Origin of the sequence: Stenotrophomonas sp. HITSZ_GD, assembly GCF_029543105.1 — a bacterium.
Taxonomy (GTDB): Bacteria; Pseudomonadota; Gammaproteobacteria; order Xanthomonadales; family Xanthomonadaceae; genus Stenotrophomonas_A.
On the sequence record NZ_JARQXB010000025.1, the window covers coordinates 1 to 41,064 of the forward strand.

Sequence of the window (41,064 nt, forward strand, 5' to 3'; positions counted from 1 at the left end):
GTAGGCGACATGGATGTCGCCTACGAGCCCCCATGGATGGGTTCACGGCGTGTCCCGAAAGGGCCCCGCCCCCGCAGGCCGTGCACGATCACAGAACAGCCGATCAACATCGAAGGCCGGCCCCCCCCCAGAAAAAACCAACAGACCAGAAAAAGGGCGGCCATCGGCCGCCCCACAGAAAAACCCCTTCAATCCCTCAACTCACTCACCGCACTACGTTCCCGTATCCGCTGCACAATCCCCACAGAAGCCTGCTGCGTGCTCAAAGGCGCCACGCCGTGCGCCACCAGGTCCGCGGTAAAGGCCCTCGCATCGAGCGCATCGCTGACGCTTTGCTCCACGCACTGCGCCTCCTGCTCCAACCCCAGCGAATGGCGCAGCAGCAGCGCCGTGCTCAGGATCGTCGCGTAGGGATTGGCAATGCCCTTGTCGGCGATGTCCGGCGCCGAGCCATGGATCGGCTCGTACAGCCCCACCTTGCCCTCGCCCAGCGAAGCCGACGGCAGCAGCCCGAGCGAACCGGCCAGCATCGAGGCCTCGTCGGTGAGGATGTCGCCGAACATGTTCTCGGTCACCACCACGTCGTAGTCGCGCGGGCGCGAAAGCAGGTGCATCGCCATCGAATCGACCAACTGGTGCTCCAGTCGCACGTCCGGGAACTCCTCGCGGCCGATCCGCGCCGCCACGTCGCGCCACAGCCGCGAGGTCTCCAGCACGTTCGCCTTGTCCACGGAGGTGACATGGCCGCGGCGACGCTGCGCCAGGCGGAACGCCGTGCGCATCACCCGCTCGATCTCCACCACGCTGTAACGGCACAGGTCGCTCGCATCGGCGGCCGTGCGCGTCTTGTCGCCGAAGTAGATGCCGCCGGTCAGCTCGCGTACCACGATCATGTCCACGCCCGTCAGCAGGTGCGGCTTGATCGGCGCGGCGTCCAGGGCCGCCGCATGCGGCTTCACCGGGCGCAGGTTCGCGTACAGGCCCAGCGCCTTGCGGATCGCGAGCAGGCCTTGCTCGGGGCGCACCTTCGCGTTCGGGTCGGACCACTTCGGCCCGCCCACCGCGCCCAGCAGCACCGCGTCGGCCTGGCGGCAGGCCGCCAGCGTGGCCGCCGGCAGTGGCTCGCCATGTCGGTCGATGGCGATGCCGCCGATGTCGTGCTCGTGGAAGGTGAACTGGTGGCCGTGGCGTTCGGCGACCGCCTGGAGAACGGCCACCGCGCCGGCCACTACTTCCGGGCCGATGCCGTCGCCGGGCAGCAGGACGATGTCAGCGTGCATGGGTTACCTCGTACTGGGAAATTTCGGTGCCGCGGGCCAGCAGGTAGCCCATCTCGTCCACGCCCTCGATCAGGCAGGTCTGCGCGAACGCATCCAGCGGGAACGCATAGATGCGGCCATCGGGCGTGCGCAGCTCGCGCGCGGCCACATCGACGGTGAGTTCGTCGTCGGGCCGCGCCATGAGCGCCTGCACGTCCTCTTCGGCCAACACGATCGGCACCAAGCCGTTCTTGAGCGAGTTGTTGCGGAAGATGTCGGCGATCTCGCTGGAGACGATCGCGCGCAGGCCCAGGTCCGTCAGCGCCCACGGCGCGTGCTCGCGCGAGGAGCCGCAGCCGAAGTTGCGCCCGGCCAGCAGGATGCCGCGGCCCTGGTTCACCGGCTGGTTGAAGGGGAAATCCGGGTTGGCGCTGCCATCGGCGCGCCAGCGCCAGTCGTTGAACGCGTGCTTGCCCAGCCCGACGCGCTCGGTGGTGGAGAGAAACCGCGCCGGGATGATCTGGTCGGTGTCGATGTTCGTCTGGCGCAGCACGACGCTGCGCGAGCTCAGGGTGGTGAAGCCCGCCATCAGCGGTTCTCCTGGCGATGGGAGGAAGAGGCACGGCGAGCTGCGGCGCGACGACGCGGCAAGGCCATGACGACGACGGCCGACACGACCAGCGCGGCAAGGAATTGCGCGGCCATCACGCCACCTCCCGCGTGTCGGCATACAGCTCGCGCGGATCGGCCACGCGGCCGTTCACCGCCGCCCACGCGGCGCTGGCCGGCGAGGCCAGCAGCGTGCGCGCGCCCGGGCCCTGGCGGCCTTCGAAATTGCGGTTGCTGGTGCTCACGGCCAACTGGCCCGGCGCCACCAGGTCGCCGTTCATCGCGATGCACATCGAGCAGCCCGGCTCGCGCCACTCCGCGCCCGCCTGCCGCACGATGGCGTCGATCCCCTCGGCCTCGGCCTGGCGCTTGACGATCTCCGAGCCCGGCACCACCAGCATGCGCACGCCGCCGGCTACCTGCCGGCCGCGCAGCACCTCGGCCACCTGGCGCATGTCGCTCAGCCGCCCGTTGGTGCACGAGCCGACGAAGACCACGTCCACCGGCGTGCCGGCCAGCGCGTGGCCCGGCTGGAAATGCATGTAGTCCAGGCCCTTCTGCGCGGCCGCGTCGGCCGCGGCCGGGATCGGCGCGTCCACGGCGATGGCCGTGCCCGGATGCGTGCCCCAGGTCAGGGTGGGGCGGATGTCGGCGGCGTCGATGTGCACTTCGACATCGAAGCGCGCGCCGTCGTCGCTGCGCAACGTCTGCCAATAAGCGACCGCCTGCTCGAAATCGGCGCCCTTCGGCCCGCGCGGCGTGGCCGCGACCCAGTCGAACGTGGTCTGGTCCGGCGCGACCAGCCCGGCGCGCGCGCCCGCCTCGATGGACATGTTGCACAGGGTCATGCGCTGTTCCATGTCCATCGCGCGGATGGTGGAGCCGCGGTATTCCAGCACGTGGCCGGTGCCGCCGTTGACGCCGATCACGCCGATGATGTGCAGGATCACGTCCTTCGCGCCCACGCCCGGCGCCAGCGCTCCTTCCACGGTGATGGACATCGTCCTGGCCTTGCGCTGCAGCAGGCACTGCGTGGCCAGCACGTGGCCCACCTCGCTGGTGCCGATGCCGAACGCCAGCGACCCGAACGCGCCATGCGTGGAGGTGTGGCTATCGCCGCAGACGATCGTCATGCCCGGCTGGGTGAAGCCTTGCTCGGGTGCGATGACGTGCACGATGCCGCGGTTGGCCGAAGCCATGTCGAACAGTTCGATGCCGAACTCGGCGCAGTTGCGCGCCAGCGTCTCCACCTGGGTGCGCGCGGCGGCATTGGCGTAGGGCAGCTCGCCGTCCGGGCCGGGCGGCAGGGTCGGCGTGGAGTGGTCCATCGTGGCCTTGGTGCGGTCCGGCCGGCGCGGCGCGATGCCGCGCGCGCGCAGCTCGGCAAAGGCCTGCGGCGAGGTGACCTCGTGGATCAGGTGCAGGTCGATGTAGAGCACGGCCGGCGCGGTCTCGCTCTCGGGGACGACGACGTGCGCGTCCCACAGTTTGTCGTACAGGGTGCGTGGCGCTGGGGTCATGGGAATGGAATGCCTTGCGGAAGGAGATGCGGGAGAAGTCGGGTCAGATCGCGGTGGCGTGGAAGCGGAGCCGGACATAGTCGCCGGTCCATGCGCCGTTTTCATCGGCCAGCGCGGGGGCCATCAGCGCGATGGCGGTGTCGAGGATCGCCGCGTGGCGCTCGGCCGCGATGCCGGCCAGCCACGGATCGGCGAAGGTGCGCAGCCAGCCGGCCATGCCGGTAGGCAGTGGCGTGGGCCGCGGCACCAGGGCGATCGAGTCCACGCGGAAGCCGTGGCGCCGCAGCAGCGTCGCGTAGGCCTCGGCGGTGGGGAAATACCAGGAGAAAGCAGGAGCGTCCTCGCCGTGCAGATGGATTGCCGCGCGCAGCGCCGTGGTGATGGTGGCCACGTTGCCGTGCCGCCCATCTCGGCGACGAAGCGGCCACCGGGGCGCAAGGCCCGGCGCACGCCGCGCAGCACGTCTTCGGGCCGGCGCATCCAGTGCAGTGCCGCGTTGCTGAAGACCGCGTCGAAGGCGTTGTCGTAGGCCAGCGCGTGGCCATCCATCACTTCGGCCTCGACACCGCGCGCCCGCGCGGCCGCCACCAGCTCCGGCGATGCATCCGCGCCGGTGACCCGCGCGCCGCTTTCGGCCAGCCGCGCGGTCAAGGCGCCATCGCCACAGCCCAGGTCCAGGATGCGCTCACCCGCCCGCGCGTCCAGCAGCGCGGCCACGTGCTCGCCCAACAGCGGCACGAAGCCGGCGTTGGCGGCGTAGCGCGCGGCATCCCAGTGCTGGCTGGCAGCGGGCAGGGGACGGGCCGCGGCGTTCATCGCAGGGCAGGCTCGGCCGCGTGGCTGGCGTTCGACGATGCCGGCGCATCGGCCCCGGCCGCGCGCTGCCGCAGCAGGCGGTTGGCCACATCCAGCCAGGCCAGCGCGCTGGCCTCGATGATGTCCTTGCTGGTACCGCTACCTTCGTATTCGACCCCTTCGTGGCGCACGCTCAAGCTGGCCTCGCCGCGCGCGTCCGCGCCGATGCCAACGCTGTGGACCTGGTAACTGTCCAGTTGCAGGCGCACGCCGGTGGCCGCGGACAGCGCGCCAAACAGCGCATCGACCGGCCCGTTGCCCTGCGCGGTTTCGGCCACGCGCTTGCCGTCCGGATCGGACAGCTCGACCAACGCATTGGCCCGGCTGCCGACATCGCTGATGGTCATCGAGGCCAGGCGGTAGCCATCGCTATTGGGGGCGTCCTGCATCAACGCGCGCAGGTCCGCATCGTTGACCACGCGCTGCTGCTCGCACAGTGCCTTGAACTGCTCGAACACCAGCTTCAGCTGCTCTTCTTCCAGCCAATAGCCCAATGCCCGCAGGCGCTGCTCGACGGCGGCGCGGCCGCTGTGGCGGCCCAGCACCATCTGCGAGGACGGCCAGCCCACGTCTTCCGGGCGCATGATTTCGTAGGTGCCGCGGTGGCGCAGCATGCCGTGCTGGTGGATGCCCGACTCGTGCGCGAACGCATTGGTGCCCACCACCGCCTTGTTGCGCTGGACCGGCATGCCGACCAGCCGCTGCAGCAGCTGCGAGGTCGGCACGATGCGCGGGGTGTGGATGGCGCTGTCGATCTCGTAGAACGCGTTGCGCACCTTCAGCGTCATCGCGATTTCTTCCAGCGCGCAGTTGCCCGCGCGCTCGCCGATGCCGTTGATGGTGCACTCCACCTGGCGCGCGCCGCCTTCCACCGCCGCCAGCGAGTTGGCCACCGCCAGGCCCAGGTCGTTGTGGCAGTGCGCGCTGAAGATCACCCCGGCCGGATGGCCCGCCCCGGCGATCACCCGCGAGAACATGCCGCGGATTTCCTCCGGCGTGGTGAAGCCCACCGTGTCGGGCAGGTTGATGGTGGTGGCGCCGGCGGCGATGGCCTCGCGCACGACTTCGATCAGGAAATCCTCTTCGGTGCGCGTGGCGTCCTCGGCGGAAAATTCCACGTCGTCGATATAGCTGCGCGCCAGCGAGACGTGCTTGCGCACCGACTCCAGCACCTGCTCGCGGCTCATGCGCAGCTTGTGCTCGCGATGCAGCGGGCTGGTGGACAGGAACACGTGCAGGCGCGGCTTGGCCGCCGCCTCCAGCGCCTTGGCCGAGGTCTCGATGTCGGCCGGCAGGCAGCGCGAAAGCACGGCCAGGGTGGGCGTGCGGACCTCGCGGCCGATCAGCGCCATCGCCTCGCGGTCGGATTGCGAGCTGGCCGGAAAGCCGGTCTCGATGATGTCCACGCCCAGCTCGGCCAGGGCGCGTGCCATCACCAGCTTCTGCGGCGGGGTCATGCTGCAGCCGGGGGATTGCTCGCCATCGCGCAGGGTGGTGTCGAAAATTCGGATTCGGGGCGGGGCTACGGCGGATTCGGTGTTCACCAGGGGGACTCCTCTGCGGCGATGGCGTGGGCGATGGCGGGTTTGCGGGCGGTGGCGGGCGCGGGTGCGACATCCGGGGTCGCGCGCGCCTGCCTAAGTCGCTCGCTGTTGCGCCGCCGCGGCTTGCGCGGCGGCCGCGGCCGCACTTCTGACAATAGGGTGGACAACACACCGGCGTCGATATTGCCGCCGGACACGACCGCGCACTTGCGCTTGCCGGCCACGCGGCGGCCGGCGGCCAGGGCCAGGGCGCCGGCGCCCTCGGCGATGATGTGTTCTTCCAGCGCCAGGCGGACCAGCGTCTCGCGCAGTTCGGCCTCGCGCACGGTGACGATGTCGTCCAGCAGGCTGGCGCACAGCCGGCGGGTGATGAAGCCGGGAATCTTGACCTTCACGCCGTCGGCCAGCGTGGGCACGGGGTCGATCTCGCGCGCGTCGCCGCGCACGGCGCGCAGCATCGAATCCACGCCTTCGACCTGCGCGCCGACCACGCGCACGCCCTGCGACTTGAGCGCCAGCGCCACGCCGGAAGCCAGGCCGCCGCCGCCGATCGGCACGATGACCACGTCCGGCGCGCTTTCGGCGATCTCGATGCCCACCGTGCCCTGGCCGGCGATCACATCAGGATCGTCGAAGGCGGACAGGAACCGGTAGCCGTTCTGCGCGGCCAGCTCGCGCGCGAAGCCGTAGGCCTCGTCGTAGCTGTGGCCGTGCTGGCGCACGGTGGCGCCCCAGTGGGCCACGCCGGCGATCTTGGTGGCCGGCGCGCCATGCGGCATCACGGTGATGGCTTGCAGGCCCAGCCGGTAGGCCGACCACGCCACGCCCTGGGCGTGGTTGCCGGCCGAGGCGCAGATCACCGGGCGGTCGTCGCCGCGTTCCAGGCCGGCCAGCATCGCGTTCAACGCGCCGCGCACCTTGTAGGAGCCGGTGCGCTGCAGGTTCTCCAGCTTCAACCACACGCCGAAGCGTTCTGCGTAATGCAGCGGCGTGGGGCCCAGGTAGCGGCGCAGCCGGGCCTGCGCGGCCAGGACATCGGCCACGCTGACCCGCGCCGCGGCGCCGGCTACGTCGGGTTCCACGCTGGCGCGGCCGGTATCAGGCATGGCGGCACGCGAACGGCGGGCGCGGAAGAAGACACCTCCGCACCCACTGCTCCGGAGGACGGGCCATGGCGCTCATGCCGCGGCCTCCAGCGGCAACACGGTGGCCTGCACGGATTCGCAGTCGTACACCTTCTCCAGCTGGCGGCACAGCGTCTCGGCCGGGCGGCTGCCCTCGACCTCCAGCTGCAGGTGCCAGCGGCCCTGGTCGTCGGCGTCCGGTGCGCCATGGATGGCGCACGGGCTGAAGCCGCGGCGTTCGGCCATGCCGATCACGCGCAGCAGCGCGCCTTCGGCCGGACGCAGCACCAGGTCAAGCCGGTATCGCATGGCTGGCCTCCCGTGCGGCGTGGGCGGGATTGCTTTCCAGCATCGTGCTGTTGGCAGTGTTGGGCGGCACCAGCGGCCACACGTTGGCGCGTGCGTCGATGGCCACGTGCAGCAGCGCCGGGCCGGGCTGGGCCAGCATCGCGGCCAGTGCGTCGTCCACCTGGTCGCGCGCGGTGATGCGCGTGGCCGGAATGCCGAACACCTGCGCCAGCGCGGCGAAGTCCGGGTTGTCGGACAGGTCGATCTCGCTGTAGCGCTCGGCGAAGAACAGCTCCTGCCATTGCCGCACCATGCCCAGCGAACTGTTGTCCAGCAGCACGATCTTCACCGGCAGCCGGCAGCGGGCGATGGTCGCCAGCTCCTGCACGTTCATCATGAAGCTGCCGTCGCCGGAAACCAGCACCACGGTGCGGTCCGGGCAGGCGAACTGAGCGCCCATCGCCGCCGGCAGGCCGAAGCCCATCGTGCCCAGCGCGCCGCTGGTCAGGTGGTTGCGCGGATGCTGGAAACGGCAATGCTGCGCCACCCACATCTGATGCTGGCCCACATCGCAGGCGATGATGGTGTCGGCCGGCGCGACCTCGCTCAGCCGCTTCAGCAGCGCGGGGGCGTAGATGTCGCTGCCTGGCGCGTCGTAGCGGGCGCCGAAGCGCTCGCGATGCGCGGCGCAGCGCTTGCGCCAGGCCTCGCAGGTCGAGCGGGCCGCGGCCAGTGCCTTCAGGCCGGTGGCGACATCGCCGGGAATGGCGATGTCGGCGGTGCGCAGCTTGGAGATCTCGTAGGCGTCGGCGTCCAGGTGGATGACCCGGGCGAACGGCGCGAACTCGTTCAACTTGCCGGTGGCGCGGTCATCGAAACGGGCGCCGACCACCACCAGCAGGTCGCTTTCCTGCACCGCCATGTTCGCCGCGCGGGTGCCGTGCATGCCCAGCATGCCCAGGCTCTGCGGGTGATGCGGCGGCAGCGCGCCCAGGCCGCGCAGCGTCATCACGGTCGGCAGGCCGGCCGCTTCGACGAAGTGGCGGAACGCGTCCACCGCATCGGCCAGCGCGATGCCGCCGCCAGCGTAGACCACCGGGCGCTCGGCACCGGCGATCGCCGCCAGCGCCTCGGCCAGGCGCGCCTGTTCCGGTGCCGCGGGTGCGGGCACTTCGGCCGGCACATGCGCCGGCAGCGACGAGGCGTCGGCCAGCTGCACGTCTTTCGGCAGGTCGATCAGCACCGGGCCCGGACGGCCCTCGCGGGCGATGCGGAAGGCATCGCGCACGACCTGCGGCAGGTCCTCGACCCGGCGCACCAGGAAGCTGTGCTTGACGATCGGCAGGGTCAGGCCGAACACGTCCAGTTCCTGGAACGCATCGGTGCCCAGCAGCGGCGTGGCGACCTGCCCGGTCAGGCAGACCATCGGCACCGAATCGAGCATCGCATCGGCGATGCCGGTGACCAGGTTGGAGGCGCCGGGGCCGGACGTGGCCACGCACACGCCGACCCGGCCGCTGGCGCGCGCATAGCCGTTGGCGGCCAGCGCCGCGCCCTGCTCGTGCCGTACCAGGATGTGTTTGAGCGAGGAATCTACCAGGGCATCGTAGAACGGCATGATCGTGCCACCCGGATAACCGAACAGCGTATCCACGCCTTCGGCTTCCAGGGCCTGCGTCAGCCAGCGCGCGCCATTGGGCGGCGTGGCTTGTGCGGTGGTGTCCATGCAGGGGCGTCCTTTGCGGAGCGACTGGGGGAGGAGCGCGGCTTACGCCGCGCGTTGGCTGCCGGCCGGTTGCGCGGCCGCGGCCTGGCCGTTGAGCCACACCATCTTGGCGCGCAGCTGCTTGCCGACCTGCTCGATCGGGTGGTCCAGGTCGGCCTGCTTGTACTTCTTGTAGTTCGGCAGGCCCGCTTCGTACTCGGCCACCCAGTTCTTGGTGAAGGTGCCGTCCTGGATATCCTTGAGCACTTCCTTCATGCGCGCCTTGGTGCCGGCGTCGATCACGCGCGGGCCGCTGACGTAGTCGCCGTACTGCGCGGTCTCGGAGATGAACTCCAGCATGCGGGTGATGCCGCCTTCGTAGAACAGGTCCACGATCAGCTTCAGTTCGTGCAGCACTTCGTAGTAGGCGATCTCCGGCTGGTAACCGGCTTCCACCAGCGTCTCGAAGCCGGCCTGCACCAGCGCGCTGGCGCCGCCGCACAGCACGGCCTGCTCGCCGAACAGGTCGGTCTCGGTCTCTTCCTTGAAGGTGGTCTTGATCAGGTTGGCGCGCGCGCCGCCCAGGCCGCCGGCGTAGGTCAGCGCCAGTTGCTCGGCGTGGCCGCTCTTGTCCTGGTAGACCGCCCAGATGCACGGCACGCCGCGGCCGATCTCGTACTCGCGGCGCACCAGCGCGCCCGGGCCCTTCGGCGCGACCAGCACCACGTCGAGGTCTTCGCGCGGCGCAATCATGTTGAAGTGCACGTTGAGGCCGTGCGCGAACAGCAGGCACGCGCCTTTCTTCATGTTCGGGGCGAGCACTTCGTCGTAGAGCTTCTTCTGCACCATGTCCGGGGTGAGCACGGCGACCAGGTCGGCGTCACGCACCGCTTCGGCCGGCGGGCGCACCTCGAAGCCGTCGGCCTTGGCCTGGACCTCGGTCGGGCCGCCCGGGCGCAGGCCCACGGTCACGTCGAAACCGGAGTCGCGCAGGTTCATGGCATGGGCGCGGCCCTGGCTGCCGTAGCCGACGACGGTGATGCGCGGATGGGTCTGTTCGTTGCTGCTCATCGTGCGTTTTCCTCGAGGTGAAAAAAAATCAGCCGGCGCGCGCGTGGGCGGGCCGGCTGCGGGGGAGGGCGGCGGTGGCGCGCGCACAGGCACACGCGCCGGCCGGGCCGGGGCGGGTAGCGCTGCGAGGGGTGCGTGCCGGGTGGGTCATCTGCCTGCCGTATCTGCTTCTGGTTGCCTATAAAAGAAAAACCCCGCGCCGTTGCCGGTGCGGGGTTTCGTCGAATCGTGGCGTTTGTTGCTTACGCGCCGGTCCGTCCCGCACTGGTGGGCGAGGTAATAAGTACAAGGACGAGGAGCGAAGCGCCGACGCGCGCCGGCTCGGGCGCTGCGATCAGTTCTGCGTTCGCGGTGGTGTGGCGCTGCAACATGCGGTCGAGAAAAACATGCGCCCGGAGGTGTGTCAAGCGAATGGCGCGAAAAATTTAGGTCGCGCCTGCAACGGTTGCAGTGGCAACAAAAACGCCGGCATCGCGCGATGAGGTGAACCGCCATTCGGTGCTTGCCGCGGCGCGCGCACGCGATGGTGCGCAGGCTGCCGCAGCCGTTGCGGTTCAAGCGTTTCGCCCACTCGCTGCCACACCCGCGCGCGGATGGCGCACGCTGTGCGGGGCGCGGCGCCGGCAGCGCGCGATGGCCGCGCGCGCGGCAAGGATTGAACCGGGATTCCGCGTATCGACGCATCACGCGGTGTTCCGGATCGGCGCGTTTGCGCAAATCCGACGCCCATCACGCCGCCGTGCCCACAAAAGGACTTCCGGCAGGCGGAGCCGGCTGGCGCGGATGCTACGGTCGCCGCTTCACCGACAGGAGACCCCGGCCGATGCCTGCCCGCCTTGCTTCCCGCCCGCGCCGCCGCGCCCCCCGCCTGGCCGTGCTGGCCTGTTGCCTGCTGCCGCTGGCGGCCTGGGCGGGCGACCGCATCACCGGGCCGGGCTTCGCCACCCGCTCGGAGGTGATCGCCCCGCATGCCATGGCCGCCACCTCGCAGCCGCTGGCCACCCAGATCGCGCTGGACGTGATGAAGCAGGGCGGCTCGGCGATGGACGCGGCCATCGCCGCCAACGCAGCCCTGGGCCTGATGGAGCCCACCGGCAACGGCGTGGGTGGCGACCTGTTCGCCATCGTGTGGGACCCGAAGACGAAGCAGCTCTACGGCTACAACGGCTCGGGGCGCTCGCCGAAGTCGCTCACCCTGGCCGAATTCCAGCGCCGCGGGCTGAAGGACATCCCGCCCACCGGTCCCTTGCCGGTCTCCGTCCCGGGGGCGGTCGATGCCTGGTTCGCCCTGCACGAGCGCTTCGGCCGCAAGCCGATGGCCGAGAACCTGGCGCCCGCCATCCGCTACGCGCGCGAGGGCCACCCGGTGGCCGAGACCATCGCCTACTACTGGGACCGCTCGGTGCCGCGCCTGTCGCAGTACCCCGGCTTCAAGGAACAGTTCACCCTCGACGGCCACGCACCGCGCAAGGGCGAGCTGTGGAAGAACCCGAACCTGGCCAACACCCTGCAGAAGATCGCCGATGGCGGGCGCGACGCGTTCTACAAGGGCGAGATCGCCCGCACCATCGACGCATACTTCAAGGCCAACGGCGGCTTCCTGAGCTACGACGACCTGGCCAGCCACCATGGCGAATGGGTGCAGCCGGTGAGCAGCAACTATCGCGGCTATGACGTCTGGGAGCTGCCGCCCAACAGCCAGGGCATCGCCGCGCTGCAGATCCTCAACATCCTGGAAGGCTACGACTTCTCGAAGATCGCCTTCGGCTCGCCCGAGCACATCCACCTCTACGTGGAGGCGAAGAAGCTGGCCTTCGCCGACCGCGCGCGTTTCTACGCCGACCCGGCGTTCCAGAAGGCGCCGATCGACAAGCTCATCTCCAAGGAATACGCCGCCGAGCGGCGCAAGCTGATCTCGCCGGACAAGGCGCTCAAGGAAGTGCAGCCCGGTACGCCCAAGCAGCTGGAGGAGGGCGACACGATCTACATGACCGTGGCCGACGCCGACGGCATGATGGTGTCGCTCATCCAGTCCAACTACCGCGGCATGGGCAGCGGCATGGCGCCGCCGGGCCTGGGCTTCATCCTGCAGGACCGCGGCGAGATGTTCGTGTTGAAGAAGGACCATCCCAATGGCTACGCGCCGGGCAAGCGTCCGTTCCAGACGATCATCCCGGGCTTCGTCACCAAGGACGGCAAGCCGTACATGAGCTTTGGCGTGATGGGCGGCGCAATGCAGCCGCAGGGCCATGCGCAGATCGTGATGAACCTGGTCGACTTCCACATGAACCTGCAGGAAGCCGGCGACGCGCCGCGCATCCAGCACGAAGGCTCGACCGAACCGACCGGCCAGGCCACCGCGATGACCGATGGCGGCGAGGTCAACCTGGAGAGCGGCTTCGCCTACGAGACGATTCGCGAGCTGATGCGCAAGGGGCACCGCATCGTCTTCGCCGACGGCCCGTACGGCGGCTACCAGGCGATCCTGCGCGATCCGGATACCGGCGTGTACTACGGCGCTTCGGAAAGCCGCAAGGACGGGCAGGCGGCGGGGTACTGAGGCCAGTCAGGCTCTCGAGCTGGAGAAGCCTGCACCAGGCGATGGCGGATGTCGCCTCACGGTGCGGGCCCCGACCCCGCGGGGGTAAGCGCGTCGCTTTCGGCGTACGTCCTTTACTCAATCAGCGAACGCAGCCCATCCATGGCCTGCTCGCGCCGACCCCGGCGGGGACGGCGCAAAGCGCATCTTTCGTCCAACTTCGATCAAGCCGCGCGTTGCACGCTGGGCGTGTGCTTTGGATCTTCGATCCGTGGTCATTGATCTATCGGGTGGCCGGGGGCGGCGCCGGGGCGGGGGCGTGTGGCGACAGGATGTCGCCTCACGAGCCCGAGGCCATGGATGGACGTTTTCGGCGTCCCCCGCCCCGGCGCCGCCCCCGGCCGCCGCGCGACCAACCCCACCGCCCAAGCACGCGACAACCAAAAAAAACGAGCAAGCAAAAAAATGCCGCCGGGAGTACCGGCGGCCATGGAGAGAGAGATGGATTCTTGTAGTGCGTCCAGCATGCACGGCATGCGTGGCGCGGCGATGTCTGCGGTTTGACCATCCAGCCACCGTCAGCCGTCACTTTGTCATTGCGGCAATGAAGCGGATGCATACAAAACCGTAAAGAATTCGTTTGTCGTCAGGTCTCGTTTTGGTTTCGTCGGTGACTAATGCCGCCGCGCCCACCGCACAGCGGCCCCGATCACCGGGGCCGCTGCGTTGCATGCACTTGGAACCTTCGCCGATCAGAAGCGCTGCGTGTACTGCATGTACGTGTAGCGGCCCGGGATCGAGTAAGCCGGATCGAACGAATTGGCGAACGCGCCCATCACCACCGGCGGGTCCTTGTCGAACAGGTTGCTCGCACCCAGGCGCACCGTCGCATTCCACGGCAACTGGTAAGCCAGCTGCAGGTCGTGGAAGGCCGTGGCGGCGATGTGGTTGTAGCTCCCGTCGTCGTTCTGGCCCCACTCGTAGTCCTGCATGCCCGAGTAGTAACGCAGGCTCCAGTTCGCGCTGAAGTTGCCGTAGCTCCAGTCCAGGCCGAGCGTGCCGCGCAGACGCCAGTTCGGATCGGTCTGCCAGTAGATGCCGTTGGTCGACTCCCAATCCGAATCGTCGTCCACCTTGCTCTCGTTGCGGCTCACGTAGGTCGAATCGAGCGTGACGGTGAACTGGCCATAGGCCGTCTCCGGCAGGCGGTAGTGCGCGCTGAAGTCGTAGCCCTCCATGTGGCGCTGGCCCACGTTGAGCGGCTTGATCACCAGGTTGGTGATCGTGCCCTCGGCGTCGCGAGTGACCAGGTCGCAATACGCACTGACGCCCTTGTCATAGCATTGGTCGAGGATGTAGGTCGCACTGAATTCGGAAATCGCGTCCTCGATCCTGATCTTCCACCAGTCCAGCGACACATCCAGCCCCGGCGCCCACGACGGGCTGTAGACAAAGCCGAAGGTCGTGTTCTTCGAGGTTTCCGGCTTCAGGTCCGGATTGCTGGTGTAGGTGAACGGATAGATGGTCTGGCCGGAGTTGGAGCCCGTGCTGCTGTTGTACTCGGCCACGTAGCCGTCCGGCACGCCGGCCGCCGCGCACGCCGCCGCCACCGCGCTGGTGTAGGTGCTGCTGTTGGTCGAGCACGGATCGGAGTACGAGTCGTAGCTGTCGGAGGCGCCCAGGTACAGGTCCTCGATCGACGGCGCGCGGAAGCCCGTGGCGTAGTTGCCGCGCACCAGCAGGTCATCGAACGGACGCCAGGTCAGGCCGATCTTGTAGTTCGTCGTGCTGCCGAAGGTGTTGTAGTCCGAATAGCGGCCGGCCAGGCTCAGGTCGAGCGCCTTGGCACCCGGCAGGTCTTTCAGCAGCGGGATCGCCAACTCGGCGTAGTAGTCGTTGAGGGTGTAACCGCCCGAGGTGGGCGTGAACGAATTGCCCGATGTGTAGCCGCTGGCAATCAGCGCGTCCGGCGAGGAGTAGCCGCTTTCCTCGCGGTGCTCGAAGCCCGCCGCCACGCTCATCCAGCCAGCCGGCAACTCCAGCAGTTCGCCGCTCAGGTTGCCGGTGATGCTGTTGTTCTTGTACTGGTAGGTGTTGTGGGCGGTGAACAGGATGTAGTCCAGCTGCTCCTGCGTCACTGCGCCGGCGGGCGACAGCGGGTTGAACGGCACGCAGCCGGTGATCACCGCGCCGCCGCTGTCCAGGCACGACAGCACGCCATCCACGATGGCCGACGCACCCAGTGCGTTCTGCAGGTTCAGCAGGTTGACGTCGCCGTACTGGGTCTCGGTCTGGTCGGTCTTGTTGGTGGAGAAGCCCGCATCCCAGTTGAACTGCCGCCCGGCGAATTCGAAGTCGCCCTCCAGGCCGCCATAGAAGTGCGAGGTCTTGACGTCCTGCTTGTACAGGCGCGGGTACTCGGTGAGGCGGTGCGACCACTGCGCGTCGCTGCCGTCGCCGCCGTAGGCGGTGTTGAACGGGTTGTAGTAGCTCTCCCCGCTCATCAGGATGCCCGTGCCCGCCGAAGACAGCGGGTAGCCGGCCAGGCGCTGCGAGGACTGGCGCTGGTTGTACAGCGCGTCCATCTTGAAGCGCACGCTGTCGGTGAGGTCGTAGCTGCCCTGCACGTAGAGCGAGTCGCGCTTCTGCGGGGTGACCAGGTAGTTGTCCTTGGCGTAGTTGTAGCCGTATTCGCTGGTGGTGTACGGCACGTACTGGTCCAACGCGTAGTACGGGTTGCTCGCGCTGCCGCTGCCGGTGGCGCCGTCGGGCAGCACCATCCAGCTGCCGTTGACGCGCAGCTTGCCGCTGGCCGAATAGCTGCTGTAGGCGGAGGAGCCGTAGCCGTAGTAAGGCTCGGCCGAGAGCGTGCGGTCCCCGGCCATCACGGCGTCTTCCGTCACGCTGGACAGGCCGATCACCAGGTTGCCGCGCTCGCCGTTCAAGCCGAGCGTGGCGTCGAACGAGGTGCGCTGGCCATCGCCCTGGCCGTATTGGCCGACGTAGGCATTGACCTCGGCGCCGTCGAAGTTGCTGCGGGTGATGATGTTGACCACGCCGGCGATGGCGTCGGAACCGTAGATCGACGAGGCGCCGTCCTTCAGGATCTCGATGCGTTCGATCACCGCGGTGGGGATGGTGTTGAGGTCCACCGAGCCGGTGAGGCCGGAGACCCAGCGGCGGCCGTTGACCAGCACGAGGGTGCGGTCCGAGCCGAGGTTGCGCAGGTTGACCGTGGCCGAGCCGTCACCGCCGTTGTTGATGGTGGTGTTCATCGTGGCGCCGTTGACCGAGATGCGCTTGAGCACGTCGGCCACCGAGGTCAGTCCCTGCTTCTCGATGTCCTGGCGGGTAATCACCATGACCGGCTGCGAGGTCTCGACATCGACCGAGCGGATGCGCGAGCCGGTGACTTCGACGCGGTCCAGGCTCGTGGGGGCTTCGGCGGTGTCCTTGTCCTGGGCGAAGGCCGGCGTGGCCAGGCTCAGCGTGACGGCGGCGGCGAGGGGAATCCGGCGCAGCGCAGGGTGGAGCGGATGCGTGTTCATGGGATGGGACGATTCCTGTAGGGCGGGAGGCGGGGCGAACCCCGGCATGCGGTGTGGGCCGCCGTTCGTGTAACGAAACCGAAACGAAGGCTTGGCGCGAATCTAACGAGCGGTTTTCGCGCGGATTTCTCCTCACTTGGCATGCTTTTCCGCATCGGACTTCGCCTTCGCCCGGTAGGCACGCGAGGTCGCCGGATGGCGCGCGGTGACACGCCCAGGCCGCGCGTGGCATCGCCGGCCTTGCCGTGGCGCCTGCCGGCACCGGCGTCGATGTGGTTCAATACGCCCTGAAGCGGGGGTACCCATGCCGAGAGGCACGCGGTTGAGACACACCCTTCGAACCTGATCCGGTTGATACCGGCGTAGGGAAGCTTCGCAAGATGCGATGGGAGAGGGCGCGCGACATTCGCGCCGGGGCACGCTTCCGTGCCACCACCGCATCGAGCGCCGCCGCTTCGTCCCGCCCATTGCCAGGACGAACGTCATGAATGCCCAACCGCAATCGCTGCTGCAGCAGACCGAGCAGCTTTCCGAATCCGTGACCCGGCCGATCCCCGGCTCGCGCAAGATCCATGTCGAGGGATCGCGCGCCGACATCCGGGTGCCGATGCGCGAGATTTGCCTGACCCGCACGCCCACGTTGTTTGGCGGCGAGGAGAACCCGCCGGTCACGGTCTACGACACCTCCGGTCCCTACACCGACCCGGACGCCCGCATCGACCTGTCCACCGGCCTGCCGGCGCTGCGCGCAGGCTGGATCGCCGAGCGCGGCGACACCGAGCAGCTCTCCGCGCTGAGTTCGGAATTCGGCCGCGGGCGCGAGACCAATGCGCGCCTTGATGCGGTGCGCTTCCCGGGCCGCGCATTGCCGCGCCGCGCCATCGCCGGCGCCAACGTCACCCAGATGCATTACGCGCGCCGCGGCATCGTCACCCCGGAGATGGAATACGTCGCCATCCGCGAGAACCAGCGGCTGGAGGCAGTGCGCGAGGCGCTGCTGTTGGCCCAGCACCCGGGCGAGAGCTTCGGGGCGAACATACAGAAGGTGATCACCCCCGAGTTCGTGCGCGAGGAAATCGCCCGCGGGCGCGCGATCCTGCCCAACAACATCAACCACCCGGAAAGCGAGCCGATGATCATCGGCCGCAACTTCCTCACCAAGATCAACGCCAACATTGGCAACAGCGCCGTCTCTTCGGGCATCGCGGAGGAGGTGGAGAAGCTGGTGTGGTCGATCCGCTGGGGCGGCGATACCGTGATGGACCTGTCCACCGGCAAGCACATCCACGAGACGCGCGAGTGGATCATCCGCAACTCGCCGGTGCCGATCGGCACGGTGCCGATCTACCAGGCCCTGGAAAAGGTGGATGGGCGCGCGGAGGAACTCACCTGGGAAATCTTCCGCGACACGCTGATCGAGCAAGCCGAGCAGGGCGTGGATTACTTCACCATCCACGCCGGCGTGCTGCTGCGCTACGTGCCGCTGACCGCCAAGCGGGTGACCGGCATCGTCTCGCGCGGTGGCTCGATCCTGGCCAAGTGGTGCCTGGCGCACCACAAGGAGAATTTCCTCTACACCCATTTCGAGGACATCTGCGAAATCATGAAGGCCTACGACGTGGCCTTCTCGCTGGGCGACGGGCTGCGCCCGGGCTGCATCGCCGACGCCAACGACGCGGCGCAGTTCGGCGAACTGGAGACGCTGGGCGAGCTGACCAAGATCGCCTGGAAGCACGACGTGCAGACCATGATCGAAGGCCCCGGCCACGTGCCGATGCAGCTGATCAAGGAGAACATGGACAAGCAGCTGCGCGAGTGCGGCGAGGCGCCGTTCTATACCCTGGGCCCGCTGACCACGGACATCGCGCCGGGCTACGACCACATCACCAGCGCGATCGGCGCAGCGATGATCGGCTGGTACGGCACGGCGATGCTCTGCTACGTGACGCCGAAGGAACACCTCGGCCTGCCGAACCGGCAGGATGTGCGCGACGGCATCATGGCCTACAAGATCGCCGCCCACGCCGCCGACCTCGCCAAGGGCCACCCGGGTGCGCAGGTACGTGACAACGCGCTGAGCAAGGCGCGCTTCGAGTTCCGCTGGGAGGACCAGTTCCACCTGGGCCTGGACCCGGAGAAGGCCAAGGAATTCCACGACGAGACGCTGCCCAAGGACGCGCACAAGCTCGCGCATTTCTGCTCGATGTGCGGCCCGCATTTCTGTTCGATGAAGATCACCCAGGACGTGCGCGACTACGCGGCAGAGCACGGCGTGGATGAAACGCAGGCGCTGCAGGAAGGCATGGCGGAGAAGTCGGCGCAGTTCCTCGCGCAGGGCGCACAGGTCTATCGGCAGTCCTGACGGGCGGCACGGCGCGCCACGTCGGTGGCGCGCCGCTTAGACGCGATTCACTTTCGAACAGCCAGATCGAAGCGTGGCAGTCAACGCAGGATCAACAGCGCCGCGCATGGCGTCGCGTGACCAGATTCGGCAAAGCCTGACGCGACAGCGTTGCACGTCGTCACGTTAATGAACCGCAGATAAAAAAATCGCGCCAGAGGCGCGAGTGTTGAAACAGTTATGTGGATTCGTCGGCGAGAGAGAGAGCCTGATGCGTGACTTTCCGCCTGGGCGGTAAGTTGCAGGGGCTAGGTTAGAATCCTTGGACTGCCGTCGCCTGACTGATTTGGCTGCTCCGCTTTGCGGAATGTGGCGAAACCTGCGGGCGTCCGATCTCGTTCGAGAAACTGCCCGCCTCCACGCATGCCTCCTTCCACGTCCAAATCGGCGCCGCCGGACAGGTTGCGGGTAGGCGAGTGCGTCGTCGATATCGCGTCGCGCGAGGTCATGGCGCCGGGCGCGCGGCGCCCTTCGCGGCTGACGCCCAAGGCCATCGCCGTGTTGCGCGTGCTGGCCGAACAACCCGGGCAGGTCGTATCGCGCGAACAACTGCTGGCCGAAGTGTGGCCCGACACGTTGCCCACCAACGATGTGGTGACGCAGGCGATCACCCAGTTGCGCAAGGCGCTGCAGTACGCGGGCGACGAAGCGGGGCGCGCCGGCGGCATCGAAACCATCGCCAAGACCGGTTACCGGCTGCTCGCGCCGGTGCAGTGGGAGCACGCCGCACCGGCCGTGGTGCCGGTGGCACCTGTCGCGGTGCCGCTCGCGCCGGAGGCCCGCGTCGCCCCCGCGGTGGAGGCGGCGCCCGCGCCGGTCCTGGCGGCATTGCCCGCGCCGTCGCGGCCGCGCCGGCCGTGGCGCGCGTTGAGCATCCTCGTATTCGCCGTGCTGGTCGCGGTGTTGCTGGCCTTCTGGTGGCGCCAGCACCGCGCCGCGCCGGGCGCGCTCGCAGAAGAGGGCGGCGACGAACGGGTGGTGGGCATGCCGCGCCTGCCGTATCGCCTGATCACCTCCGGCGGTGGCTTCGATCTCACGCCCACCTTGTCTCCCGATGGGTCGATGGTCGCGTACGCCTCCATTTCCGAAAGCCGCCCGGGAACCTCCATCCGCATCCAGACCACGAGCAACTCGCCGTCGCGCGAGCTGGTCGCGCCGGGCGCCGGCGAATCGGATCGCCTGCCCGCGTGGTCGCTGGATGGGCGCCAGCTCGCCTTCGCCCGACAAGGCGAGGACGGCAGCTGCCGGGTGATGGTGGCTGCCGCGAACGGCGCGGCGAGCGAACGCGAGGTCGCGCGCTGCGACCACACCGAATTGCTGAGTTTCAGCTGGGTCCCGGGGCGCAACGCGTTGATGTTCGGCTCGATGACCGGCGGCAATGCCAGTGGCGGCATCCGCGAACTCGACCTGGAGACGGGCGCCTGGCGCGACCTGCGCTATGGCAGCCGCGCGCGCGACTTCGACTACGCGCCCAAGTATTCGCCTGACGGCCGCTGGATCGCCTTCGTTCGCAATCCGCAACTCGGCGGCGTGTGGGTGATGCCGGCGCAGGGCGGCGAAGCCCGCCGCCTGACGCGCGAACGCGCGGAGATCCGCGGTTTCGATTGGCTGCCCGACAGCAGCGGCATCGTGTTCGGGCGACGCGTGGACAGCCAGTCGCGCTTGTATCGACTGGACCTGGAAACCCGGCGCCTGCGCGACCTCGGCTTGAACGACGCCGAGTCGCCTTCCATCTCGCCGGACAACGGGCAGCTGGCCTTCGTGCAGCGGCGGCCCCAGTTCGCGCTGTTCCGCCTGCAGCGCAGCAATGCGCATGGCGGCTACGAGCGCGAACACCTGTTCGCCTCCAATGGGCGCGATGCGCAGCCGATGATCTCGCCGGACGGGCGCCACCTGGCTTTCACCTCCGACAGGTCCGGCGAATACGCGCTGTGGTGGGCGGACCTGGCCCGGCCGGATTCGCTGCATCCCATCCCGGGCCTGCTGCCCGAAACGCGCCAGCCGGTGGATTGGTCGGCCGATTCGCGCACGCTGCTGGCGATCGGCCGGGATGCGGAGGGGCGGGCGCAGTTGTACGAAGTCACGCCGGCGGAAAGCCGCGTCAACCAGTTGCCGGTGCCCGCGCCGCGGCCGCTGCAGGGGCTGCATGTCGGCCCGGGCACGCGCCTGATGGTGTTGTCGGCCGAGCCGGGGGGCGATGCGACGCTGATCCTCTACGATCGCTCGCGCAAGCCCTGGCAGGAGCTCGCGCGGCTGGAGGATGTCTCGCAGGCGCGGTACGACAGCAGCACCGGCCAGGTGTTCTTCACGCGTTTCTCCAGCAGCGGCCTATGGCGTATCGGCGCCGATCTGGCGCCCAACGGCCTGGCCTTGGTCGATGCGGACGCGCCGGCGCGCTGGCGCTACCGCAGCTGGGCACTGGCCGGCAACGGCCGCGCTTACTATTTGTCCTCCACAGCCGAATGCTCGGCGACCGGTAGCTGGCTCGGCGCCGCATCGGCGTCGGCGGGCGATACCTGCCTGGCGGCCAACGAGTTCAGCACCATCAACGGCTTCAGCATCGATCAGCAGGATGGCGCGCTCTACATGGCCATCGCCGAGACCGATGGCGCCGGAATCGGCTTCATGACGCTTCCGAAGCAGGAGGCACCGGCTTTCGGCGTGGTGTCCAAGTTGTTGTCAGACTTGGGAAAACCCCCTTCGTAATTTCTTCGGTGCCGGGTTCGTGGCGATTTCGCCACGAATTCGCCGAAATGTCCTGATTGCCGCCTCATTCGGCAAAACAATCCTCACCCTTTGGCAAACAGGGGTGTGCGATGAACCCGATGATCACGGCCGACCGCGGCCTGTCGCTGGCACTGGAAGCGGACGCGCAAGCCGGCGCGCCGATATGTTCGGCCGTGGCCCGCCTGGGGAGCGTGCGTGCCGCCGCCGGCATGTTCACCTTGTGGGTGCAGCTGCGCGGCCGTTCCTGGATCGAATCCAAGGAAGGCAAGTTCCGCCTGCGCGCGGGCGACTGGATCGCCTTCGACCGCGACTCGCGGCCCACCGTGCAGGCCGATCGCAACGGCCTGTGCATCGGCGTCGGACTGGATGGGGCCGGCCTGCAGGCCCTGGCCGAGCTGACCGACAGCGTGCTGTATCCGGGCCGCAGCCAGCTCGGCCACGCCGATCTGCTGATCGCCCTGCGCCTGTGGCGCAATGCCGCCCGCGCTGGCGATGCCGCCGGCGCCCGCCCGATGCTGCTGCACCTGGCCGCGATGCAGCGCGAGTTCGCCCAGCAGGAACAGCGCTGCCCGGGCCGCTCGCGTAGCCGCCGGCGCCAGGTGTTCGGGCGCATGCAGCGCGCGCGCCTGTATCTGGAAGGCAACAGCGACCGCGTGGTGCGCGTGGCCGAGCTTGCGCAGCTGACCAACTTCTCCAGCTGGTATGTCTCCAAGACCTTCCAGAGCCTGTACGAGGAAAGCCCGCAGGCGCTGTCGGCGCGGCTGCGCCTGGAGCGCGCGGCCGATCTGCTGCGCGACACCTCGATGATGATCGGCGAGGTGGCGGCGGCCAGCGGTTTCGACAATTGCTGCAGCTTTGCACGCGCGTTCCGCTCGCGATTCGGCGTGTCCGCATCCCACTATCGCGAGCAGGCGGCCCTGTCGCCAGATTCGGCAAAGTCAGGCGGCATGCCGCGCAAAGCGGTTGCCTTCACGCGGTCGTAATTTGCAGGGGGCGCTTAACGCGCCACTAACGACCTTTGGAGAGATTGATGAACCTTCGCACTCCCGCCCTGCGGGTGGGCCTGCTGCCCGCCGGCATCGCGATCGCCCTGACGCCGGCTTTCGCCAGCGCTCAAGAGCAGTCGGCCGACCAGAACACCACCACCCTCGACCGCATCGAGATCACCGGTTCGCGCATCCGCGGCGCTGACGTCGAAACCCAGCAGCCGATCATCACCCTGGATCGCCAGGCGCTGGAGAAGCAGGGCTACACCTCGGTGGCCGACGTCCTGCAGAACCTGACCTCGGCCGGTTCGCCGGCGATCTCGCGCGCCGACGCCCTGGCCTCGGGCGAGGACGTGGGTGGCTACTACATCGATATCCGCAACCTGGGCGCGCAGCGCACCCTGGTGCTGATGAACGGCAAGCGCCTGGGCGCGAGCACCTCGGGCCTGCAGGACCTGAGCCAGATCCCGTTCTCGGCGATCGAGCGCATCGAGATCCTGAAGGACGGCGCTTCGTCCATCTACGGTTCGGACGCCATCGCCGGCGTCGTCAACATCATCACCCGCAAGCGTTTCGACGGTGCCGAAGCCAGCGTCGAGTACGGCCAGTTCAGCAACGGCGACGGTGACACCAACCAGTACTCGCTGACCATCGGCTCGCAGGGCGAGCGTGGCGGCGTCACGCTGTCGGCCGAATACAACAAGCAGGACCCGGTCTTCGCGAAGGATCGTTGGTTCAGCAAGGGCGGCTCGCTGGGTCCGAACACGACCCCGTCGAGCTGGAGCCCGGTCAGCCAGAACGGCTCGTGGTTCGGCCCGTGCGGCGCCGGTGGCGCGGACGCGTGGTGCACCCTGAACCAGGGCGGCAACCCGAACAACGTCGGCGATTACCACGCCATCACCCCGTCCGAGTACGCGAACTCGAACCAGCAGATGATGCTGCAGACCGGCATCGAGCGTAAGTCGGTCTATGTCAACGCGAACTACGACCTGACCGACGCGATCACCTTCAACGCGGACGTGCTCTACAACGAGCGCAGCACCGACCAGCAGATCGCCGGCTACCCGTACCAGTCCGCAGCGTTCGACACCCCGCTGTCGGCCGACTCGGCGTTCAACCCGACCGGCGAAGATGTCGATTTCCGTCGCCGCCTGTGGGAAGTGCCGCGCACCACCGAGAGCCAGCTGAAGACCCTGCGCTTTGCGCCGACCGTCAGCGGCTTCTTCCAGGTGGGCGACCACACCTGGGATTGGGACGTGGGCGCGCTGTGGAACCGCAATGACGTGACCAAGACCGGCCATGGCGACATGAGCCTGATCGCCGCGCGCCAGGCGCTGGGTGCTTCGTTCATCAACGCCGATGGCGTGGCCCAGTGCGGCACCGCGGCCAACCCGGTCGGCCTGGACGCTTGCCGTCCGTGGAACCCGCTCCTGCCGTACGGCGTGGCTGGCGCCGGCTCGCTGGCTGATCCGGCGACCCAGACCTACCTGTTCCCGTACTACACCGATACCGGCCGTACCAAGACCACCAGCTACACCGCCAACCTGTCGGGCACCATCGCGACCCTGCCGGCCGGCGACCTGGGCGTGGCCGTGGGCTACGAGCACCGTGAGGAGCAGGGCCGCTTCGTGCCGGACGCGTTCGCGCAGTCGGGCGAGAGCACCGGCCTGGCCGCGACCACGACCGAAGGCAAGTACGAGCTGGACGAGTTCTACATCGAGCTGAACGTGCCGCTGCTGTCGGACCTGCCGTTCGCCAAGGAACTGACCCTGAATGTCGCGACCCGTTACTCGGATTACGACAACTTCGGTGACACCACCAACTCGAAGTTCGGCTTCACCTGGCGTCCGATCGACGAACTGCTGGTCCGCGGCACCTACGCCGAGGGCTTCCGCGCGCCGTCGATCAACGACCTGTACGGCGGCATCGGTTCCTCGTTCGAGTCGTACATCGACCCGTGCGGCGTGAACGCCCCGGGCAGCGTGAACGGCAATGCCGCCTGTAACGCCGCCGGCGTGCCGGCTGGCTACGTGCAGCTCGGCCAGGGCCTGGTGCCTTGCTCGGCCTACCCGTGCCAGACCCCGGACCAGTTCATCAGCGGCTCGAACCCGAACCTGCTGCCGGAAACCTCCAAGAGCAAGACCGCCGGTATCGTGTGGAGCCCGCGTTGGGTCGAGGGCCTGGACATCTCGCTCGACTGGTACAACTACAAGATCGAGAACATGATCATCGCCGACAGCGTTGATCGCATCCTGCGTGATTGCTACGTGCTGGGCGACGCCACCCGCTGCGACGGCATCACCCGCGCCGCCGATGGCCACATCAGCTCGATGTTCTACGGCCTGGCCAACCTCGGCCAGATGGAGACCGAAGGCTACGACCTGGGCATCAAGTACCGCCTGCCGGAACTGGGCATCGGTCAGTTCGCCATCGACTGGCAGACCAGCTACGTCAGCAAGTACGACGAAGCAGGCCAGAACTCGGCGGGTGAGAACATCACCATCGGCCGCGTGGGCGAGCCGGGCATCTTCCGCGTGCGTTCGAACCTGGGCGTGAACTGGGAGTACGGCGACTTCGCCGCGGCGTACAACCTGCGCTACTACTCGGGCATGAAGGAAAGCTGCATCACCCTGGCCGACGGCTGGTGCGATGCGCCGGACCACATCGCCAACGGTGAGTCCGATCCGCTGCGCCACACCGGCTCGAACACCTTCCACGACCTGCAGGTCAGCTGGAAGGCGCCGTGGAACGCGACGATCGCGCTGGGCGCGAACAACGTGTTCGACCACCGCGGCCCGCTGATGTACTCGGCTCCGAACAGCGACTTCGCCTACTACGGCGGTTTCGACATCGGCCGCTTCATCTACGCCAAGTACACCCAGCGCTTCTGATCCATCGAAGCAAGGGTTGCAACAGGGAGGCGGGCCGCAAGGCCCGCCTCTTTTTTTGGGGGCGCCGCCCGGTGCGGCGGCAGGCAATAAAAAAGCCCGCGTTCGCGGGCCTCTCTTTCGGTGCGGTGGCCGAAGCCTCAGGCCTCGGCCACCTGCCCGGTCAGCGTCTCGGCCTGTTCGCGCCACGTCGGCAGGCGCGACAACACCCCCACCTTCTGCAGATACGCCTCGTCGATCGACGCGCCCGCGGCCAGCGCCGTAGCCACGTGCACCGCGCCGGTCACCCAGAAGCTGCGCGTGCTCGAACGCTGCGGCTGGCGCTGGAACGCGACCGCCTCGATGATCGGCATCGGCAGGCCCCACAGGCCCAGCAGGTAGGCGCCGGCCTCGGTGTGGCCCGGACGCTCGTCCACCACGCTGTCCGGATCGTATTCGTTGCGCACGCCCGGCAGCAGTAGGCCGATATCCGACAGCAGGGCGGCAGTGGCGCCCAGTTCGGCGCTGGCATGCGGCAGGAACTTGGCCGCCAGCCGCGAGGACAGCAGCGCCCGGCGCTGCATGGCGTTGCGTTCGGCCACCGACAGGCTGGGGATGGAGAACACCTCGCTGGCCAGCACCAGGTCGCGCAAGGTGGATACGCCCAGGCGGGTCACCGCCGCGCGCAGGTCCGTGATGGTGCGCCCGCCGGAAAAGAACGCCGAGTTGCACAGCTGCAGCACCTTGGCGGCGATGGCCGGGTCGGCGGCCACGAGCTTGGCGATGTCCGCCGCGTCGGTGTCCTCGTCCTCCTCCAGCGCGTGCATCAGGCTCAGGTACAGGTGCGGCGGCGAGGGCAGCTTCTCGATGCGGCCAATCGCCGAACGCAGGCGCGGGTTATCCAGCAGCTCGCGCAGTTCTTCCAGGCTGGTGATGGCTTCCAGCAGCACTTCCGGCTGCAGCGGCAGCGGCAGGAAGCGGTGCGCCACGCCGATGATGCGCGTGGGCGGCGTGCGCTGGCTGTCGTCGGCCGCCAGCAGGGCGATACGGATGGTTTCCGGGCGCAGGGTGCGGATCTGGCCGAGCAGGGTGGCCGCGGTGAGGTCCGGCAGCACGGGGGCCACGATCACCACGTCGATGGGGTATTGCGCCGCGCTGGCAATGGCCGAGTTACCGTCATGCACCTGCTGGACGTGGAATTCGTCCCCCAGGTCGCTGAGGTAATCGACCAGCTCCGGCGGCAGGCTGGCTTCGTCGCCGACAAACAGAATACGCAAGGCACTTCCCCAAAGACGGGGGCCGCGAATCGCGCGACCCCAGAGCTTGCAATGTACTGCAACCGCCTGTCCGGGTCATCGGGATCACCCCTGAAGCGTGATCCGTATCTCCCCTACAAGGGGCGGCCGGAGCCGCCCGCCGGCGGGTCAGGCGTTGTCTTCGTTATAGCGGGTCACGGCGTCGGTCAGGATCTTCTTGGCCTCGGCGGCGCCGCCCCAGCCATCCAGCTTGACCCACTTGCCCTTCTCCAGATCCTTGTAGTGCTCGAAGAAGTGGCCGATGCGCTCCAGCCAGTGGCTGGACACCTGCTGGATGTCCTCGATGTGGGCGTAGCCGGAGAAGATCTTGGCGACCGGCACGGCCAGGATCTTCTCGTCGCTGCCGGCCTCGTCGCTCATCTTCAGCACGCCGACCGGGCGGCAGCGCACCACCGAGCCCGGCACCAGCGGCAGCGGCAGCACGACCAGCACGTCGGCCGGGTCGCCATCGCCGCACAGGGTGTTGGGGACGTAGCCGTAGTTGCAGGGGTAGCGCATCGGGGTGGACAGGATGCGGTCGACGAAGATCGCGCCGCTGGCCTTGTCCACTTCGTACTTGACCGGCTCGGAATCCTTCGGGATCTCGATGACGACGTTGATTTCTTCCGGCAGGTTCTTGCCGGCGGTGACCAGTTCCAGGCCCATGGGTGCTCCGAGGCGGTTATGCGGGTGATGAACCGGCGATTCTACGCGCTCGGCTGTTGCGCTGCAGCGTGGCGCGCCGGAGTGGGCCGACAGCACGGCGAGGGGAAACCTCGCTGGGCGAGGTCGGAAATCTGATGCCCCCGCCCCGCGGCGACCGTCAGCATGACGGTGTCGAAACCAGCAGGGCGGAGCGTTATGCAGTCAACGAGGTCAAGGCAGGCGCCGGTGCAGCAGGGTCGGTGCCGGCGGCGCGACATGGCGCCTTCGCCGCGCCCGCGCGGTGCGCCGGCAGGCAGGCGGTCGCTTGCGCGCCGGGCGGCTCTCGCCTGGCGGTTATGCCTGGCATGGCTGGTGCTGATGGCGTGCCCGCTCCTCGTGGGGGCGGTTTCCCCGGCGAGCGACGCGACAGCGGCTGCCGGTGCCGCGTCCATGCCCTCGGCCGCGCCTGATATCCCCGCCGGTCTCCCCGCGCCAGGGCGGCGCTGGGCCGCGCATCGTTCCAGCCTGCGGCGCCTGGTGCGCTGGCCGGCCTGCGCACCCGATGCGCCGCCGGGCCGCTGCGCCCGGGCACGCTGCACGGGCGTGGCGCGGGCACTGTCCTCGGATTGCATGCGATCGGGTCCGGCCCGCGGCGCATCGCCGGCACGCCTGGAGGCGGATCCCATGCCCCTGCGCCCCGGCACCGAGCGTGCACGGGTGCGTACGCAATGAGCAGGGCGTGCCGGGCGCGGTGGGCGGCCTCGCGCCGCCGCGCCCGGCGGCGCTTCAGAGCAGCGGCACCAGCAGCAGGGCCACGATGTTGATGATCTTGATCAGCGGGTTGATGGCCGGTCCCGCCGTGTCCTTGTAGGGGTCGCCTACCGTGTCGCCGGTCACCGCGGCCTTGTGCGCCTCGCTGCCCTTGCCGCCGAAGTGGCCGTCCTCGATGTACTTCTTGGCGTTGTCCCAGGCCCCGCCGCCGGTGGTCATCGAGATTGCGACGAACAGCCCGGTGACGATGGTGCCGATCAGCAGGCCGCCCAGCGCACGCGGCCCCAGCACGAGGCCGACGACGATCGGCACCACGACCGGCAGCAGCGAGGGCACGATCATTTCCTTGATCGCCGAGCGCGTCAGCATGTCCACCGCGCGGTCGTACTGCGGCTTGCCCGTGCCCTGCATGATGCCGGCGATCTCGCGGAACTGCCGCCGCACTTCCTCCACCACCGCACCGGCGGCGCGTCCCACCGCCTCCATGGCCATCGCGCCGAACAGGTAGGGGATGAGGCCACCAATCAGGAGCCCGATGATCACGTAGTGGTCGGACAGGTCGAAGGTGAACACCTCGGTGGGGTGGGCGACCTGCAGGTTGTGCGTGTAGTCGGCGAACAGCACCAACGCCGCCAGCGCGGCCGAGCCGATCGCATAGCCCTTGGTGACGGCCTTGGTGGTGTTGCCCACCGCGTCGAGCGGGTCGGTCACCGCGCGCACTTCCGGCGGCAGCTCCGCCATTTCGGCGATGCCGCCCGCGTTGTCGGTGATGGGGCCATAGGCATCCAGCGCGACCACCATCCCGGCCATCGACAGCATTGCCGTCGCCGCGATGGCGATGCCGTACAGGCCACCGAAGTGGAACGCGCCCCAGATCGCCGCGCATACCGCGATCACCGGCAATGCGGTCGATTTCATCGATACGCCCAGCCCGGCGATGATGTTGGTGCCATGTCCGGTGGTGCTGGCCGAGGCCACATGCTGCACCGGCTTGTAGTCGGTGCCGGTGTAGTACTCGGTGATCCACACGATCAGGCCCGTGAGCACCAGGCCGATCAACGCGCACACATAGATGGCGTTGGCGCCGTGCTGGTTGTCGCCCATCAGCGCCCGGGTGATCGGCCAATAGGCAATGGCGGCCAGCACGCCCGACACGATCACGCCCTTGTACAGCGCGCCCATGATCGAGCCGCCGGCCTTGGCCTTGACGAAGGTCGCGCCGATGATCGAAGCGATGATCGACGCCCCGCCCAGCACCAGCGGATACAGCACCGAGTGCACGCCGGTCTCGGCCGCCATCAGGCCGCCCAGCAGCATCGTGGCGATCACCGTCACCGCGTAGGTTTCGAACAGGTCCGCGGCCATGCCGGCGCAGTCGCCCACGTTGTCGCCCACGTTGTCGGCGATCACCGCCGGGTTGCGCGGATCATCCTCGGGAATGCCGGCCTCCACCTTGCCCACCAGGTCCGCGCCCACGTCGGCGCCCTTGGTGAAGATGCCGCCGCCCAGGCGCGCGAAGATCGAAATCAGCGATGAACCGAACGCCAGGCCGACCAGCGCGTGCAGGTTCTGCTCCAGCGGCAGGCCCAGGTGTTGCAGGACGCCGTAGTAGCCCGCCACGCCCAGCAGGCCCAGGCCTACCACCAGCATGCCGGTGATCGCGCCACCGCGGAATGCGACGTCCATCGCCTTGCCCAGGCCATGCCGTGCGGCTTCGGCGGTACGCACGTTCGCGCGCACCGACACGTTCATGCCGATGTAGCCGGCCAGTCCGGACAGCACCGCGCCGATGGCGAAGCCCGCCGCCGTATACCAGCTGAGAAACACGCCCACGAGCAGGAACAACACGACGCCGGCGATGCCGATGGTGAGGTACTGGCGGTTGAGGTAGGCGCGGGCGCCTTCCTGGATCGCCGCGGCGATCTCCTGCATGCGTTCGTTGCCCGCCGGCTGTTTGAGGATCCATCGCGCGGAGACGATCCCGTAAAGGATCGCCAGTACCGCACAGCCCAACGCAAGCAGCAAACCGTATTGTTCCAGCATGGCCCCTCCCAGAGATGATGGATGTCGCCCGGTGCGAGGACGAACAGGGAGGCGCGCGGAGCGTGCTGCGGGGCGGATTACGGGAACGTTGTGCCAGCCGCCAGGCTGCAAGCGCACGTCACGATGTTCGAACTGCCCTGGATCGCGGTCGAGTATGCCCGCCGGGTGCGTGCGCTGCCACTGCCAGCGCGTCGCAGGGGTGTGCAGGGACGTCAATGCGGACGCACGCGCGGTGCTTGTGCTCTTGGCATGGTGTTCAGATGCCGCGTGACAGGCTGCGCGCCACACGATCAAGGACGCCTGCCATGACCTTCAAGCCCTGGTTCTTCGGTGCCGTGCTGCTGTGCAGCGCGAGTGCCTTCGCCGCCGATCAAGCCCCGGAACTGCAACGCGCGGTCGGCGCGCCGCAGGCGGTGGGCGCGGTACACACCTTGCGCCAGATTCCCGAGGCCTGCGCACGGCTGGAAGGCGTGTTCACTGGGCAGGCCAGTGAGCCCTACCGTTTCAACGTCGCGCGCAGCAGTCCGAACTGCCAGCCGCGGGCGCGCTTCGTCGATTACCTGCAGGCACAGCCGGACATCGCCAAGGGCTGGAAGCTCAACGACGTGATCCGCGTGCCGAACGCCGGCTGCCCCGCGCAGCAGGCCGTCGTGCGCGTATGGCGCCTGCCGGCCGACAACCAGCCGCCGAAGCTCGATGGCCAGGGCCAGGCGCGCATCTACCTGGAAGAGGCCAAGCAGCAGGCCGCCAGCGGCAAGGTGCCGCAGGTGTCGACCTACACCGCGCAGATGCAATTGGAGGGCAAGGCCTGTTCCTGACAGGCCTTGCCTGCGCGCATCGCCCGGTAGCGGGCGATGACAGCGCCGTCGTTCACCCTTCCCAGGCCGGGAGCTTGCGGGCGACCGGCACGTTCTTGAGCGTCACGTACTTGGGCAGTCCATCGCGGCCGTAGGGCAGGGGGGCTTCCCCCTGGATGAGCGGTTGCAGGTAATGCCGCGCGCGATCGGTGATGCCGAACCCGTCCTTGCGGATGAAGCCGGCGGGCATCTTCTTTTCCTGGTTGGCGATCTTGGCCAACGGCGCCGGCTCGATGCGCCAGCGATACGGCGCATCGCTGCCGCGCACGATCACCGGCATCACCGCGTTGCGGCCCTCCAGTGCATAGCGCACGGCTGCCTTGCCCACGGCTTGCGCCTGTGCCCAGTCGGTATAGGACGCCAGGTGGCGGGCCGAACGTTGCAGGTAATCCGGCAGCGTCCAGTGCACCTTGTAGCCCAGCGCGTCCTTGACCCGCCCGGCCAGGTGGGAGGCCACGCCGCCCAACTGCGTATGGCCGAACGAATCCTTAGTGCCGCCGGCGTCGGCCACGAAACGGCCCTGCGCATCCTGGATGCCTTCGCTGGCCACCACCACGCACCAACCCACGCGCTCGACCACCTTGCGCACCTGCGCCAGGAAGGCCGCCTCGTCGTAGGCGCGCTCCGGCAGCAGGATGATCTGCGGCGCGTCGTCGGGCGATTGCGCCGCCAGCCCCGCCGCCGCGGCCAGCCAGCCGGCATGGCGTCCCATCGCCTCGTAGATGAAGACCTTGGTCGAGGTGTCGGCCATCGCGGCCACGTCCAGCGCCGCCTCGCGCACTGACACCGCGGTGTACTTGGCCGCCGAGCCGAAGCCCGGGCAGGTATCGGTCACCGCCAGGTCGTTGTCGATGGTCTTGGGCACGCCGATGCAGTGCAGCGGGTAGCCGAACGCCTCGGCCAGCTGCGATACCTTCCACGCCGTGTCGGCCGAATCGTTGCCGCCGTTGTAGAGAAACCAGCGCACGTCGTGCGCGCGCAGCACCTCGAGCAGGCGCTCGTAGCGGGCGCTGTCGTCCTCCAGCGACTTGAGCTTGTAGCGGCACGAGCCGAATGCGCCGCCCGGCGTATGCGCCAGGGCGCGGATGGCGGCGGCCGACTCCTTGCCCGTATCGATCAGGTCCTCGCGCAGGGCGCCCAGGATGCCGTTGCGGGCGGCCAGCACCTTCACCTTGTGCACGCGGGCTTCGGCGATGACCGCCGAGGCGGTGGCGTTGATGACGGCGGTGACACCGCCGGATTGCGCGTAGAGCAGGGTGCCTTGGGCCATGGGGTGCGTCTCCAGGTAGCGGGTGGACATTGCCGGGACATTACCCGGATGCGGTAAAGTGGGTGTATTGCGGTGCAGCGCGACTTCTGGCGCGTTGGCTACACACTGCCCCTGTTTTCTCTCTCTGGAGCGACATGATGCGACTGGTTCTGTTGGGACCGCCCGGTTCGGGCAAGGGCACCCAGGCGGCCCGACTGAAGGAAACGCTGAACATCCCGCATATTTCCACCGGCGACCTGCTGCGCGCCGAAGTCGCCGCCGGTACCCCGCTGGGCCTGCAGGCCAAGGAAGTCATGGCGCGCGGCGACCTGGTCTCCGACGAAATCCTGCTGGGCATGCTCGAATCGCGCCTGGGCCAGCCCGATGTCGCCAACGGTTTCATCCTCGATGGCTATCCGCGCAACCTCGCCCAGGCCGCGGCGCTGGACGGCCTGCTGACCAAGATCGGCCAGCCGCTGGACGCCGTGGTGCAGCTGGACGTGGGTACCGACCTGCTGGTCGAGCGCATCGCCGGCCGCGCCAAGGCCGAGGGCCGCGAGGACGACAACCCCGAATCGGTGCGCAAGCGCCTGCAGGTCTACAACGACTCGACCGCCCCGGTGATCGGTTACTTCGCCGACCGCGGCACGCTGACCCGCGTCGACGGCGTCGGCAGCCTGGACGAAGTCCTGGCCCGTATCACCGAAGCCCTCGCCCGATAACCGGCGCCCTGGCGGGCTGCGGGAAGGCCCCCTTTCCTGTGAAGGCGAGGGGCGCCGAAGGCGAAGCAGAAGCGGCAAGAAAGAAGTCCGGGCCGGCCCTGTGCCGCGCCCGCTTCGGCGGTGAAGCCCGCGCCGCAGCCTTGGCCACGAAAAAGCCCCGGCACCGCAACGCGGTGCCGGGGTCTGATTTCAAATAAGCGCCAGCGGTCAGGCTTGCTCAGAGCCCCGCAACACGAGCTCCCTGGGGATTGGCCTCTTGGGGAGTAGGACCAGATGGGATGCTGCGGCTGGCGTTCAGTATTGTGACTGAGCGACCCCTCGCCTGATATCGGGGAGTTCCTGACATCCCTGACAGCTTTTCCCTGACACCCCGATTGAGTCGACCCCGCGACAAGCGGCGGTTTCCGGCAACGCGGGCGATCGGAGACAATCGCCGGATGAGCAAACTCCACATCCTCGGCATCGCCGGGACCTTCATGGGCGGCGTCGCCGCCCTGGCACGCGAACTGGGGCATGTCGTCGAAGGCAGCGACCAGGCGATCTACCCGCCGATGTCCACCCAGCTGGAGCAGCTCGGCATTTCCCTGGCGCAGGGCTACGACCCCGCCAATATCAGCCCCGACTGCGACGAGATCGTCATCGGCAATGCGCTCTCGCGCGGCAACCTGGCCGTGGAGGCGGTGCTCGACCAGGGCCGCCGCTATACCTCCGGCGCGCAGTGGCTGGCCGAGCGCGTCCTGCCGGGCAGGCTGACCCTCGCGGTGGCCGGCACCCATGGCAAGACCACCACCACCACGGTGCTGTCCTGGCTGCTGGAAGCGGCGGGTCGGCAGCCCGGATTCCTGATCGGCGGCGTCGCCGAGGATTTCGGCGTCTCCGCCCGTGTCGGCGGCGGGCGCGAATTCGTCGTCGAGGCGGACGAATACGACACCGCCTTCTTCGACAAGCGCAGCAAGTTCGTCCACTACCGCCCGACGGTGGCGATCCTCAACAACCTCGAATACGACCACGCCGATATCTTTCCCGATGTCGCCGCGATCCAGCGCCAGTTCCACCACCTCGTGCGTACCGTCCCCGGCCACGGCCGGCTGATCGTCAACGGCGAGGACGCGCGCCTGGCCGAGGTGCTGGAGATGGGCTGCTGGACGCCGGTGGAGCGCTTCGGCTTCGATCCGTCGTGGGAATGGAGCGCGCGGCTGATCGCCGCCGACGGCAGCCACTTCGCGGTCCTGCATCGTGGCCGCGAAATCGCCACCGTGCAGTGGCCGCTGTTGGGGCGCCACAACGTACTCAACGGTTTGGCCGCGCTGGCGGCGGTACACGCCGTCGGCGTCGATCCGGCCCGCGTGGTCGGCGCGCTGGCACAGTTCCGCAGCGTCAAGCGCCGCCTGGAAGTGCTGGGCGAGCGGCAGGGCATCACCGTCTACGACGATTTCGCCCATCACCCCACCGCCATCGCCACCACGCTCGAAGGCCTGCGCGCGCGCGTGGGTGATGCACGCATCGTGGTAGCGATGGAGCCGCGCAGCAATTCGATGCGCCTGGGCGCGCATGCCGAGGCACTGGCGCCGTCGCTGGATGCCGCCGACGCCGTGGTGTTCCTGCACCGCCCGGAACTGCGCTGGGATTCGGCGCCGATCCTGGCACGCGTGCGCGGGCAGTCGCAGGTGGTGGGCGATGCCGATGCGCTGCAACACGCGTTGGCCGCGTTGGCGAAGCCCGGCGACCATGTGGTGTTCATGTCCAACGGCGGCTTCGATGGTGCGCCGCGCCGTTTCCTGCAAGGGCTGGCGGGCTGAGCATGGCGATCCCGGCGGAAGAATCCGGCACGCTGCCGCTGTTCCCGCTGCATGCGGTGCTGTTGCCGGGCGCGGGCATCGCGCTGCGCGTGTTCGAGCGGCGTTACCTCGACCTGGTGCGCGACTGCGGCCGCCAGAGCGCGGGGTTCGGCGTGTGCCTGATCCTCGAAGGCCAGGAAGTCGGCAAGCCCGCCACGCCGGCGGCGTTCGGCACCGAGGCGCGCATCGAGGATTTCGATCTCGGCGCCGACGGCGTGCTGGTGCTGCGCCTGCGCGGCGCGCGCCGCTTCCACGTCGAGCGTACGCGCGTGCGCGACAACGGGCTGGTGGTCGGCGATGTACGTTGGTGCGAGCCGGACAGCGACGACGAGCTGCGCCCGGAACATTCGCTGCTGGCCACGCTGCTGGAGCGCCTCGTCGAACAGGCCGGCCCGCAGTACGCCGCCACCACGCCGGCCCAGCTGGACCAGGCCGCGTGGGTCGGCTGGCGCCTGGCCGAGCTGTTGCCGCTCACCGAAACCCAGCGCCTGTCCTTGCTGCAGCAGGACGATCCACACAAGCGGCTGGACCTGCTGCTGTCCTGGATGCCCTGAACCCGCCGCGACGCGCGCGGGCGGCCGCGAGGCCAGCCCCCGCGCGTCGCGGCGGGTTCAGGGCTTCGGCGGCGCCTGGGGAGTGGTATCGATCAGCACCACCGGCATGCCGCTGCGCGGCCGGTATTCCATCCGCCACGTCATGCCCTCCAGCGAAGCCTGCAGCGCATCCAGCGCGGGGTCCACGCCGCGCAGCGGGCGCCACAGCCCCACCAGTCCGAAGTGCCGGTCGAAGTGCAGCGTCTGCGTGCTGCCGATCCACACCGGCTGCGCGCCGGGCGCCACCTGGGCCGAGGCCGGCCACAGCCGCAGCACGTGCAGCTCGTCCGGCCGCGCGCCCGGCCGCATCAGCAGCAGCGCTTCCACCTGCGTGTCCAGCGTGGCCGGCAGCACCGGCACTTCGCCCGGTTCGGCCTTGCTGTCGAGCAGCAGCAGCGCCTGCTGCCAGCCGGCCTGCGGCTGCACGTGCCAGCCCTGCGCCTGGAGCTGCTCGCGCAGCGGCGCCAGCGGGCCGGCGACCTGCACATCCAGTGGCCAGCGCTGGTCGTCGTCGAATTCGTTGCGGCGCGCCGGCAGCGCCCGCCATTGCGAGGCCCACCACGCGCGCTGGTCCAGCTGCAGGCGCACCGGATGCGGTGGCTCGAACTTGACCAGCTTTTCCTCCAGGTGGCGGGGCGCCAGCCACACCGCCGCGGCGGCGAACGTGCCGTAGAACAGCCACGCCACGGGCTTGACCCAGAACGAGCGGTTGAAGCGCCGCCGGTAGGCGATACCGAGCACCAGCAGCCAGAAGGTGCCGAACAACATGCCGCCGACGACATCGCTGAGCCAGTGCGCGCCCAGGTACAGGCGTGCGAAGCCGATGATCGACACCACCGCGCCGCAGACCAGATACGGCCACACGCGGCTGCGGCCCGGCAGTTCGCGGGCGATCAGCACGGCGAAGAAGCCGAAGGTGATGGTCGCCATCGTCACCGCCACCGACGGGAAACCGAAGCCGCTGCTCGCCGCCGGCGGCCGCACCACGTGGACCGTGGCGCCGAGCAATTTGGTCAGCGCCAGGCCGAACGCCAGCGCCATCAGCCAATGCGCCACGGACATCCAGCGCCGCCGCCACAGCAGGTAGCCCATCGCCACGGCGATCGCCGGCAGCAGGATCTGCCAGTCGCCCAGCGAGGCCAGCGCCGCCATCGGGTAATCGGCCAGCGGGTTGCGCAGCGCCAGCATCAGGTCGTGCACGGCCAGGTCGATGCCCAGCGGTTCGCCGTGCGCCAGCACCACCATCAGCAGCACGAACCAGCCCCAGCCGAGCAGCAGCAGCATCAGCGCCAGCACGGCCAGCGGCACCGATTCGCGGCGCCGCGGGTCGAACACGCCGATCGACCAGTGGCCCAGCACCGGATGCCGGTGCGACCAGTCCAGCAGGCGTGCCAGCAGCGAATCCAGGTGTGCCGCCGACCAGCGATAGCCATACAGCACCACGGCCCACACGCCGCCCAGCACCACGGCCAGCAGCGCCACCACCATGAACAGGCGCCCGGCCACCGCGGCCACGGCGTCGTAGGCGCTGCCCAGCAGCCAGCCGGGCAGCAGGAACAGCAGCGCCCATGAGAGCGCCGCCAGGCCGCTGGCGAAGGCATAGCGACGCAGCGGCATGTGCGACATGCCCGCGATGGCCGGCACGAACGGGCGGATGGCGCCGACATAGCGCGCCACCAGGATGCTCTTGAAGGCGTTGCGCCGGAACAGCACTTCGCCGCGGTCGAGCAACTGCGGGTAGCGCCTGAAAGGCCAGAAGCTGCGCAGCTGGTGACCCCAGCGATGGCCCACCCAATAGCTCAGCGCATCGCCGACGAACGCGCCGGCGGCCGCGCAGGCCACCGCGTAGGGGCCGGATATCTGGCCCAGCCCGATCAGCACGCCAATGGCGAACAGCAGCGGCAAGGCGGGAACGATGGCGCCCAGCACGATGACCGCATCGCAGAACGCGATGGCGAAGATGACCGCGCCCGCCAGGGTGGGGTGGGTGCCGATCCACTCCAGCGTGGCGTCGATCCATGGAGAGTTCATGCCCCGATTATAGGAAACCGATCCTGTCCCGATACCCTGGGCCGCACGCCTACAATGGCGGCATGTCCTTGCCTGATGCCGCGCACGCCCTCAAGGCCGATACCTTCGGCCGCATCCTGCTGGTCCGCGAGGCGGACCGCGTGTTCGTGCGCCGCGACCTCACCGCCTCGCCGTGGTGGCTGCGCGTGCCGGCCTGGTACCTAGCCCGGCGCGAGGCGCGCGCGCTGCGCCAGCTCGATGGCATGCCGGCCACGCCGCGCCTGCTCGGATGGAACGGCACCTACCTGGACCGCAGCTTTCTCGATGGCGAGGCGATGTACCTGCGCCCGCCGCGCGGCGACGTGGCCTATTTCCGCGCGGCGCGCCGGCTGCTGCAGCAGCTGCACCGGCGCGGCGTGGCGCACAACGACCTGGCCAAGGAGGCGAACTGGATCGTGCGCGAAGATGGTTCGCCGGCGTTGATCGACTTCCAGCTGGCGGTGTGCGGGCACCCGCGCGCGCGCTGGATGCGGCTGCTGGCGCGCGAGGACCTGCGCCACCTGCTCAAGCACAAGCGCATGTACTGCGGGCACGCGCTGACGCCGGTGGAGCGGCGCGTACTCAAGCGGCACTCGTGGGTACGCGACCTCTGGTTCCGCACCGGCAAGCCGGTCTACCGCTTCGTGACGCGGCGCGTGTTGCATTGGGAAGACAACGAGGGGCAGGGACCCAAGCCGTAGGACGGCCGGTTCGCGTCGCGGCTGAAGCCGCTCCTACAATGGGGCTCCTTTAATGCGGGCCGCTGGCATGAGCTCACTTGCGGGCAAGACCCTCTTCATCACCGGCGCCTCGCGCGGGATCGGCCTGGCCATCGCCCTGCGCGCGGCGCGCGATGGCGCCAACGTGGCGATCGCGGCCAAATCCTCGGTGCCCAATCCCAAGCTGCCCGGCACCATCCACAGCGCGGCCGAGGCGGTGAACGCCGCCGGCGGGCAGGGGCTGGCGCTCAAGTGCGACATCCGCGAGGAGGACCAGGTGCAGGCCGCGGTGGCCGCCACGGTGGACACCTTCGGCGGCATCGACATCCTGGTCAACAACGCCAGCGCGATCTGGCTGCGCGGTGCGCTCGACACGCCGATGAAGCGCTTCGACCTGATGCAGCAAGTCAACGCGCGTGGCAGCTTCCTGTGCGCGCAGGCCTGCCTGCCGCACCTGCTGCAGGCGCCGAACCCGCACATCCTCACGCTGGCGCCGCCGCCCTCGCTGGATCCCAAGTGGTGGGCGCCGCACACCGGCTACACGCTGGCGAAGATGGGCATGAGCTTGGTCACCCTCGGCCTGGCCGGTGAGTTCGGCCCGCGGGGCGTGGCGGTCAATGCGCTGTGGCCGCGCACGCTGATCGCCACCGATGCGCTGAACATGATTCCCGGCGTGGACCTGCGCAACGCCCGGCGCCCGGAGATCATCGCCGATGCGGCGCACGCGGTGCTCACGCGGCCGGCCGCCGGCTTCAGCGGCCAGTTCCTGATCGACGACGAAGTGCTGGCCCAGGCCGGCATCACCGACCTGTCGGGCTATGCGGTGGACCCGGCCGCGCCGCTGCTGCCGGACCTATTCCTCGATTAGCCCACCGGTGGCAACGGATTGAGCGGCGCGGGCAACTGCGTACCGCAGCGGCGGCAGAACAGCGCATCGCGGTCGTGGCCTTCCAGGCCGCATTCGGGGCAGCCCCGGTTGTCGTGGCGATGCGCATCCTCGGCCTCGCGCAGGCTGCTGGCCAGTTCGGCGGTGTAGATGCCCGTGGGCACGGCGATGATGCTGTAGCCGATCAGGATCAGCGCCGAGGTCACGAAGCGGCCCAAAGTGGTCTGCGGCACCACGTCGCCGAAACCGACGGTGGCCATGGTCACGATGGCCCAGTACATGCTGGTGGGAATGCTGGTGAAGCCGTTCTTCGGCCCTTCGATCACGTACATCAGCGCGCCAGCGATCACCGTGATGGTGAGTACCGTGAACAGGAACACCAGCACCTTGCGGCGGCTGCGCCACAGCGACTGCATGAGGATGCCGCTTTCCTCCACGTAGCGGGTGAGCTTGAGGATGCGGAACAGGCGCAGGATGCGCAGCACGCGCACCACCAGCAGGCTCTGCGCGCCGGGGATGAAGAACGACAGGTAGGTGGGCAAGATCGAGGCCAGGTCGATGATGCCCCAGATGCTCACCGCGTAGCGCAGCGGCCGTTTCACCACCGCCAGGCGCAACACGTATTCGGCGGTGAAGGCGATGGTGAAGATCCATTCGACCACGTAGAACCAGTTGGCCCAGCGGTTGTGGATCCACTGCACGCTGTCGATCATCACCACCAGGATGCTGGCGAGGATGGCGTAGATCAGCAGCAGGTCGAAATTGCGTTCCGGCGCGCTGTCGTGGCGGTAGATGATGTCGAACCAGCGTCGCCGCCAGCCGGTGTCGGTGGCCGGGTTGAGCTGCGGGTCGGAGAACGGTCGCATGGCGGGCATTGTGCCTGACCGGCGATCCCCCGCGCCCGCCCCGAATGCGCGAGAATGCGCCACTTTCCCGTGACCTTCCGCCGCCATGACCGAGCACACCGACCAGCTGCTGAACCTCTCCCACTACTACCTGCCGGTGTACCGCCCGCGCCAGGTGGTGCTGGAGCGCGGCCAGGGCGTGCGGCTGTGGGACAGCGAAGGCCGCCAGTACCTGGACCTGGCCGCGGGCATCGCGGTGTGCGGGCTGGGCCACAACGATCCGGACCTGCATGCGGCGCTGGTGGAACAGGCCGGCAAGCTCTGGCACACGAGCAACGTGTTCTACAGCGAGCCGCCGCTGCGGCTGGCCGAGGAACTGGTGGCCGCCTCGCGCTTTGCCGAGCGGGTGTTCCTGTGCAATTCGGGCGCGGAGGCCAACGAGTGCGCGATCAAGCTGGTGCGCAAGTGGGCCAGCGGCCAGGGCCGCCCGCCGCAGCAGCGCGTGATCGTGACCTTCCGCGGCAGTTTCCACGGCCGCACGCTGGCGGCGGTGACGGCGGGCGCGCAGCCGAAGTACCAGGAAGGCTACGAGCCGCTGCCCGGCGGTTTCCGCTACTGCGATTTCAACGACGAGACGCAGCTGGAAGCGGCGATGGCCGCCGGCGACGTGGCGGCGGTGATGCTGGAGCCGGTGCAGGGCGAGGGCGGGGTGATGCCGGCCAAGCCGGGTTTCCTGCGCCGCGTGCGCGAGCTGTGCGACCACCATGGCGCGCTGATGGTGCTGGACGAGATCCAGGCGGGCATGGGGCGCACGGGCACGTTGTTCGCGTTCTGGCAGGACGAGGCGACGCCGGACATCGTCACCCTGGCCAAGGCGCTGGGGGGCGGTTTCCCGATCGGCGCGTGCCTGGCGGGGCCGAAGGTGGCCGAGACGATGCAGTTCGGGGCGCACGGCACGACGTTCGGCGGCAATCCGCTGGCGGCGGCGGTGGCGCGGGTGGCGTTGCGCAAGCTGGGTTCGCCGCAGATCGCAGGCAATGTGTCGCGGCAGTCGGCGGCGTTGCGCGCGGGGCTGGAGAAGCTGGGCGCGGAGACGGGGGTGTTTTCGCAGGTGCGCGGGCGCGGGCTGATGCTCGGCGCGGTGCTGGCGCCCGCCTATGCGGGGCAGGCCGGGGCCATCCTGGATGCCGCGGCCGCGGAAGGGTTGCTGGCGCTGCAGGCCGGGCCGGATGTGCTGCGCTTCGTGCCGGCGCTGAACATCACCGATGCCGAGGTGGCGGAGGGGCTCGAGTTGCTGGGGCGGGCTGTGGCGCGTTGGCGGAAGGGTTGAAGGTTTAGGGTGTTTTTTTGTGGGGCGGCCGTTGGCCGCCCTTTTTGTTTGCTCGTGCGCCTTTTTGGGATGGTTGGCCTTCGATGTGGGTCGGCTTGCAGGTATTTGTGCACGGCCTGCGGGGGCTGGGCCCTTTCGGGACACGCCGTGAACCCATCCATGGGGGCTCGTAGGCGACA

General features: G+C 68.8%; 27 protein-coding genes, 2 pseudogenes and 1 riboswitch. Of the genes and pseudogenes, 12 read left to right on the plus strand and 17 right to left on the minus strand.

The features are described 5' to 3' along the window. Positions 1-188: 188 nt before the first annotated feature. The 10 genes and pseudogenes from leuB to ilvC form a co-directional block, all read right to left on the minus strand. A complete protein-coding gene (gene leuB, locus P6166_RS16440) occupies positions 189-1,280 on the minus strand; it encodes a 3-isopropylmalate dehydrogenase (protein ID WP_277765517.1) in 1,092 nt (363 codons plus the stop codon). Further along, a complete protein-coding gene (leuD, locus tag P6166_RS16445) occupies positions 1,270-1,848 on the minus strand; it encodes a 3-isopropylmalate dehydratase small subunit (protein WP_277765518.1) in 579 nt (192 codons plus the stop codon). Before leuD ends, leuB begins: the two co-directional genes overlap by 11 nt. A 115-nt stretch (positions 1,849-1,963) precedes the next feature. Continuing rightward, a complete protein-coding gene (leuC, locus tag P6166_RS16450) occupies positions 1,964-3,388 on the minus strand; it encodes a 3-isopropylmalate dehydratase large subunit (RefSeq protein WP_277765519.1) in 1,425 nt (474 codons plus the stop codon). 43 nt (positions 3,389-3,431) lie between these two features. Beyond that, complete coding sequence (locus tag P6166_RS16455) at positions 3,432-3,779, minus strand: hypothetical protein (RefSeq protein WP_277765520.1); 348 nt, start codon at positions 3,777-3,779, stop codon at positions 3,432-3,434. A 74-nt stretch (positions 3,780-3,853) separates the two neighbouring features. Continuing rightward, positions 3,854-4,204: pseudogene (locus tag P6166_RS16460) on the minus strand (class I SAM-dependent methyltransferase); the annotation flags it as partial. After that, positions 4,201-5,787, minus strand: coding sequence for a 2-isopropylmalate synthase (locus tag P6166_RS16465; protein WP_277765521.1), 1,587 nt, complete (start codon positions 5,785-5,787; stop codon positions 4,201-4,203). The pseudogene P6166_RS16460 and the gene P6166_RS16465, both read right to left, overlap by 4 nt. After that, positions 5,784-6,893, minus strand: coding sequence for a threonine dehydratase (locus P6166_RS16470; RefSeq protein WP_277765522.1), 1,110 nt, complete (start codon positions 6,891-6,893; stop codon positions 5,784-5,786). The genes P6166_RS16465 and P6166_RS16470 overlap by 4 nt, the downstream gene beginning before the upstream one ends. 72 nt (positions 6,894-6,965) lie before the next feature. Then, positions 6,966-7,220, minus strand: a complete 255-nt coding sequence (locus P6166_RS16475; protein ID WP_277765523.1) for an ACT domain-containing protein — start codon at positions 7,218-7,220, stop codon at positions 6,966-6,968. After that, positions 7,204-8,925, minus strand: a complete 1,722-nt coding sequence (gene ilvG, locus P6166_RS16480) for an acetolactate synthase 2 catalytic subunit (RefSeq protein ID WP_277765524.1) — start codon at positions 8,923-8,925, stop codon at positions 7,204-7,206. Before ilvG ends, P6166_RS16475 begins: the two co-directional genes overlap by 17 nt. A gap of 42 nt (positions 8,926-8,967) precedes the next feature. Beyond that, the gene (gene ilvC, locus P6166_RS16485) at positions 8,968-9,975 is read right to left on the minus strand and encodes a ketol-acid reductoisomerase (RefSeq protein ID WP_277765525.1); all 1,008 of its coding nucleotides are present in this window, start codon (positions 9,973-9,975) and stop codon (positions 8,968-8,970) included. Positions 9,976-10,798: 823 nt separating this feature from the next. Here ilvC and ggt point away from each other — a divergent pair. Then, positions 10,799-12,535, plus strand: coding sequence for a gamma-glutamyltransferase (gene ggt / locus P6166_RS16490; protein ID WP_277765526.1), 1,737 nt, complete (start codon positions 10,799-10,801; stop codon positions 12,533-12,535). 731 nt (positions 12,536-13,266) lie between these two features. Here ggt and P6166_RS16495 read toward each other — a convergent pair. After that, complete coding sequence (locus tag P6166_RS16495) at positions 13,267-16,035, minus strand: TonB-dependent receptor (RefSeq protein ID WP_277765541.1); 2,769 nt, start codon at positions 16,033-16,035, stop codon at positions 13,267-13,269. A gap of 311 nt (positions 16,036-16,346) precedes the next feature. Continuing rightward, positions 16,347-16,449, plus strand: a riboswitch (TPP riboswitch). A gap of 97 nt (positions 16,450-16,546) precedes the next feature. Between P6166_RS16495 and thiC the strand changes: the two genes are divergently transcribed. The 4 genes from thiC to P6166_RS16515 all read left to right on the plus strand — a co-directional run bounded on the left by thiC (position 16,547) and on the right by P6166_RS16515 (position 25,067). Then, entirely contained in the window at positions 16,547-18,424 is a 1,878-nt protein-coding gene (thiC, locus tag P6166_RS16500) for a phosphomethylpyrimidine synthase ThiC (RefSeq protein WP_277765527.1), read from the plus strand. Between the two features lie 402 nt (positions 18,425-18,826). After that, positions 18,827-21,169 (plus strand): winged helix-turn-helix domain-containing protein, encoded by a 2,343-nt coding sequence (locus tag P6166_RS16505; protein WP_277765528.1) that lies wholly within the window; start codon positions 18,827-18,829, stop codon positions 21,167-21,169. A gap of 110 nt (positions 21,170-21,279) precedes the next feature. After that, complete coding sequence (locus P6166_RS16510; RefSeq protein ID WP_277765529.1) at positions 21,280-22,173, plus strand: helix-turn-helix transcriptional regulator; 894 nt, start codon at positions 21,280-21,282, stop codon at positions 22,171-22,173. Between the two features lie 47 nt (positions 22,174-22,220). Next, positions 22,221-25,067: a TonB-dependent receptor gene (locus tag P6166_RS16515; protein ID WP_277765530.1), complete on the plus strand. Its 2,847-nt coding sequence runs from the start codon at positions 22,221-22,223 to the stop codon at positions 25,065-25,067. A gap of 137 nt (positions 25,068-25,204) precedes the next feature. Here the strand turns inward: P6166_RS16515 and P6166_RS16520 are convergent, their stop codons facing one another. From P6166_RS16520 to P6166_RS16530, 3 genes are all read right to left on the minus strand, one after another. Then, a complete protein-coding gene (locus tag P6166_RS16520) occupies positions 25,205-26,320 on the minus strand; it encodes an HDOD domain-containing protein (protein ID WP_277765531.1) in 1,116 nt (371 codons plus the stop codon). A gap of 147 nt (positions 26,321-26,467) precedes the next feature. Further along, positions 26,468-27,004, minus strand: coding sequence for an inorganic diphosphatase (gene ppa / locus P6166_RS16525; RefSeq protein ID WP_130319668.1), 537 nt, complete (start codon positions 27,002-27,004; stop codon positions 26,468-26,470). 765 nt (positions 27,005-27,769) lie between these two features. Next, the gene (locus P6166_RS16530; protein ID WP_277765532.1) at positions 27,770-29,797 is read right to left on the minus strand and encodes a sodium-translocating pyrophosphatase; all 2,028 of its coding nucleotides are present in this window, start codon (positions 29,795-29,797) and stop codon (positions 27,770-27,772) included. A 305-nt stretch (positions 29,798-30,102) separates the two neighbouring features. On the opposite strand from P6166_RS16530, the gene P6166_RS16535 reads away from it, so the two are divergent. After that, positions 30,103-30,615: a hypothetical protein gene (locus tag P6166_RS16535; protein WP_277765533.1), complete on the plus strand. Its 513-nt coding sequence runs from the start codon at positions 30,103-30,105 to the stop codon at positions 30,613-30,615. Between the two features lie 52 nt (positions 30,616-30,667). On the opposite strand, the gene P6166_RS16540 is transcribed toward P6166_RS16535, so the two are convergent. Continuing rightward, positions 30,668-31,924, minus strand: a complete 1,257-nt coding sequence (locus P6166_RS16540; RefSeq protein WP_277765534.1) for a 6-phosphofructokinase — start codon at positions 31,922-31,924, stop codon at positions 30,668-30,670. A 137-nt stretch (positions 31,925-32,061) separates the two neighbouring features. Between P6166_RS16540 and P6166_RS16545 the strand changes: the two genes are divergently transcribed. From P6166_RS16545 to P6166_RS16555, 3 genes are all read left to right on the plus strand, one after another. Then, positions 32,062-32,625 carry an adenylate kinase gene (locus tag P6166_RS16545; protein WP_277765542.1) on the plus strand — a complete coding sequence of 188 codons (564 nt, stop codon included), beginning with the start codon at positions 32,062-32,064 and terminating at the stop codon, positions 32,623-32,625. Positions 32,626-33,062: 437 nt separating this feature from the next. Then, a complete protein-coding gene (gene mpl, locus P6166_RS16550; protein WP_277765535.1) occupies positions 33,063-34,424 on the plus strand; it encodes a UDP-N-acetylmuramate:L-alanyl-gamma-D-glutamyl-meso-diaminopimelate ligase in 1,362 nt (453 codons plus the stop codon). Between the two features lie 2 nt (positions 34,425-34,426). After that, positions 34,427-35,017, plus strand: coding sequence for an LON peptidase substrate-binding domain-containing protein (locus P6166_RS16555; protein ID WP_277765536.1), 591 nt, complete (start codon positions 34,427-34,429; stop codon positions 35,015-35,017). Between the two features lie 81 nt (positions 35,018-35,098). On the opposite strand, the pseudogene P6166_RS16560 reads toward P6166_RS16555, so the two are convergent. Then, positions 35,099-37,087, minus strand: a pseudogene (locus P6166_RS16560) (VTT domain-containing protein); the annotation flags it as partial. 62 nt (positions 37,088-37,149) lie between these two features. Between P6166_RS16560 and P6166_RS16565 the strand changes: the two are divergent. After that, positions 37,150-37,806, plus strand: coding sequence for a serine/threonine-protein kinase (locus P6166_RS16565; RefSeq protein WP_277765537.1), 657 nt, complete (start codon positions 37,150-37,152; stop codon positions 37,804-37,806). A gap of 67 nt (positions 37,807-37,873) precedes the next feature. After that, on the plus strand, positions 37,874-38,692 hold the full coding sequence (locus tag P6166_RS16570; protein ID WP_277765538.1) for an NAD(P)-dependent oxidoreductase: 819 nt from the start codon (positions 37,874-37,876) through the stop codon (positions 38,690-38,692). Here the strand turns inward: P6166_RS16570 and P6166_RS16575 are convergent. Further along, entirely contained in the window at positions 38,689-39,576 is an 888-nt protein-coding gene (locus P6166_RS16575; protein WP_277765539.1) for an ion transporter, read from the minus strand. The two genes, P6166_RS16570 and P6166_RS16575, sit on opposite strands and share 4 nt — an antisense overlap. Positions 39,577-39,661: 85 nt before the next feature. Between P6166_RS16575 and P6166_RS16580 the strand changes: the two genes are divergently transcribed. Then, a complete protein-coding gene (locus tag P6166_RS16580) occupies positions 39,662-40,885 on the plus strand; it encodes an acetylornithine transaminase (protein ID WP_277765540.1) in 1,224 nt (407 codons plus the stop codon). Positions 40,886-41,064 lie beyond the last annotated feature (179 nt).

What these genes read in the sequence shown, in the direction of transcription:
- P6166_RS16570 (WP_277765538.1), top strand. Translation starts at nt 37,874, where the DNA reads ATGAGCTCACTTGCGGGCAAGACCCTCTTCATCACCGGCGCCTCGCGC.
- P6166_RS16555 (WP_277765536.1), top strand. Translation starts at nt 34,427, where the DNA reads ATGGCGATCCCGGCGGAAGAATCCGGCACGCTGCCGCTGTTCCCGCTG.
- ggt (WP_277765526.1), top strand. Translation starts at nt 10,799, where the DNA reads ATGCCTGCCCGCCTTGCTTCCCGCCCGCGCCGCCGCGCCCCCCGCCTG.
- P6166_RS16535 (WP_277765533.1), top strand. Translation starts at nt 30,103, where the DNA reads ATGACCTTCAAGCCCTGGTTCTTCGGTGCCGTGCTGCTGTGCAGCGCG.
- P6166_RS16470 (WP_277765522.1), bottom strand. Translation starts at nt 6,893, where the DNA reads ATGCCTGATACCGGCCGCGCCAGCGTGGAACCCGACGTAGCCGGCGCC.
- P6166_RS16505 (WP_277765528.1), top strand. Translation starts at nt 18,827, where the DNA reads ATGCCTCCTTCCACGTCCAAATCGGCGCCGCCGGACAGGTTGCGGGTA.
- P6166_RS16515 (WP_277765530.1), top strand. Translation starts at nt 22,221, where the DNA reads ATGAACCTTCGCACTCCCGCCCTGCGGGTGGGCCTGCTGCCCGCCGGC.
- P6166_RS16580 (WP_277765540.1), top strand. Translation starts at nt 39,662, where the DNA reads ATGACCGAGCACACCGACCAGCTGCTGAACCTCTCCCACTACTACCTG.
- P6166_RS16575 (WP_277765539.1), bottom strand. Translation starts at nt 39,576, where the DNA reads ATGCGACCGTTCTCCGACCCGCAGCTCAACCCGGCCACCGACACCGGC.
- P6166_RS16545 (WP_277765542.1), top strand. Translation starts at nt 32,062, where the DNA reads ATGCGACTGGTTCTGTTGGGACCGCCCGGTTCGGGCAAGGGCACCCAG.
- ppa (WP_130319668.1), bottom strand. Translation starts at nt 27,004, where the DNA reads ATGGGCCTGGAACTGGTCACCGCCGGCAAGAACCTGCCGGAAGAAATC.
- P6166_RS16565 (WP_277765537.1), top strand. Translation starts at nt 37,150, where the DNA reads ATGTCCTTGCCTGATGCCGCGCACGCCCTCAAGGCCGATACCTTCGGC.
- leuB (WP_277765517.1), bottom strand. Translation starts at nt 1,280, where the DNA reads ATGCACGCTGACATCGTCCTGCTGCCCGGCGACGGCATCGGCCCGGAA.
- leuC (WP_277765519.1), bottom strand. Translation starts at nt 3,388, where the DNA reads ATGACCCCAGCGCCACGCACCCTGTACGACAAACTGTGGGACGCGCAC.
- leuD (WP_277765518.1), bottom strand. Translation starts at nt 1,848, where the DNA reads ATGGCGGGCTTCACCACCCTGAGCTCGCGCAGCGTCGTGCTGCGCCAG.
- P6166_RS16510 (WP_277765529.1), top strand. Translation starts at nt 21,280, where the DNA reads ATGAACCCGATGATCACGGCCGACCGCGGCCTGTCGCTGGCACTGGAA.
- ilvG (WP_277765524.1), bottom strand. Translation starts at nt 8,925, where the DNA reads ATGGACACCACCGCACAAGCCACGCCGCCCAATGGCGCGCGCTGGCTG.
- mpl (WP_277765535.1), top strand. Translation starts at nt 33,063, where the DNA reads ATGAGCAAACTCCACATCCTCGGCATCGCCGGGACCTTCATGGGCGGC.
- P6166_RS16530 (WP_277765532.1), bottom strand. Translation starts at nt 29,797, where the DNA reads ATGCTGGAACAATACGGTTTGCTGCTTGCGTTGGGCTGTGCGGTACTG.
- P6166_RS16540 (WP_277765534.1), bottom strand. Translation starts at nt 31,924, where the DNA reads ATGGCCCAAGGCACCCTGCTCTACGCGCAATCCGGCGGTGTCACCGCC.
- P6166_RS16475 (WP_277765523.1), bottom strand. Translation starts at nt 7,220, where the DNA reads ATGCGATACCGGCTTGACCTGGTGCTGCGTCCGGCCGAAGGCGCGCTG.
- thiC (WP_277765527.1), top strand. Translation starts at nt 16,547, where the DNA reads ATGAATGCCCAACCGCAATCGCTGCTGCAGCAGACCGAGCAGCTTTCC.
- ilvC (WP_277765525.1), bottom strand. Translation starts at nt 9,975, where the DNA reads ATGAGCAGCAACGAACAGACCCATCCGCGCATCACCGTCGTCGGCTAC.